This is a genomic window from Alkalihalobacillus bogoriensis ATCC BAA-922 (assembly GCF_000621445.1).
GTDB lineage: Bacteria > Bacillota > Bacilli > Bacillales > Bacillaceae_F > Bacillus_AO > Bacillus_AO bogoriense.
Genome location: NZ_KK211278.1, coordinates 346,029 through 403,699, shown reverse-complemented (window position 1 = coordinate 403,699; position 57,671 = coordinate 346,029). Strand labels below are relative to the sequence as shown.

General features: G+C 37.7%; 64 protein-coding genes, 1 tRNA gene and 1 riboswitch (2 of these 66 cut by a window edge). Of the genes, 10 read left to right on the top strand and 55 right to left on the bottom strand.

Annotated elements, in window-relative coordinates; translation table 11 throughout:
• The 26 genes from T323_RS0120725 to cobA form a co-directional block, all read right to left on the bottom strand.
• On the bottom strand, positions 1-519 hold the 5' end (the start) of the coding sequence (locus tag T323_RS0120725; protein ID WP_026674995.1) for a DUF4179 domain-containing protein. It extends 816 nt beyond the left edge of the window; 519 of the gene's 1,335 nt are visible here — the first part of the coding sequence; the start codon lies at positions 517-519; the stop codon falls past the left edge of the window.
• Positions 512-1,045: a sigma-70 family RNA polymerase sigma factor gene (locus tag T323_RS27280; protein WP_035179423.1), complete on the bottom strand. Its 534-nt coding sequence runs from the start codon at positions 1,043-1,045 to the stop codon at positions 512-514. The genes T323_RS0120725 and T323_RS27280 overlap by 8 nt, the downstream gene beginning before the upstream one ends.
• 109 nt (positions 1,046-1,154) lie before the next feature.
• Positions 1,155-2,180, bottom strand: a complete 1,026-nt coding sequence (locus T323_RS0120715) for an STAS domain-containing protein (RefSeq protein WP_026674994.1) — start codon at positions 2,178-2,180, stop codon at positions 1,155-1,157.
• A gap of 48 nt (positions 2,181-2,228) precedes the next feature.
• Positions 2,229-2,951: a YwaF family protein gene (locus T323_RS0120710; RefSeq protein ID WP_026674993.1), complete on the bottom strand. Its 723-nt coding sequence runs from the start codon at positions 2,949-2,951 to the stop codon at positions 2,229-2,231.
• A gap of 110 nt (positions 2,952-3,061) precedes the next feature.
• Positions 3,062-3,397: a hypothetical protein gene (locus T323_RS27275; RefSeq protein WP_035179422.1), complete on the bottom strand. Its 336-nt coding sequence runs from the start codon at positions 3,395-3,397 to the stop codon at positions 3,062-3,064.
• Between the two features lie 70 nt (positions 3,398-3,467).
• On the bottom strand, positions 3,468-4,313 hold the full coding sequence (locus T323_RS0120700; protein ID WP_026674992.1) for a class I SAM-dependent methyltransferase: 846 nt from the start codon (positions 4,311-4,313) through the stop codon (positions 3,468-3,470).
• A gap of 14 nt (positions 4,314-4,327) precedes the next feature.
• Complete coding sequence (locus T323_RS28985) at positions 4,328-5,302, bottom strand: ABC transporter substrate-binding protein (RefSeq protein ID WP_035179419.1); 975 nt, start codon at positions 5,300-5,302, stop codon at positions 4,328-4,330.
• 3 nt (positions 5,303-5,305) lie between these two features.
• Positions 5,306-6,352 (bottom strand): methyltransferase domain-containing protein, encoded by a 1,047-nt coding sequence (locus T323_RS28980; RefSeq protein ID WP_051556642.1) that lies wholly within the window; start codon positions 6,350-6,352, stop codon positions 5,306-5,308.
• Entirely contained in the window at positions 6,353-7,174 is an 822-nt protein-coding gene (locus T323_RS27260) for a heme ABC transporter ATP-binding protein (RefSeq protein ID WP_035179417.1), read from the bottom strand.
• Positions 7,171-8,247: a FecCD family ABC transporter permease gene (locus tag T323_RS0120680; protein ID WP_035179415.1), complete on the bottom strand. Its 1,077-nt coding sequence runs from the start codon at positions 8,245-8,247 to the stop codon at positions 7,171-7,173. Before T323_RS0120680 ends, T323_RS27260 begins: the two co-directional genes overlap by 4 nt.
• An 89-nt stretch (positions 8,248-8,336) precedes the next feature.
• Positions 8,337-9,383: a nicotinate-nucleotide--dimethylbenzimidazole phosphoribosyltransferase gene (cobT, locus tag T323_RS0120675; protein WP_026674990.1), complete on the bottom strand. Its 1,047-nt coding sequence runs from the start codon at positions 9,381-9,383 to the stop codon at positions 8,337-8,339.
• Positions 9,371-10,765 carry a cobyrinic acid a,c-diamide synthase CobB gene (locus tag T323_RS0120670; protein ID WP_026674989.1) on the bottom strand — a complete coding sequence of 465 codons (1,395 nt, stop codon included), beginning with the start codon at positions 10,763-10,765 and terminating at the stop codon, positions 9,371-9,373. The genes cobT and T323_RS0120670 overlap by 13 nt, the downstream gene beginning before the upstream one ends.
• A 17-nt stretch (positions 10,766-10,782) precedes the next feature.
• Entirely contained in the window at positions 10,783-11,859 is a 1,077-nt protein-coding gene (locus T323_RS0120665) for a cobalt-precorrin 5A hydrolase (protein ID WP_026674988.1), read from the bottom strand.
• Entirely contained in the window at positions 11,859-12,647 is a 789-nt protein-coding gene (cobM, locus tag T323_RS0120660; protein ID WP_026674987.1) for a precorrin-4 C(11)-methyltransferase, read from the bottom strand. The genes T323_RS0120665 and cobM overlap by 1 nt, the downstream gene beginning before the upstream one ends.
• Positions 12,648-12,657: 10 nt before the next feature.
• Positions 12,658-13,365 (bottom strand): precorrin-2 C(20)-methyltransferase, encoded by a 708-nt coding sequence (gene cobI / locus T323_RS0120655; RefSeq protein ID WP_026674986.1) that lies wholly within the window; start codon positions 13,363-13,365, stop codon positions 12,658-12,660.
• A gap of 1 nt (position 13,366) precedes the next feature.
• On the bottom strand, positions 13,367-14,572 hold the full coding sequence (locus tag T323_RS0120650; protein ID WP_026674985.1) for a bifunctional cobalt-precorrin-7 (C(5))-methyltransferase/cobalt-precorrin-6B (C(15))-methyltransferase: 1,206 nt from the start codon (positions 14,570-14,572) through the stop codon (positions 13,367-13,369).
• Positions 14,542-15,666, bottom strand: a complete 1,125-nt coding sequence (locus T323_RS0120645; RefSeq protein WP_026674984.1) for a cobalt-precorrin-5B (C(1))-methyltransferase — start codon at positions 15,664-15,666, stop codon at positions 14,542-14,544. Before T323_RS0120645 ends, T323_RS0120650 begins: the two co-directional genes overlap by 31 nt.
• Before the next feature lies 1 nt (position 15,667).
• The gene (locus T323_RS0120640) at positions 15,668-16,318 is read right to left on the bottom strand and encodes a precorrin-8X methylmutase (RefSeq protein ID WP_026674983.1); all 651 of its coding nucleotides are present in this window, start codon (positions 16,316-16,318) and stop codon (positions 15,668-15,670) included.
• On the bottom strand, positions 16,318-17,088 hold the full coding sequence (gene cobK / locus T323_RS0120635) for a precorrin-6A reductase (RefSeq protein WP_026674982.1): 771 nt from the start codon (positions 17,086-17,088) through the stop codon (positions 16,318-16,320). The genes T323_RS0120640 and cobK overlap by 1 nt, the downstream gene beginning before the upstream one ends.
• A 14-nt stretch (positions 17,089-17,102) precedes the next feature.
• The gene (locus tag T323_RS0120630) at positions 17,103-17,990 is read right to left on the bottom strand and encodes a sirohydrochlorin chelatase (RefSeq protein WP_026674981.1); all 888 of its coding nucleotides are present in this window, start codon (positions 17,988-17,990) and stop codon (positions 17,103-17,105) included.
• 22 nt (positions 17,991-18,012) lie between these two features.
• Entirely contained in the window at positions 18,013-19,632 is a 1,620-nt protein-coding gene (cobJ, locus tag T323_RS0120625; RefSeq protein ID WP_026674980.1) for a precorrin-3B C(17)-methyltransferase, read from the bottom strand.
• Positions 19,633-19,774: 142 nt separating this feature from the next.
• A riboswitch (cobalamin riboswitch) is annotated at positions 19,775-19,960 on the bottom strand.
• A gap of 44 nt (positions 19,961-20,004) precedes the next feature.
• Positions 20,005-20,802: a PRC-barrel domain-containing protein gene (locus tag T323_RS0120620; RefSeq protein WP_084309344.1), complete on the bottom strand. Its 798-nt coding sequence runs from the start codon at positions 20,800-20,802 to the stop codon at positions 20,005-20,007.
• Positions 20,803-20,883: 81 nt separating this feature from the next.
• Positions 20,884-21,687, bottom strand: a complete 804-nt coding sequence (locus T323_RS0120615) for a S1C family serine protease (RefSeq protein ID WP_026674978.1) — start codon at positions 21,685-21,687, stop codon at positions 20,884-20,886.
• A 112-nt stretch (positions 21,688-21,799) separates the two neighbouring features.
• Positions 21,800-22,426, bottom strand: coding sequence for an NAD(P)-binding protein (locus T323_RS27255; RefSeq protein ID WP_035179412.1), 627 nt, complete (start codon positions 22,424-22,426; stop codon positions 21,800-21,802).
• Positions 22,427-22,437: 11 nt separating this feature from the next.
• Entirely contained in the window at positions 22,438-23,247 is an 810-nt protein-coding gene (locus T323_RS0120605; RefSeq protein ID WP_026674977.1) for a sirohydrochlorin chelatase, read from the bottom strand.
• Between the two features lie 9 nt (positions 23,248-23,256).
• A complete protein-coding gene (cobA, locus tag T323_RS0120600; RefSeq protein WP_035179410.1) occupies positions 23,257-24,702 on the bottom strand; it encodes a uroporphyrinogen-III C-methyltransferase in 1,446 nt (481 codons plus the stop codon).
• A gap of 319 nt (positions 24,703-25,021) precedes the next feature.
• Here cobA and T323_RS0120595 point away from each other — a divergent pair, with 319 nt between their 5' ends.
• From T323_RS0120595 to T323_RS0120575, 5 genes are all read left to right on the top strand, one after another.
• Positions 25,022-25,324: a MerR family transcriptional regulator gene (locus T323_RS0120595; RefSeq protein ID WP_026674975.1), complete on the top strand. Its 303-nt coding sequence runs from the start codon at positions 25,022-25,024 to the stop codon at positions 25,322-25,324.
• A gap of 110 nt (positions 25,325-25,434) precedes the next feature.
• Positions 25,435-26,349, top strand: coding sequence for an NAD(P)/FAD-dependent oxidoreductase (locus T323_RS0120590; RefSeq protein ID WP_035179406.1), 915 nt, complete (start codon positions 25,435-25,437; stop codon positions 26,347-26,349).
• Positions 26,346-27,161 carry a divergent polysaccharide deacetylase family protein gene (locus T323_RS27250; protein ID WP_035179404.1) on the top strand — a complete coding sequence of 272 codons (816 nt, stop codon included), beginning with the start codon at positions 26,346-26,348 and terminating at the stop codon, positions 27,159-27,161. Before T323_RS0120590 ends, T323_RS27250 begins: the two co-directional genes overlap by 4 nt.
• Positions 27,158-28,933 carry a S8 family peptidase gene (locus tag T323_RS0120580; RefSeq protein WP_035179401.1) on the top strand — a complete coding sequence of 592 codons (1,776 nt, stop codon included), beginning with the start codon at positions 27,158-27,160 and terminating at the stop codon, positions 28,931-28,933. Before T323_RS27250 ends, T323_RS0120580 begins: the two co-directional genes overlap by 4 nt.
• Before the next feature lie 247 nt (positions 28,934-29,180).
• A complete protein-coding gene (locus tag T323_RS0120575; protein ID WP_026674972.1) occupies positions 29,181-29,648 on the top strand; it encodes a hypothetical protein in 468 nt (155 codons plus the stop codon).
• 221 nt (positions 29,649-29,869) lie between these two features.
• On the opposite strand, the gene T323_RS0120570 is transcribed toward T323_RS0120575, so the two are convergent.
• From T323_RS0120570 to T323_RS0120535, 8 genes are all read right to left on the bottom strand, one after another.
• Positions 29,870-30,064, bottom strand: a complete 195-nt coding sequence (locus tag T323_RS0120570; RefSeq protein WP_026674971.1) for a DUF3906 family protein — start codon at positions 30,062-30,064, stop codon at positions 29,870-29,872.
• On the bottom strand, positions 30,064-31,683 hold the full coding sequence (locus tag T323_RS0120565; RefSeq protein ID WP_026674970.1) for a nitrite/sulfite reductase: 1,620 nt from the start codon (positions 31,681-31,683) through the stop codon (positions 30,064-30,066). Before T323_RS0120565 ends, T323_RS0120570 begins: the two co-directional genes overlap by 1 nt.
• A gap of 28 nt (positions 31,684-31,711) precedes the next feature.
• A complete protein-coding gene (gene cysC / locus T323_RS0120560) occupies positions 31,712-32,338 on the bottom strand; it encodes an adenylyl-sulfate kinase (protein WP_051556641.1) in 627 nt (208 codons plus the stop codon).
• 68 nt (positions 32,339-32,406) lie between these two features.
• On the bottom strand, positions 32,407-33,486 hold the full coding sequence (cysP, locus tag T323_RS0120555) for a sulfate permease (RefSeq protein ID WP_026674968.1): 1,080 nt from the start codon (positions 33,484-33,486) through the stop codon (positions 32,407-32,409).
• 31 nt (positions 33,487-33,517) lie between these two features.
• Entirely contained in the window at positions 33,518-34,663 is a 1,146-nt protein-coding gene (gene sat, locus T323_RS0120550) for a sulfate adenylyltransferase (protein ID WP_026674967.1), read from the bottom strand.
• A gap of 36 nt (positions 34,664-34,699) precedes the next feature.
• Positions 34,700-35,413, bottom strand: coding sequence for a phosphoadenylyl-sulfate reductase (locus T323_RS0120545; RefSeq protein ID WP_026674966.1), 714 nt, complete (start codon positions 35,411-35,413; stop codon positions 34,700-34,702).
• A gap of 287 nt (positions 35,414-35,700) precedes the next feature.
• Positions 35,701-36,462: a DUF4097 family beta strand repeat-containing protein gene (locus tag T323_RS0120540; RefSeq protein ID WP_026674965.1), complete on the bottom strand. Its 762-nt coding sequence runs from the start codon at positions 36,460-36,462 to the stop codon at positions 35,701-35,703.
• A gap of 75 nt (positions 36,463-36,537) precedes the next feature.
• Positions 36,538-36,780, bottom strand: a complete 243-nt coding sequence (locus T323_RS0120535; protein ID WP_026674964.1) for a hypothetical protein — start codon at positions 36,778-36,780, stop codon at positions 36,538-36,540.
• 180 nt (positions 36,781-36,960) lie between these two features.
• On the opposite strand from T323_RS0120535, the gene cbpB reads away from it, so the two are divergent.
• Positions 36,961-37,404, top strand: a complete 444-nt coding sequence (gene cbpB, locus T323_RS0120530) for a cyclic-di-AMP-binding protein CbpB (protein WP_026674963.1) — start codon at positions 36,961-36,963, stop codon at positions 37,402-37,404.
• Positions 37,405-37,501: 97 nt separating this feature from the next.
• Positions 37,502-38,512, top strand: coding sequence for an NADPH dehydrogenase NamA (namA, locus tag T323_RS0120525; protein WP_026674962.1), 1,011 nt, complete (start codon positions 37,502-37,504; stop codon positions 38,510-38,512).
• A gap of 145 nt (positions 38,513-38,657) precedes the next feature.
• Here namA and T323_RS0120520 read toward each other — a convergent pair whose 3' ends face one another.
• Positions 38,658-39,098, bottom strand: a complete 441-nt coding sequence (locus tag T323_RS0120520; RefSeq protein ID WP_051556640.1) for an SRPBCC family protein — start codon at positions 39,096-39,098, stop codon at positions 38,658-38,660.
• A gap of 75 nt (positions 39,099-39,173) precedes the next feature.
• Between T323_RS0120520 and T323_RS0120515 the strand changes: the two genes are divergently transcribed.
• Entirely contained in the window at positions 39,174-39,770 is a 597-nt protein-coding gene (locus T323_RS0120515) for a CPBP family intramembrane glutamic endopeptidase (protein ID WP_026674960.1), read from the top strand.
• A 99-nt stretch (positions 39,771-39,869) separates the two neighbouring features.
• Here T323_RS0120515 and T323_RS0120510 read toward each other — a convergent pair whose 3' ends face one another.
• From T323_RS0120510 to mce, 9 genes are all read right to left on the bottom strand, one after another.
• Positions 39,870-40,307: a YaaR family protein gene (locus T323_RS0120510; RefSeq protein ID WP_026674959.1), complete on the bottom strand. Its 438-nt coding sequence runs from the start codon at positions 40,305-40,307 to the stop codon at positions 39,870-39,872.
• 44 nt (positions 40,308-40,351) lie between these two features.
• Positions 40,352-40,579, bottom strand: coding sequence for a hypothetical protein (locus tag T323_RS0120505; protein ID WP_026674958.1), 228 nt, complete (start codon positions 40,577-40,579; stop codon positions 40,352-40,354).
• A gap of 62 nt (positions 40,580-40,641) precedes the next feature.
• Positions 40,642-42,012, bottom strand: coding sequence for a flagellin N-terminal helical domain-containing protein (locus T323_RS0120500; RefSeq protein ID WP_026674957.1), 1,371 nt, complete (start codon positions 42,010-42,012; stop codon positions 40,642-40,644).
• A 20-nt stretch (positions 42,013-42,032) separates the two neighbouring features.
• On the bottom strand, positions 42,033-42,464 hold the full coding sequence (locus T323_RS0120495) for a flagellar export chaperone FliS (RefSeq protein ID WP_026674956.1): 432 nt from the start codon (positions 42,462-42,464) through the stop codon (positions 42,033-42,035).
• Between the two features lie 50 nt (positions 42,465-42,514).
• Positions 42,515-42,811 carry an EscU/YscU/HrcU family type III secretion system export apparatus switch protein gene (locus tag T323_RS0120490; protein ID WP_026674955.1) on the bottom strand — a complete coding sequence of 99 codons (297 nt, stop codon included), beginning with the start codon at positions 42,809-42,811 and terminating at the stop codon, positions 42,515-42,517.
• A complete protein-coding gene (locus T323_RS0120485) occupies positions 42,808-45,195 on the bottom strand; it encodes a hypothetical protein (protein ID WP_026674954.1) in 2,388 nt (795 codons plus the stop codon). Before T323_RS0120485 ends, T323_RS0120490 begins: the two co-directional genes overlap by 4 nt.
• 156 nt (positions 45,196-45,351) lie before the next feature.
• Complete coding sequence (locus tag T323_RS0120480; RefSeq protein ID WP_035179396.1) at positions 45,352-45,840, bottom strand: MarR family winged helix-turn-helix transcriptional regulator; 489 nt, start codon at positions 45,838-45,840, stop codon at positions 45,352-45,354.
• Positions 45,841-46,028: 188 nt separating this feature from the next.
• Complete coding sequence (locus tag T323_RS0120475) at positions 46,029-47,147, bottom strand: M20/M25/M40 family metallo-hydrolase (RefSeq protein WP_026674952.1); 1,119 nt, start codon at positions 47,145-47,147, stop codon at positions 46,029-46,031.
• A gap of 73 nt (positions 47,148-47,220) precedes the next feature.
• Positions 47,221-47,634: a methylmalonyl-CoA epimerase gene (gene mce / locus T323_RS0120470; protein WP_245613753.1), complete on the bottom strand. Its 414-nt coding sequence runs from the start codon at positions 47,632-47,634 to the stop codon at positions 47,221-47,223.
• A gap of 119 nt (positions 47,635-47,753) precedes the next feature.
• Here mce and prli42 point away from each other — a divergent pair, with 119 nt between their 5' ends.
• Positions 47,754-47,849, top strand: coding sequence for a stressosome-associated protein Prli42 (gene prli42, locus T323_RS28975; RefSeq protein WP_156942491.1), 96 nt, complete (start codon positions 47,754-47,756; stop codon positions 47,847-47,849).
• A 25-nt stretch (positions 47,850-47,874) separates the two neighbouring features.
• Here the strand turns inward: prli42 and T323_RS0120460 are convergent, their stop codons facing one another.
• The 5 genes from T323_RS0120460 to T323_RS0120440 form a co-directional block, all read right to left on the bottom strand.
• Complete coding sequence (locus T323_RS0120460; RefSeq protein WP_051556639.1) at positions 47,875-48,396, bottom strand: L,D-transpeptidase; 522 nt, start codon at positions 48,394-48,396, stop codon at positions 47,875-47,877.
• A gap of 67 nt (positions 48,397-48,463) precedes the next feature.
• Positions 48,464-49,429, bottom strand: a complete 966-nt coding sequence (locus T323_RS0120455) for an aromatic acid exporter family protein (RefSeq protein ID WP_035179393.1) — start codon at positions 49,427-49,429, stop codon at positions 48,464-48,466.
• Positions 49,430-49,527: 98 nt separating this feature from the next.
• A tRNA-Arg gene (locus T323_RS0120450) sits at positions 49,528-49,602 on the bottom strand.
• A 79-nt stretch (positions 49,603-49,681) separates the two neighbouring features.
• Positions 49,682-50,041 carry a hypothetical protein gene (locus tag T323_RS0120445; protein WP_026674948.1) on the bottom strand — a complete coding sequence of 120 codons (360 nt, stop codon included), beginning with the start codon at positions 50,039-50,041 and terminating at the stop codon, positions 49,682-49,684.
• Between the two features lie 138 nt (positions 50,042-50,179).
• Entirely contained in the window at positions 50,180-50,602 is a 423-nt protein-coding gene (locus tag T323_RS0120440) for a BrxA/BrxB family bacilliredoxin (protein ID WP_026674947.1), read from the bottom strand.
• 210 nt (positions 50,603-50,812) lie between these two features.
• Between T323_RS0120440 and T323_RS28970 the strand changes: the two genes are divergently transcribed.
• Positions 50,813-50,950 (top strand): hypothetical protein, encoded by a 138-nt coding sequence (locus T323_RS28970; RefSeq protein ID WP_156942490.1) that lies wholly within the window; start codon positions 50,813-50,815, stop codon positions 50,948-50,950.
• Positions 50,951-51,258: 308 nt separating this feature from the next.
• Here the strand turns inward: T323_RS28970 and T323_RS0120425 are convergent, their stop codons facing one another.
• The 6 genes from T323_RS0120425 to lpdA form a co-directional block, all read right to left on the bottom strand.
• Positions 51,259-52,350 (bottom strand): metal ABC transporter solute-binding protein, Zn/Mn family, encoded by a 1,092-nt coding sequence (locus T323_RS0120425; protein WP_026674946.1) that lies wholly within the window; start codon positions 52,348-52,350, stop codon positions 51,259-51,261.
• Positions 52,351-52,599: 249 nt separating this feature from the next.
• A complete protein-coding gene (locus T323_RS0120420; protein WP_026674945.1) occupies positions 52,600-53,037 on the bottom strand; it encodes a hypothetical protein in 438 nt (145 codons plus the stop codon).
• Positions 53,038-53,102: 65 nt separating this feature from the next.
• Positions 53,103-54,377, bottom strand: a complete 1,275-nt coding sequence (locus tag T323_RS0120415) for a dihydrolipoamide acetyltransferase family protein (RefSeq protein WP_026674944.1) — start codon at positions 54,375-54,377, stop codon at positions 53,103-53,105.
• Positions 54,378-54,395: 18 nt separating this feature from the next.
• Positions 54,396-55,379 carry an alpha-ketoacid dehydrogenase subunit beta gene (locus T323_RS0120410; protein ID WP_026674943.1) on the bottom strand — a complete coding sequence of 328 codons (984 nt, stop codon included), beginning with the start codon at positions 55,377-55,379 and terminating at the stop codon, positions 54,396-54,398.
• Entirely contained in the window at positions 55,379-56,332 is a 954-nt protein-coding gene (locus tag T323_RS0120405; RefSeq protein WP_156942503.1) for a thiamine pyrophosphate-dependent dehydrogenase E1 component subunit alpha, read from the bottom strand. The genes T323_RS0120410 and T323_RS0120405 overlap by 1 nt, the downstream gene beginning before the upstream one ends.
• Before the next feature lie 84 nt (positions 56,333-56,416).
• Positions 56,417-57,671, bottom strand: partial view of a dihydrolipoyl dehydrogenase gene (gene lpdA / locus T323_RS0120400; protein WP_026674941.1) — the 3' portion only. 167 nt of this gene lie beyond the right edge of the window; only the last 1,255 of its 1,422 coding nucleotides appear in the window; its start codon lies off the right edge, out of view; it ends in the stop codon at positions 56,417-56,419.

The following is a 57,671-nucleotide window of genomic DNA, read 5'->3' as shown; positions in this document are numbered from 1 at the left end:
GTCCATTTTTGTTACTGATATTCGCATATAATTCAAATTATAAATTTTTTGCCCGTCAATTTTCAATGTGAATGTTTCATCATAAAATGTATTCCTTACGTCTTGTTCGGAAGATACTCCTTCCATCACATATCCTACAGATAACCTCGTCCCATCATGGAACACATCAGTAAACGTTAACGTCGTATCTCCACTGACGATTTGTTTATCTACTTTATTTGTTAACTCCTGTTCTTGAGCTTTATTTAATCCTTTATCGGAGACAAATTCAAACACGGATCCTATAATAGGAAGCTTTTGCATTCCTTGTGAAACAGACGGTGAAACTTGGGAAGCCCCTAATATGACTCCTATTCCTATAACAATAGAGCTTGCAGTATAAACCATCAGCATTTGCTTTTTCTTTCTTTTCTTCGGCAATGTTTCTAAAACACTGTCAATGCCCTCACTTATGCTCGTTGGAACTTGCGCAGAAGCATCTGTTTTCGCCTTTTTCAACATTTGTTCCAGTTTATCCATTAGAACACCCTCCCTTATCCGTGTTCGTTAACCACGTATCTAACTGATTTCTGGCTCGGTGCAATCTTGTTTTAACAGTACTTTCAGGAATTTCTAATAAACTTGCGATGTCTTTAATTGACAAGTCCTCAAAATAAAACAACAAAATGACTCTTCTAAAGTCTTCATGTAAGGCATCAATGGCTTCATGAATAATCATCGTTTCAGATGTTGTATCTTTAAAACTAGGTTCTTCCGTTTTTTCAAGAGGAACAACTTTCCTCTTCAGTCGTTGCATTGAATAACATTCATTCATTACGATTCGAACAATCCATGTTTTGAAATATTTAGGTTCCCTCACCGTTTCAATATTTTGATAGGCCTTTAAAATTGATTCTTGAATCGCATCTAAACAATCATTGTCATTCTGTAAAATTGACCTTGCCACACGGTATAATAGTGATTCGTTTTGTTTGATTAACGAAACAAATGCTTCTTTATTTCCTTTTTTTGCTTTTTTTACGAGTCGTAACATTTCGGTCTCCATTTCAGTCCAACACCCTCCTTTTCATCTTTCTATTCATTAGATAAACGAAAGTAGTAAGAAGTTCCCGACAAAAAAATTCTCCCTTGGTTAGAGAGAATCTCTTTCCTTTTTATTTATCTGTAATTATTTTACCTTCTTGTGCTAATGCATAATGAATGGCGTGTTTTAGCGTGGAAAAACATTCAATCGACCGTAAATCGTATGCACTTTGTGTTAAGGTTATCCCGAGCTGAGGTGACACACCAACTAAAATACTTTTTGTTCCTAGTAAACTAGTAGCATCTGTTAACTTCCGGATAAGATTCATTGTATATTCGTCCACGACTTCATCAATTCCAGTAACATCAAGAATTAAATAGCTTGCCGTATACCTTGGTAAGTTCTCCATAATTTGCGTCATCATATCTTCTGAACGTAACTCATCATATTTTCCAAGAAGTGGAACAACAACGATTTGATCTAATACCGGAATAATCGGTGATGAGATGTCCTTGACAAGTTTCGTTAAGTCTTGTGTCCGTTCTCTCACTTTTTCTTCTAGCTTTTCAATTTCTTTTTGTTCCTGTTTTCTTGCGTAATTATGTATGTTATCAATCGGACAAACGGAAGAGGGACGACAATGAAACTCATCATACTCTGCCCCTGTCAATTGACTTTTTACAAGCTCACAACCGATGTTTTGCTTAAATAGTCTTGTAAAGATTCCTGCTAAATGGCCTGTTAAAAAGGAACCAGATTGTGTTTTGCCTTGGAGCTTATTAATTTTATACTCCCAGCTATTTTTCATTCGAATAACAAGGCTCGCCTTTTCAGGTGCGAACTCTACTACCGTAAAAGCTCCCCAACCTGCGGAAGCATAAATCTTTGGAAACAGTTCCATAATTGCTTCTATCTCTTGTTTTTCAAAATATTCACCAACAATTTCTCCCATTCGAAATCCAGCGGTATGCATGACAACATTTGCTGCATCATCACCCGATACTTCCTCTATCGTATCAACAAAAGATTTCATGGCTGACTCAATCCAAAAGATGAGGACATCATGACCTTCGAACTGAACTTTACCTTCCTCGACATTAAACCTATATGTCACACCTTGTATATCTACGTGCTGTTGTTGCTTTTTTTCTCCCAAAACTAAATCCCCCTTTATCGGAATTGCTTGTTATAGTTTATCATGTTCTCACTTTCGTTTCAGCTTTAGACGATTTTTTCCAAAAATGAAATACACGATTGTAAAAATAAGGAATGCTAATACTTCTAATGAAAGAATATACCATGGATACGGTCCTAACCAATCAATGATTGTCGGATTTGTCGGCTTTCTGGCAAGAAACATATAATTACTGCCTGTTAAGTGATTAACAAAAAAGACAAACACAGCAATGACGTTTAACGTCATCCACGCTTTGATGACAGACTGAAACTTAATATGAAGACGCTCATACCAAATCATATAAAAGCAAGCATACAATATAGCCATATGTGCAATAAAAAAATGAAAAAATCGATAATGCGGAAACCCATAAAATAATTCTGGTGTAATCATCGCTTGAATCGCACCACCGATACCGAAAAAAAATGTAACCTCTGATAACGAGTGGTTTCTTGTCAGTAACATAAATGTACATAAATAAATGGAAATACTACATAATTGCAATGGTAAATTTCCTCTAACTGTCCACTGATCATGTAGAATAAACCATAAATGAAATGAAGATTCACAACCAATTAAAATTACAATTAGAGTATATCTAATAAACGTTTTTCCCTTTTGATTCATCCTAGGACGGCCCAAGTAAAGCCCTACTAATAAAGTAAGAAAAAGGAGCAATACAACGAGATGACTCATCGAAAACATGTCAAACGGAAATGGTTGAGAACCATAGCTAAAATAGTGTCCCATGAACTCCCTCCTTGATTTCTTAGTAGTTTGTCCAAGTGTTAACAAGATAAAATAACCGAGGCTGTAAAAAGAAAAGGTACTCAAAATCGAGTACCTTGTCAGCTATTCTCTTATTTCCATTCGCCATCACGGTCCCACTTCCCTTGAATAAATCCAATTAATTCAAACACATTGTATATCCAAGGCTGATTTTCGGCGGTTAACGAATTTTCCGTACAAATAGATTCAGGTTCATATCCTGTTTCAATTGCTCGTCCCAATGTCGTTTCTTCTAAATAATTCGTTACTTCAGCATCATTAAAACAAGGAGGTGAAATGTAAACACCATACGTATGATCAACAATCATTCTTGCATTCATAGGAGCTTTTGGTGTCGTTTGAATGAGAAAACTACTAAGGAATAGTACAAAAACACCAATTCCAATTATTATTCTAATCCGTTTCAATGATATCCCTCTTTCTATTAATCATGTTGCTAGTGTAATATGATTTCAATTAGGAATCAATGAACAACACTTATTGATTTTTCGGTTGCCAATGCAATAAAACACCATGAAATTGATGAGGATAATAATATTTTCCGTCTTGATAATAAGAATATTTTTCAATCGCATTTTCGACCGGCTTTCGATCATAACTTTCTTCTCTTATTTTTATCGTATTTGCTTTAATTAACTCTTCATAGGAATGATAGGTGAACGTACGTTGAAGCTCAATCGTCTCACATTGAGCATATATTCCTAATTCATATAATATATTTAGTAAGTGAATATAATCTCTTCTCGGTATATTAATAGTAAGATTCGTTGTTTTTAATAAGTCAAGATAATGCGGTCTCATCGGACCTGTTGTCATTCCAATAATCGCTAGGCGACGAGCAGTTTCATTCATTTTTTTTAATGCTGGTTTAATATGATACATTCGGTAAAAACAATTAATACCAAAAACAACATCATATTTTGTCGTATTGTCCCATTCCTCCCATTTGTGATGGATGAGGTCTAACGAATTCGCATTTTTTCTATTTTTAACTTGTTGTAAATAGTCGATAATATGACTTGAACTATCTATGCATGTTAAAGTATTCACGTTTGGCAACAATGAAAAAGTATAGTTTCCCCATCCAGGGCCAATTTCCAGCACATGGTCAGATGACGTTATATGCGTTTTTAATTTTGTAAAAAGTGGGATGACATGCTCGTCCATTTTCGGGTCTAGCGGTTTCCTCATAACAATTTCTTTCCAAAACGAATCTTCTAACTCATCATTAACCATTCGTTCTGGCATTTTCCCATTCCACCCTTTCATCCCTTCTTGCCATAAATGAACAAAATCAACTTTATCGTTTACATCAATTTTCATTTAGCACCTCGGCATTAAAATCCATTTTCAATGAGCCCATCCACTAGTAATTCAAAGGCATCTGGAATACGAACACCTTCTGCTGCAGACGAGAGTGGGATGACAATAAATTGTTCATTTTTCACAGCAGGAACATCGGTAAGAGCAGGATGATTAAGTAAAAAATTCTTTTTTTCTTCGATTGTTGTTTCACCGTAATCAATAATGACAATAATATCAGGGTTTCGCTCAACTACTTCTTCCCAACTAACTTCCGCCCAGTTTTTATCGATATCAGCAAACACATTTTCAGCCCCTGTTATAGAAATAAGTTCATTTAAAAAGTTTCGAGCTGACGTAAAAGGAGCCGCTTCTCCGTTATCGTAAATGAACACTTGCTTTCCAACAGCGCCTTGTGGAATCTCTTCTTTTTTCTTTTCGATTCTCGCTTTCATCTCTTCAATTAATGCTTCAGCACGGTCTTCAACTTTAAATATTTTACCGATGTTACGGATATCTGTATAAATATCCTCAACTGTTGGACCGATGATAGTCGATGATTCATGAAGGTACGCATGAATTCCAAATTCCTCTAATTGCTCCACTGTTCCAATATTATCTTCACGAAACGCACTAGCCCAACCCGCATACGCAAAATCTGGTTCTTGCTCTAAAAAGACTTCTTGGCTTGGATACTGGTCTGCAATCACCGGGATACTTTCATAGGCAGCTTTATACTCATCTAAAATCTCATCATCGATATAAGCTGTACCAACCATATGATCCTCTAACCCCAGTGCTAACATGATTTCTGTTACATGTTGATTTAATGTAACAGCACGCTTTGGAATTTCTACAAATTGTAAAGTCCGCCCATTATTTTCAATTTCTACAACACCATATGATTCGTTTACCTCTTGTTTTTCTTGGTTCCCTTCTCCTGTTGTCTCTTGCCCACAACCAGCCGTTATCCATATGAGTAAACTTAATAAAAAAATGATTTTTTTCAACTTTTATCTCTCCTCTTTCTTTTTTGCGAATATTGTGATCGTTGTCCATTCGCTTTTTTCTTCCTCTTGATATATGTAATGACCTGTTGACCAAACATTTTCAACATAAGGATGTAGATTCGAATCTTGGTCTTGTTCTACTAATGTTTGATCTATGGGCAAATCAGGCTTTTGTTTTTGTAATGAAGCTGGTACCACAGTTTCCCATGGTTGTGCTTTATAGTTTTCCGTCATGTTTATGATGTCAAAGCCGACGATTTCAAGTAAATAAACGACTTCTCTTGGCGTAAGGAGACTATATTCTCTTTCTACGTGATAAGTAGTATCGATATAACCGTCGACTACACTCGTAATCGTAGTCGCACACACCATTAGTTGTTTACTAAGTGTGACTTCCCCTTCTATTGTTTTCATAACTGTTTTTTTATTTGTCATTCGCTTCTTTTTTACCGTTTTCCACTTTGTATTTGGCGGAACTATAATATCAAGCGCTATTTGACCGCCTTGCTTTATATGAGAATAAACAAAGGCTAAAAGTTTTTTTTGCTCTTCTATCATTAGAAAATGTTGAAGAAATCCATCCGCTAGTAGTATATGAGAATACGTGTCCTCTAGGTGAAGTGAAAGAATATCTTCTTCGATAATTGTAATTGGTAGGTCGAGGCGTTCTAGTTTTTTCTTTGCGATTTCATTCATTTCATTGCTAACATCGACGGGTTGAACGTGAATCCCTTTTTGTAAAAAGGGGACCGTCATTCTTCCTGTTCCAGATCCGAGCTCTAATACAGTAACCGGGTCTTTAGATGAGTGTAGCCATTCCATATAAAATGAGATTCCAGCTTTTCCAGCAAACATATCATATGTTTTTGCTTCTTCACCTTTATACGAAGTTACCCGTTGTCTTTGATGGCGTTCTCCTTGCATCCCACAACGGGAGCATAAGCTACCAGATAGCACTGAAAATTGCGTTTGTTTTGGAATGCCATTTTTACTATCACCATGCCACTCATCATACGTAAATTGGCAAAAAGAACAAGTATACACACTCATTTATAACCCACTCCGTTCTCGTTTTCGTTCCATTGGTACGACCAAAGACTGGAGTTCATCTTCTGGAGTAAACAAAATTTGTTTTTTTCCTGTTTGTGGGTGGCGAATAACAACAGTATCTACTTCAAACACTTCTTTTAACATCTGTTCAGTTATGACTTCATTCGGTGTTCCTTCAAAGACCATTTCCCCTTTGTTGATTACGATGATCCGATCACAATAAGCGGCCGCTAAATTAAGGTCATGCATCGCACAAACAACAGTTAAGCCACTGTTTTTCACGGTATTTAACAATTGCAATTGATGATGGATATCTAGATGATTCGTCGGTTCGTCTAAAAGCAATAAATTCGTTTGTTGCGCTAGCGCTCTTGCAATCAAAACGCGCTGTTTCTCTCCACCAGATAAAGATGAAAAACTTCGCTCGGCATACTCAGTTAAATCAACAGAGGCAAGAGCTTCATATGCCGCATCATAATCCTTCTTTTCTTCTTTTGAAAAAAAGCGTTGGTGTGGATGACGACCCATTAACACGATTTCAAGTACACTAAAGTCGAACGGGACACTACTTTCTTGGGTCACTACAGCAACCTCTTTCGCAAACGCACGAAAAGAGTATGAATGTAACTCTTTATTATAGAGGGTCACTGTCCCTTGCAATGGAAGGTATGACCGATATAATGTTTTTAAAAAGGTAGATTTCCCACTTCCATTTGGACCAATTAATCCGATAAATTCCCCTTCATGTAGATGAAGAGATAGATTTTGAATAATCATCGTTTTGTCTATTTGCACTGCTACATTGGACGCTTTTAATGTCACTTTGAACCACCTCCACCAAAAGAATAATTGCTTCTTCGTAATAGCCAAATAAAAAATGGACCTCCACAAATGGCCGTAACAATCCCAATAGGTAGTTCTTGTGGCGCAACTATCGTTCTTGCAACAACATCAGCCCAAAGTAAAAAAATTGCACCTAGTAACGCACTAACAGGGAGTACACGACGATGATCAGACCCAACTAATAACCGGACAATGTGAGGAATCATTAAACCGACAAAACCAATCGCACCACTTAACGCTACTAATACACCTGTTAATAATGCGGTTAGTACGATAAGAATTTTTTTAAATACATTACTGTTCAACCCTAAATGAGATGCAGCTTCTTCTCCTAAAAGTAATAAATTTAATGGTCTTGATAAACAAAGAAGGATAGCTAGTCCCACGATCACCGTAACTGTCGGAATGAACAGTTGACTCCATTTAGCAGCTGCTAGACTACCCATCATCCAAAACATCGCATCTCGAATTCCTTCAGCTCGTGGTGCCGAGATGACGATATAATTCGTTAATGCACTTAACATCATAGAAATCGCAATCCCTGCTAATAGTAAGCGAACCGTTGAAATTCTTCCTTGAACTTGAGCTAAGAAAAAAACGAAGAAAACAGATAGTAATGCTCCCAAAAAAGCAGCTAACGAAACCGCATATGAACCAAAGATGGAAAACGCTCCAAACACGATGACCATCGTTGCTCCTACAGATGCACCTGAAGAGATCCCGAGAATAAACGGCTCTGCCAAAGGATTGCGGACAAGAGCTTGTATTGTAACTCCCACAACAGCTAATCCTGCTCCGACTAACACACCTAAAATTACCCGAGGAAATCGAATTTCCCATATGATTTGTTCTTGCGCCCTTGTCCAGTCTTGGGCAAATGCAGTTTCAAAAATTGAAAGCTTTGAAAGTGGAATTTGCCAAACCGTAAGAGGATGAATAGATACCGGGCCAATCATAACTGCAAACGTCATCGACAAAAGTAATAGAAACATTAAAACAAGTAATAACAAAGAAAACGAAATTCGATTTTTAATTGGTCCAGTCTTATTCATAGCCTTTTCACCTTCAATAAATCGTAATTATTACGATTTAGATTATATAATTTTAGTAGAAGTCTGTCACCCTTTTTTTCAAAACTTGTTTATTTTTGAATTCCCATCTCTTCAAACGTTGCCATTTCCGATACGATATTTGTCGCCGCAAGTAACAGTGGGTAAGCAAGAGCAGCTCCTGTACCTTCTCCTAAACGCAGTCCCAATGAAAGTAACGGCTCGAGTTGTACATGTTTCAGTAAAAGAGCGTGGCCTTGTTCGGCAGATTGATGGCTTATAATCAAATAATCACGGATGACTGGACAAAAGTTTATCGCAAGAAGAGCTGCAGCTGATGAAATAAATCCATCGATTAAAACAGGAACTCGGCTTTTTGCTCCTGCTAATATGACCCCTGTTAATGCTGCAATTTCTAACCCACCTACTTTGTTCAACACATCAAGCGGATCAGATGAAGCTGGTTTTCGATTTTCGAGTGATTGTTTGATGACATTGACTTTATGATGTAACGCATTAGCTGTTAAACCTGTTCCAGCCCCAACAACATCTTCTATTCTCTCATCTGTAAGCGCTGCAAAAATAGCACTACTCGCAGTTGTGTTTCCAATTCCCATTTCACCAGTAATCAACAGTTTATGACCATTTTTAATTAAAGTCTCTGCGACATCAATGCCTACTTGGATTGCTTTAAGCGCTTCTTCTTTTGTCATCGCATCTTCAAGCAAAAAATTATTTGTTCCGTTTTTCACTTTGCACTGCTTGACTGTTGGTATATCAACCGGTCCTTTTACACCGACATCAACAACATACACCGAAGCACCGATTTGATTGGCAAAAACATTAATCGCAGCTTTTCCTTTTATAAAGTTAGCTAGCATGAGCTGTGTTACTTCCTGGGGATAAGCCGAAACACCTTCTGCTACGATGCCATGGTCACCCGCAGCAACAATAACTGCAGGATTTGAGACGTTAGGCTTTTCTTCTCCCGTAATCCCACTTAATTGAATTGCTAATTGCTCGATTTTTCCTAATGAACCAACTGGCTTTGTTAAGTTATCAATATGATTAGCGACTTTTTCCATAACCGATTTGTTTAACGGTTCGATCGCTTGAATGATTTCGTCTAGCTTTTCCATTCTTTGCTTCCTCTCTTTTGCTGATATGTTTCACAAGCATGAACAAATCTTTTCGCAATATTTGGGTTTGACCCAAAATGAAGATGAGTATACCCTGCAACAATATTTTCTGAACAATACCCTTCTTCTCCATCTTTACGAAGAGCTTTTACATGATAAGCCTTTTCCTTGTTTTCATTTGCACAAGCTATTGTCGAGTAATGAAACTCATGTCCTTTCGCTTTTTCGCCAGCTTGCAAAATAATATTGTCATGTAGTGACGTTACTTCACGATAACCAAGAGCTGCGAGTTTAGATTGCATTGTGACTTCACCTTGAATGACACCGACCATCGGATAACATTGGCCATCTGTTGTTATAATCCGTTCAGTTAAAAACATATATCCGCCACATTCTGCAAAAATAGGGAGCTCACGTGCAACAGCTCGAATGTCATTTTGCAATTCGGAATGCTCGGAAAGTTCTTTGGCAAACTCCTCAGGAAAACCACCACCGATGTACAATCCATCCACTTGCTTAGGTAATGTTTCACCTGCAAGAGGACTAAAATAAACTAACTCTGCTCCTGCTTGTCGCAACAAATGCAAATTTTCTTCATAATAAAAATTAAAGGCAGCATCATGGGCAACTGCAATTTTCACTGTTGGTTTTACTGACTCGTCAGAAAATAACACAGGCTCATATTTGATTTCTTGCACTTGTTCTGAAATATGAACAACAGCATCAAGATCAATTCGTTCAGCGACTTTTTCTCCTAGCTCTGTAAAAAGACCATCTAATTCTCCTCTTTCAATTGCTGGAATTAACCCTAAATAACGAGAAGGAATCTTTGGTGTATCTCCTTTTACTAAGTATCCGAGTACTTTTACACCACACTCTTTTTCAATTGCTTTTTTACAAAGTTCATAATGTCCTTTACTTCCCGCTTGGTTAACAATGACACCTGCAATCGTAATGGACTCATCAAGCATCTGAAACCCTTTCACAATGGCGGCAGCACTTCTTGCCATACTACTAATATTGACGATTAAAAGAACAGGAGCCTCAAGAAGTTGACTGATTTCAGCCGTACTTCCTATGTTGCTTTCTGGACTTTTTCCATCATAAAACCCCATAACTCCTTCAATTATTGAAATATCCGCATCTTGGGAGGCAGATGAAAACACTTCTTTTACTACATCATGCTCTAACATCCAGCTATCAACATTCCGGGAATGACGACCTGTTACAGCGGTATGATAGCTAGGGTCAATATAATCTGGACCACACTTAAATCCTTGAACGACCAAACCACGCTGGCGGAGTGCTGCCATTATTCCTAACGTCAACGTTGTTTTCCCGACTCCGCTATTTGTTCCCGCAATTACAATTCTTCGTTGCATACACTACCCCTCCGTTCTTACTTCACTGCAATCGAAATCGTTACATTCCCACTTTTTTTCTTCTCTAATGTTAGTTGCTTTGCACCAGATGCTAATAAAACAGCAGGTTCACTTACACCGTATGCTCCAGTATATTTAAAAACGGTTTCTGATGGGTTTGAAATCGGAACCGCGTTTAGCTCTAACGGTGTAAAATATTGAAACGTCCACTTATTTTGCTCACACACGTCGAGCAAGCCTTCTTCATCCTTTTTTAAGTCAATCGTGGCAATTCCTTTGACAGAAGTTTTTGAGATGCCTAATTCATATAATGTTTCATCTATGACAGCATTTATTTCTGTGGCACTCGTCCCACGATTACAGCCAATTCCTAAATACACTGACTTCGGCCTGTATAGGACACCATTTTGTAACAGCATCGATTGTTCGTCCTCTGTTAACAGCCGATGGGTAATAACTAAAGCTGCGGAAAAATCAAGCATCATCGCCTCCTTACAGCTTGAGACGACTTTCATTTGTGACGGAAGTGGCTTATTATGTTTCCACCAGTTCCGCTCTCCTGATTCTTGAACAATGACGATCGGTTCTTCATTCACAACAGCTGCACTCACTGGTGTGACTTTTTTGTCATACTCGACAATCCAGCCAAATTCTCGTCCGAAAATATCAACAGGAATCGTTTTATTGACATCAGATGCAGTTGTAATGACAGGTGTCGCTTGTAAGTGCTGTGATAATTCGTGCGTTAACTCATTTGCTCCACCAATATGACCAGATAGCACACTGATGACAAACTGTCCTTTATCATCGACAACAACAACGGCAGGGTCTGTTTTTTTATCTTTTAATATTGGTGCAATCATGCGAACAACAGCACCAAGTGAAATCACCATTACAATACCATCATACTTTTTAAATAAATCAGGTAAAATTAACCGAACAGAACCTTCAAACATATAAATGCCTTTTTCCTTTTCATCGCCATGTTCGAACTTTGTCATATAATATACGTCTGCCGTCTGTATGCTTTCTTGTAATTTCCGCACCATTTGAACACCGTGTTTTGTAATTGCGACTAATGCAATGTTTTCCATTACACACGTTCTCCTTTACGATAACCATGCGTAAAAGTCTTATCGTATAGCTTTGACTCAAACGTTCCTTCTTCTAAAAGCGCTTCATCTGCTGCTTTACTAATAATAACCATCGCTTGTTTACGAATTCCTTCTTTTCGCATCGTTTCATCAAGAGAGCCTAACGTTGTGCGAACAACTTTTTCATCTGGCCATGAAGCACGATAAACAACAACGACCGCATCATTTTCGTTCCATCCTGCTTCTAAAAACTCTTTTACGACTTTTTTTATTAATGTTGCACTTAAAAATAAAGCAATGGAACAATGATGAGCAGCTAAATCTTTTAATTGTTCTCGTTCAGGCATCGGAGTTCGACCTTCTGCTCGCGTTAAAATAACAGTTTGCGTTAATTCTGGAATCGTTAACTCCACTTCAGCGGCTGCGGCTGCAGCAAAGACCGAACTTACACCAGGGATGATTTGATAAGCGATGCCACGTTGTTTTAATTTTTTCATTTGTTCATAAATCGCACCGTACACTGCCGGGTCTCCCGTATGCATTCGCGCAACACTTTTTCCGTTTTTCACATGTTCTTCCATGCAATCTACTAATTCTTCTAAATTCATCCCAGCACTTTTTAAAATAAGAGCATCTTTTTTCGCTCTTTCCATCAACACAGGATTTACGAGAGAGTCTGTATATAAAATGACATCGGCTTGCTCGAGTATTTTTAATCCTTTTACTGTAATTAAATCTGGGTCTCCAGGACCTGATCCGACAATATAAACTTTTGCTTCTAATTCCATTTTAGTCACCTTACTTTCTTACGAGCATAAGTGTTAAATATTCTAATTCCGCATGGCGAAGTTCCGTTATATCTTTCCATACGACTTCTTCACTGGAAGTCACTTTCGTCACAACCGTAGCTTTGTCAACGAGTTCAAGCTCTTCTAGTAGTTCAATCATCATCGGTAGCACTTTCGCTACTTTTATAAATACGATACCATCATGGTCTTGTAATGCTTTTCTCATGGCCTCTCTATTCTCTGTTGCAGGAATGACCGCTGTCCAATCATCTCCATCAGCTAGAGGAATTCCTAATTGTGAGGCTACTCCATTTACAGACGATATGCCTGGAATCGATTTCACTTCCACTTCGGGATATTTTTGCTTTAACAAACGGTACAAATGAATAAAGGTGCTATATAACATCGGGTCACCTTCCGTAACAAATGCAACCGACTTCCCTTCTTTTACATAAATCCATACTTGCTCAACTATTCGATTCCATTCTCGTGCAAGGACGTCTTTATCCTTTGTCATCGGAAAAACTAACCCTAACATTTCTTTTTCATTTGGATTCACATATTGCTCGATAATTTGATACGCGTAACTTTTTGCCCCTTTTCGTTTTTTCGGATAAGCGACAACATCTGCTTCCTTCATCATTCGGTACGCTTTTACAGTAATTAATTCTGGGTCTCCTGGACCAACTCCCACACCATAAACGGTTCCTAGTGGCATATTACTCCTCCTCTTTTGCTGCTGTAATAATGTAAACTGGATTCAATCCTTCAAATCGAGTCATATGTAAAATTGGTTTACTTCTTGAAATTTGTGCGAGTGTTATCGAAACCTTTAATTTCAATTGCTTTAAAATATCTGTTGCCTCATATAACGTTTCAATCGTAGCCGCATTTAACACGATCCGCCCATGCGCCTTTAATCGACTAGCACAAACCGACAGTAACTCTTTCATTTCTCCACCTGTTCCTCCGATAAAAATTGCATCAGGGTCTGGAAACTCATCTAATCTAGCAGGGGCTTTCCCACAAATTGCGGTAATATCAGCTTGAAATTTTTTCATATTTTCATAGCAGTTTTGCAAGTCACTTTCATTTTTTTCAATCGCAAATACTTGTCCTTCTTTTGCGATTCTTGCTGCTTCAATCGCCATCGAACCTGTACATGTTCCAATGTCCCATACCGTACTTTTTTTATGTAAGTTGAGTTCTCCAATGCTTAACACACGAATTTCTTTTTTTGTGATTAACCCTTTATCTGGCTTGCGTTGGGAAAATTCTGCGTCAGGAATACCTAAAGTCCATCTTTTTCTTTGGTTTTTCTGTTTTAAAATGACTACATTTAGCGGGTGGGCGTCATATGACATCATGTCTGATAGTGTCATAAACGTTGTTTTTTCAGACTCTCCTCCAACCGTTTCTACAATAAAAGCCTCATATTCATCCATTCCAAATTCAAGTAAATAAGAGGCAATTGCTTTCGGGGTATTTGTTTCATCTGTTAACAGACAAACTTTTTCATAGCCATCGATTTTTTGCGCGAGTCCTTTTATATTGCGGCCATGGACACTAACAAAGAAACAATCATGCCAGCTTTCCTTCATTTTGGCAAACGCTTGTTGAAGCGAACTAATATTAGGATAAATCTCAACATCAATTTTCTTTGCTAAATATCCACCAATCCCAAAAAACAACGGATCACCCGAAGCTAAGACTACTGTTTTTTTGGATGTTTGTTGAAGTGTCTCCACCATCTTTGAAAGGCCCGATTTCACAACAATCTTTTCCCCTTTGTAAAATGGAAAAAATTCTAACAAACGTTCACCACCAACTAATTGTTCACTTTCTTCGATCCATTCTCGGTACTGTTGAGGCAAGCTAGCGATGCCACTTTCCGTTACTCCGATGATTTTGATAGGTTGTCCCATGACACTGTTTCCCTCCCTAATACATCTCCTTGCATTGACGTAATAATTGTTTCGATTTCCATTCCACCTCGAACTTCTTTTAATCCTGATTCAGAACCGTATTGACATAACTTTGAAAAAAATGAGGAATAGCCATGTTCAAACATCATTGTTCCGACTTGTGATGCGGTATTGGCTTGTTTAATTTCATCTAATAAGCTTTCTTCCACACCAGCATCCTTTGCCACATCCGCCAAAAAATGAAAATCAACAGGTGCGCTTTTAGAATGGACATTCATAATCCCTTGAGCAACCTTTGAAAATTTCCCCATCATACCTACAAGGGTTACATGCTTCACTTTTTTTGCTTTACATTGCTTAAGGGCAAAACCGACAAAGTCACCCATTTCAATAAAGGCTTCTTCAGGATGGTCACGGTATAATGCAATTGCATATTTTTCACTTCGTCCACCCGTTGTTAAAAACAATCGCTCACACCCATTTGTCACTGCTACATTAATCGCTTGGGCCACACTCGCACGGTAAGCAGAAGTAGAAAACGGTACAACAATCCCCCGAGTTCCTAATATCGATATTCCGCCAATAATGCCAAGCCTTGCGTTTAATGTTTTTTTTGCAATCTCTTCCCCGTCTGGAACAGAAATGACAACACGGATTCCTTGATACACACCGAAATGTTCCAGTAATTCTTGAACCGTTTCCTTTAACATTTTGCGAGGAACCGGATTAATTGCCGCTTCCCCGACAGGAACAGGAAGACCAGGTTTCGTCACCCGGCCCACTCCAATTCCACCATCAATTTCGATGCCCTCTTTACTCGTAAATGTAACTGTTGACACAATTTTTGCTTTATGTGTTGCATCAGGGTCGTCACCAGCATCTTTAATGACACTCGCAGTCGCTTCCTTTTCAGTAAACGCCACATCCTCCATTGAAAATGCAATATCTTCCCCTATTGGTAACGTAATTTCAACCGTCCGTACTTTTGTTTGTAACAATAAAGACATTAATGCTGCTTTCGTTGCTGCTGTTGCATTTGCACCGGTTGTATAGCCGCGTCTCATTTCCTTCGGGTCTTTTGTTTGCTTTTTCATTTTATCCCTGCTTTTGAGCTAATAAAGAAATCGCATTAACCGCTGCAACGGTTACAGGACTTCCACCTTTTCGACCCATATTCGTGATAAATGGTACATCTAATTTCGCTAATTCTTCTTTTGATTCAGCAGCAGACACAAATCCAACCGGCATCCCAACAATTAATCCTGGGCGAGCTTCTCCTGTTTTCACTAGACGGATGAGTTCCAATAAAGCAGTAGGAGCATTTCCTATTGCAAAAATCCCACCTTCTGCTTCTTTAATTGCTTTGCGCATCGAAATAATTGCTCTCGTTGTATTTAGACGTTTCGCTTCTTCCATTACATCTTCGTCAGAAATATAAACACGAACATGGCCACCAAATTTTTCAATTCGTGGTTTACTGATACCACTTTGGATCATTTGCACATCGGCAACAACCATTTTCCCTGAACGAATAGCCTCAATCCCTGCTTGCACCGCATTTGGGTGAAACACTACACTTTTTCCTAATTCAAAATCTGCTGAAGCATGAATAATTCGTTGGACCACTTTATATTGTTCTTCTGTAAAAGAGTGCTCTCCCACTTCCTCATCAATCATCTCAAAACTCTTTCCTTCTATTTCCTGCGGTTGTACTGTTAACGGTTTAAATTCCGTTTGAAAATCCATTACACCGACACCTCCATCGTTTTTATCGTATTTATGACATCTTCAAAAGAATGATAGACGTTCCCATACTCTATTTTTGGTCTAGCGATCATAATAATCGGAATCCCTAGCTCTTTTGCTGCCTCTACTTTTTCATCAACAGAGCCGACTTTCCCACTTTCCTTTGTCACCACTTGGGTCACTCCATATTGCGTGTAAAGTGCTTTATTTAATTGCTTTGAAAATGGCCCTTGAATCGCAACAATGTTTTTTTGTTCGACTCCTAATTGTTCACACTTTTCCATATTGTCTTTTCTTGGCAACATTCTTGCAATCATTCTAACATTCTCAAGTGGCAATAAATGATTTGCAAACACTTGCAGGGTTTTGCTTCCTGTCGTCAGCATAATCACTCCACCACGGCTTGCCGCAAGAACAGCGGCTTCCTCATAAGACGCTACTTCTGTGATAAGAGAATCTTGCCCTTCAAATGATTTTCGTTCAAATCGAATATAAGGAATTTCAAGCTGACTTGCTGCCGCCATCGCATTTTTCGACGCTTCCTCTGCAAATGGATGTGTTGCATCAACAATAATAGAAGCTTCATTCTCACTAATGACACTTATTAATTGTTCAGCATCCAATCGTCCTATTAAAACACGTAGACCATGCTGCTTCATCACTTCTCCTGCGTTTTCTGTCACAACAGAGGTGATAAGGTCATATCCTTCTTGCTGAAGCATCAAACCTAGTTCTCTTGCATCACTCGTACCTGCAAGTAAAAATATCATTGTTATCCCTTCCTTTACTTTACAGGCTCGTGGTCATGCTCATGATGATGGTGATGATCATGGTGGTGATCATGGTCATGATGGTGGTGATGCACATCCATATGTTCTAATGCATGAAGACGGTATTGACAAACATCACAATTTAATTTCGCTTCTCCTTCTAATGCTTCTAGTGCCCTGTCAATAAATATCGTTTTTAATTCTGGATGAAAACCGAAAAATGACGTCATATGAAAATCAAAGTTTGGATAGTTAGCGACAAACTGTCGGCGTTTTTCTTCCATTCTTTCCATTAGTACTCCCGTAAAGAAAAAATATGGAACGATATAAACCGATGTCGCATCTAACTTCAAACAGCGTTCGATTCCTTCTTCTACGGTTGGACTTGTCACCCCAATAAAAGACAACTCGACGTTTGTCATATGCAAACGTTCTGATAATAATCTTGAAATTTTATAAAGTTCACTATTTGCATCCGCATCACTACTTCCACGACCAACGAGCAGTACGGCTTTTTTCTCATCATATTCCGTAGGGGTAAATCCAACTTCTTGTAATCTTCCTACTAAAATGTCAAATAATTTATCGTGGACGCCAATCGGACGACCGTATGTAAATTGAACATGAGGGTATTTTTCTTTTGCTTCATCAATTTCATGTGGGATATGAATTTTACTATGTCCAGCTGAAAAGAACATCATCGGAACTAAAGCGACTCTTGTCGCACCTTTAGCAACAACCGCATCGATCCCAGCTGGAATTGTCGGTTTGGCAAACTCTAAAAAACAGGTTTCTACAATCGGAACCTTGATTTCTTGTCTCATTGATTGTACAAATTGTAATACTTGATCATTTCCTTCTTTTACTTTACTACCATGTCCAATAAATAAAATCGCATCCATGTAAACAACCCCTTATTATTTTTTAATCTCCACAAACTGCATCTACAACAACTTGATCAGGAACTTCTTTATACGTAAAGCCTTCAACGATTTGTACTCTCTTAAAAAATTTATGAAACCGTTCATTTGGCAAGCCACGTTTTTTATAATCATTCACGATCGAAACAACAAGCTCCACGATTTTATCAGGTGCTACTCCTTCAGCCACAAGTTGTCCAACGTGTGCATTTCTTCCAGTTATTTTCGCTCCAATAAATAAATCAAACGCTTTTTTCCGGTAAATTAAACCGATATCGTTCATAGGTGCACCGTAACATGCCATCCCACAGCCATTAAAGCCGATATGCAATTGTTTTGGAACGCTATCTCCCCCTATTAATTGCTGAAGCTCTTCTGCTTGTGGAATCGAATCAGCCTTCTCTCCGTCACAGAAATCACAAGCTTTAATCGTAACAACATCCCCTATCGGTAAAAGGAGCAACCCTTCAGCTCGTAATTTTTCCGTTATCCCATTTGGGTCATTTGTTTCAACAGACACTTTTAACTGATGGTCTGGTGTATATTCAATCGTTGCCTCTTCTCCAACCGTTTCTACTAATGTTAACATTTGCTTCGGTGATAGCTTTTTCGAAACAATTCCTGGTGACACCGCAAATTCAAATACAGCTGTCTGTTGAAACGATACTCGTTTTTCTTGTACAGCCGTTGCTGCCACTTCAGATTTTCCTACGACTTTTTCAAGCGCTTCTTCAGCTAACTCAAGCACAGAAGTTGTTTTTTGTATCTCTTGTTCGGCTTGACCTTGATGCATCGCCCATGGTTCCGCTTCTTCTTTTAGTCGTTGATGAGGCTTTAACGGTTGTTCTTCAGCTGCAAGGGTATATTTCCTTTGATAGCCTCGTGGCGTTATAATTTTTCCGTCATACATGAACGTAGAGTTATTTCCGATAATGACTGTTGTTAACATCCCAATTTCATGTTCTAACATCGATTCTAAATCTGTCATAATGACAACTTGTCTTTCTCGATACGCACTTTTTACTAACCCAACTGGTGTTTTAGGAGAACGATATTGTAATAGAATTTGTTGTGTTTCTACAATCTGTTTTGTTCTTCTCCCACTTCTTGGATTGTACAATGCAATGACAAAGTCCGCTTGTGCTGCCGCTTCGACCCGGCGTTTAATCAATTCCCAAGGTGTTAAATGGTCGCTTAAACTGATCGTACAGGCATCATGCATAATCGGTGCACCAAGAAGCGCTGCACAAGAATTAATAGCCGAAATACCAGGTATGATTTCAACAGCAACACCTGTTTCTTCTTTCCACCCTTTTTCAATAAGTACTTCATATACAAGTCCTGCCATGCCATAGACACCAGCATCACCACTTGAAATAACAGCAACTACTTTTCCTGACTCCGCTTGTTTAACGGCTTCTTGCGCTCGGCTCACTTCTTCTGTCATGCCCGTACGGACAATTTCTTGATTTGTTAATAAAGGACGAATTAAATCTATGTAAGTGTTATAACCAATTATTGAATCACTTTCTAAAATCGCTTCTTTCGCTCGAGCTGTCATATGTTGCTCACTCCCTGGACCAAATCCAACAATTAACAGCTTTCCTCTTTTGTTCTCAGTCATTGTTCACCCTCCTTTTTCAATATAAAAAGCACCTCTACCCAAAGACAGGGTTAGAGATGCTTTGACGTATAAGAGTTGAAAAAAAATTCTAATCTTAGATGAGACGCCGCTCTCTAACACCTTCCTATCTCCCGTAGGTCAAACAGTGTCGTTAAAAAAGGCAGGTCTCCTGGCTCGTAGTTTTCGTTTTTTCCCCTTCCCATTTCAAAAACTGAAACAGTGGATATGAAAGAAACAACCTACTTACAGTGGCGGGACCGCGTCGGACTTTCACCGACTTCCCATTTAGAAGATTACTAGAATCTTCACCTTTTTCCTAAACTATTCATTTTCCTCTCTTTAGATTATAGAAAGATGAAAATGTTGTCAATGTTAATCCCAATATTTTCGGCGTCTATAATGGGTAAACAATTGATGTTCAAACTCTCGGTCTGGATGCTTATCCCTACTATATTGTGGACTATTTTCAACTTCTTGCTTTGTAATATCCATTTGGATTTCTCGATTTTCCCAGTTGACAGACTGAATCCACTCTGTTGAAACAATGACTTCTTTAGAAGGAAGCCATTTCTTCGTTTCAACTACAAAATATCGAATCATCCATGTATCTTTTTCAATAACAATATCAATTACTTGTCCAAAAGTATCATCTTTTGCATTTATTCGGTAACCATTCAACTTACCAGTGATTTCTTTCCCACTATGCAATGGTGATTTTTCTTCCGCTTCGTATTTATCCATCTCACGTTTCATAAACTCCTCTTTTATTGAGCCACCAGCAACTTCTGCATGTTGTAGCAGTACCCCTCTTGCATATGTTTCATTGCCCCATACACCAGGCCCAACCCAATAAGGAGGATAACCATAGAAATCATGAAACTTTTTTTCATATTGCTTTGATATAGGCAAATGAGTATCAATCGACGGGCTATTTTTTATTTCTTCTTTTGTTAATTCCACACGTACCATATTAGCTAACGTATCTACTGATTCGATTGAAATTGGGCTAATTAACCTTTTTTGTCCGGGTAACCACGGATTCGTGTTGACAACTAAATAACGAATTGTCCAATTGTCTTCGTCGAAATAAACATCTTCCACTACTCCAATTGAACCGTCTTTTGCTTCGATGGAATACCTTTCTAAAGAACTAGAATAGAATAGCATCATCTATCACTCCTTCAAGTATTTATGATTGCTTTCTAGTATTCCATAACCGTGAATACGAAAAAATAAACATAAACGAGAAAACTACTCGTTTATGTTTGCTAGTTTTTTTCTAACTTTTTCAACTGGAACCGCCAAGCCGACAGAGGAATCTCCACTTCCGATTGCTGGGACTGTTTTTGCATAAACAACAGCCACGACTTCCCCATCAGTACCAATAACAGGGCTACCGCTATTGCCACGATAAATCGGGGCAGAGATCGTCACAACTTCTTCTTCATACGATAAAATTTCACCCTCATTACTTATCCAAGCAAAGGATAACGGGTTGCCAATGACATAAATGTGTTCATCCACATCCCCGCTATTTTCTCGCAATGAGAGATATGGTAAATGTTCTCCTTCTATTTGTAAGAAGGCAATATCAATCTCAGGGTAGGATTCAATAATTGTAGCGACATACATCTCTCCATTAGGAAAAGAAACGCCAATGCCTTGTAAACCTTCAATAACATGATGATTTGTCACAATTAAACCATCTTCTGCTATATTAAAACCCGTCCCTTTTAAGCGCTCTCCTTGAATCGTAACAACTGCTTGTTTATACGTTTGAATATCCTCTTGTTGAGAAAGCCGGTATGATGTTTTCAAAAATTCTATCGTATCCATACTATATTGTTGGAAAATAAATGCAAATCCATTAAGAAAAAGAACAAAAGCAACACCGATGGCAATCCATCTTTTAAGCTTCGTTCGCCTTTGCTTTTTCTTTATTGTCGATTCATCCTCTTCTTCATCCACTAAAAAATCTTCTGCTGTCGGCACATAAGATTCATCGATTTCCTCATCAGGAAGATGTTCATTCTTCTCCTCTTCATTTTTCGTCATCGACTTCTCCACCATTCATTTTTATTCTATTAATAGAGTACCAAACCGCTTCCCTATTGTAAAAACAACTTGAATGTAATTAGCTTTTTTCTCAATAAAAAACGACCTTCTATCAATCTAGTTTCAGGTCGTTTTCTTTTATCCATTTTTTCACTTGCTCATATTTTTCGTTTATTTTATACACTTCATCGTCAATGATTCGTTTTAATAAAAGTTTTCGGGCTCGTTCATCACTGATTTTCTGTTTGATTTCACTTCTAGCCCAAGATAAAAAATCAACATATTCACAATAACTCTCATTATAATCGTGTTCAAGCTCCTGTTTTATTTTCTTTGCCAATGAAGGGCTCGCTCCATTTGTCGATACTGCGATTGTTAACTTTCCACGTTTCACTACTGAAGGCAAATAAAAATCACTATTTTCTTGAGAATCAACACGATTAACTAATTGATGTTCATATGCACTTTTATATACCATCTCATTTACCTCGGTATCATTCGTCGCTGCAAAGATAAACATAGCAGATTCAATATAAGCTGGTCTAAATATATCTTCTATCCACTTTATTTTTTGTTCTTTTACAAGTTCTATTAAAGCCTCATGTAAGGTTGGAGAAATAACAGTCACATTTGCGTTAGCCTCAAGAAGTCCGCTTATTTTTCTTACAGCAATTCCTCCCCCACCAACAACGGCGACTTTTTTATTTTTAAGGTGAACCATAATCGGATATAATGACATAGTTACGCTCCTTACGACGAAATAACTACACGATATTGACAGGCGTCACAATTGACGGGTACTTTATTTTCTATCGTTTCCTTCACTCTGTCTTTTATCACATTAATTAAGTCTGGGTGATACCCTAAATAATCACATAGAACAATGTCTTTTGCTGACAATCGTTCGTTTAATTTTGTAATTTTTGCATCCATTTGCTTCAATAAGATTCCTGTAAACAAAAGATATGGAATGACATAAACCTTTTTATGTGGAAGTTGTCCCACACGTTCTAGACCTTGGTCAAATGAAGGCTTTGTTGCTGCTAAATAACAAGTTTCAACATGATCAACTGGAGCTGCTTCCCAAATCAATCTAGCTAATTTCGCAAGGTCACTATTGGCATCAGCGTCACTACTACCGCGGCCAACTAACAATACTGCTGTTTGGTGCTGAGTTGTTTCATCTGCCTCTAATTGTAAGCCTTGTTGAATAAGACGATCAACAACCATCTTCGTCATCCTCTTATCGATTCCGATAACACGACCATATGTAAACGAAACCGAAGGATATCTTCGTTTAGCTTTGTCTATTTCTTCTGGAATATCGAGCTTCGCATGTCCAGCTGCTAATAGCAAAACGGGGACAATTGCAATCGATGTTGCCCCTTGCTCAACACAAGCTTTGATCCCTTCTTCAATGCTAGGATCAGCAAGCTCAATAAAACTATGGTGCTGAACCGGGACATCAACGACCTCCTTTACTTTTCTAATAAATAATTCAAATTGAGACACTCCTTCTTTAATCCTCGTACCATGACCAATATATAAAACTGCTTGCATATTCCCCACCTACTTTGTTTGTAAAGTTTCCGTCATTAATCCTTCTACAACAGAATCAACTGTTGGCTCGTTTGCCATCTGTACATGAACAAAACCAAACGCAACTGCAGCATCATACGATTTTTGCCCGTAACAGATAATATGACAATGTTGCAACTGTTCAACTGCATTTGGTTCAACTTTACAGACTGCGTCAACAAATGTAGCAACAGCAGCTGAACTTGGAAAAACAATTGTATTGACAGTCTCATCCGCTAAAAGACGTTGGAGAATAATGTGACTTTTTTCTTGAATTTCTGTATGATGTGTTTCATAAAAGTCCATCGCACCATAGTCTCCTGCTTCATATTGTGCATTCGTTCCAACAACAAGAGTTCGTTTTGTTTTATCAAACGGTTCCGAAAAACAGCCATATTTTAGTAACTCACGTTCAGATTTTACAGAGTGGACAGCAAAATCTGCTTGTACTTTTCGAAGATCTTTCTTTATATAAACTAACGCTTGCATAAAAAATTGGACACTTTCCGGTGATAAGAATAAAATTTGTTCATATTGATGTAAGTTTTGTATTAGATTTGCTGCCACATCCTTTTTTACCGTTGTAAATTGTGGGTAATGGACAACCTCTGCCCCATATTTTTCAAGTTTCTTTCCGAGTTCACTCTCACCTGTTCCCGTTCTCGCAACTATAATTTGTTTTCCATGAAGTTTTTTATTTTCAAACCATGCAAGCTTTTCACGTAACGCGACAATGTTACCGACTAACGTAATGGCAGGATTTGAAAATTTCACTTCAGCTACTTTCTGAGATATCGTCGCTAAAGTTCCTTCTAGCGTTTTTTGCCTACCATACGTCCCCCATTGAATCAATATAACAGGGGTATCCGGTGATTTTTGATGAGACATTAGTTGTTCTGTAATATACTTTATATTGCCAACACCCATATAAAAAGCAATCGTATCAATCCCAGCTAATGCCGCCCAATCAATAATGGGCTTCCCTGAACTAGATTTATCATGGCCAGTGACAACCGCAAAAGAGAACCCATATTCACGATGGGTGACAGGGATTCCCGCATAAGAAGCTGCCGCTATACTCGAAGTTACCCCAGGAATGATTTCATATTCAATATTATGAAGAACAAGCTCTTCTGCTTCTTCACCTACTCGACCGAAAACGCTTGGGTCTCCACCCTTTAAGCGAACAACCGTTTTTCCTTCTAGTGCCTTTTCCACTAACAGCGCATTAATTGCTTCTTGACGTAAAAAGTGCCGATCTGGCAACTTGCCACAGTAGATTAATTCCGTACTCGGTTTTACAAAAGACAGTAATACCGGATTAATAAGTCGGTCATATAAAACAACCTCAGCTTTTTGTAAGCATTCCTTCCCCTTTACTGTAATTAATCCGATATCTCCAGGTCCTGCTCCGACTAAATATACTTTTCCTGTCATTTGACCCGCTCCTCTCCTTTGTTCCACTTCTCTTTTCACACTTAACGTTATTCCCGAGTTAATAGATGTGTTTTATAAAGTATAGCCAAACTTACATATTAATTCAATATATTGTTCCCTTATTTTCTCCTTGTTGTCACATTTCGTTACACCTTTTTATTTGGAATTCTGTGCTAATGTCATTTTATTATAACATGCTATTTTCGGCATCTATGATTTTTGTTAGATTATCTGACACTACGTCTCCTTTTCTGAAACTGATGTGTTATAGTAAATGTAATTCCAATAGCATCAATGTTTTCGAGAGGAGTGGCAATACGTGTCCTATAGAGATAAAAAAGTAATTACGATTGGAATCGTAAGTGAATTAACAGGTTTATCTGAACGAAAAATCCGCTATTATGAAGAACGAAAATTAATTTTTCCTGAACGTTCAAAAGGAGGCACACGTAAATATTCTTTTTTAGATGTCGAGCGGTTAGTTGACATCGCCAATAAAATGGAAGATGGAATGCAAACTTATGAAATTCGTCGAATGGAACAAAAAGCCATTCGTAAAAAAGAAGTGCGTGAACGGATGCTTCGTGGTCAAATTAACGCTGCTTTTAATATCCGAAAATAAAAACACGACTAACAACATTTTTTTGTTAGTCGTGTTTTATTTTTTTCATAACTTCATTTCCTTTATGGAAAGCTAACAATAACTTTTAGAACAGAAAGGATTGAAATGGGATGATCTTTGATTGTGTCATCATTGGCGGTGGAATTGCAGGGTTACAAGCTGCCATTCAGCTAGGACGATACGACCATAAAATCCTTGTTATCGATAAAGGTGGTGGACGTTCAGAGTTATGCCAAGAGTACCATAACTTGTTAGGATGGCCAGACGGCGTTTCAGGAGAATATTTTCGAACAATCGGTAGAAAACAAGCAGAACAATATGGAGTTGAATTTATATTAGATGAAGTAAAAGATGTAGTAAAATCTCCTGATGGATTTCAAGCGATAACTGACAGTTCTGCTTTTTGTGGAAAACGGATGTTAATTGCCACAGGAATTGAAGATCGCCTTCCTCCGATTGATCGAATTAAACCTTGTTTAGGGAAAAGCATTTTCCTTTGTCCTGATTGTGATGGCTATGAAATTAAAAATAAAAAAACGGTCGTTATCGGCTCTGGAAATAAAGGAGCGGGCATGGCTGCTGTTCTAACGTACTGGTCTAAAGATATTTTGTTTATTAATCATGATAAAACTGATATTGATGATAAACATAAACATGTTTTAAAGAAACATAATATCCCAATCTATAATGAAAAAGTTAGCGATATCCAAGTGGTAAATGAATCAAGCTTACAAAGTGTACAACTCGAGAATGGAAAGAAAGTCGAAGTAAAACACGCCTTCCTTGCAATGTCCGGTTCTAAAGTAAATACGACACTGACGAAATCATTAGGTGTGGAACGACTTGAAAATCACCATATTAATGTCAACCCACGGACAAAAGAAACGAATATTCCTCATGTTTTTGCCGTCGGGGATGCCACTGCCCATTCACAATTGCTTTCGATTGCAATGGGTGACGGTGCTCAGGCCGCCATTTGGATTCACAAAAGTTTGTTATCAGAAAGAGGGAAACATACACCATGAAACGACAATGGATTATATTGACAACGTTACTTCTTTGTTTTTTCCCATTAGAAGGGGTATTTGCCGACGACAAACAAAATCATCGGGTGGCAATCATCATTGATGACTTTGGTGGTGATGTTAAAGGCGTCGATTCTTTCTTCTCTTCCAATATCCCAATTACCGTTGCTGTTATGCCGTTTTTAGAACAATCTAAACAACAAGCAACAAATGCACATGAACTTGGATTTGAAGTGATGGTTCACCTTCCACTCGAACCGAAAAAAGGGAAAAAATCGTGGTTAGGTCCAAACCCAATCACAAGTGATCTTTCGATTGAAGAAGTGAAAAAACGTGTTCATTTAGCAATTGATTCTGTTCCTTTTGCGGTAGGTTTGAACAATCATATGGGTTCAAAAATTGTAGAAGACGAAGAAATAACGAGAGCGATTCTTGAAGTCGCTAAAGAACGTAATTTATATGTCATCGATAGTGGGACTAGCAATAAATCCTATATTCCTAAAGTGGCAGATGAGTTAGGTATCCCATGGGCGGTTCGAGACATTTTCTTAGATGATACTCATTCTTCAAGTGGGCATGTGACAACACAAATGAAAAAACTAGCGAATATCGCTCGCCATAAAGGTACAGCCATCGGAATTGGCCATGTTGGTGTCAAAGGAGAAGAAACGGTAAAAGGGATTCAAAATGGGTTAGGCTATTTAACAGACCATAATATTATCATTGTACCAATGTCCCATTTACTCGACAGTGAAATCGAGAAAAATCTAGAAGACTTTTGGCATCCTAGAAATAAGGAGGTTCAATCATGACGAAGAAATCAATGATTGTCATTGGCGCACTATTCCTCCTCATTATTGGACTAGTGTTTTCCAATGTAATCCAACCACAAGAACAAGGTACAGGCTATTCCCCTCTTACGAATAAACAACAAGAAGAGCTCGAGCATAGAGGGATGGATCAAGTTCTTGCCGATGACCTATCAATGACAACTTCAATGTTTTTATCACAATTATCTTTTCAACTGCAACGGTGGGCCGAAAAGGATATAAGCACTACCACTTTGCGGACAAAATTTGAAGAAGAACTAAGGGAACACCCTCATTTTGAAGGATTTGCCATTGTAGAAGATGATGATATCACAGTTTCTGTAGGTCATGTTCAAGATGACAAAGTGAAAGAAATAACAACACAAAATACCACGTACTCTGCTCCATACCAACACGATGATAAACAGTATATGGTGATGAGAGAACCATTAACAGAAACAAAAGATGTTATTGGTGTGATTGATTTACAATTTGTTACATCTTATGTGAAAGATATTGCTTCTGTAGCAGATGGAAATGGAAACTTTTTTATTTCTGGTGGAGATAGAACAAAAGCAAACTGGACATCCACAACAGATTTACCAGAAAATATTACTGCTCAAACCGTACCAGAATTAGGCTGGCAAATTGTCGTACATTCCGAGGAAGAGGAACAAGATCAAAGAGAATATTACCCAAGACAAGCCGTTGTTAAGTTCACAAATGAAGAAGAAGGTTTACGTTGGTTACACAATAATGAAACATTATCGATAAAGGAAGATAGCTCTCCATACTATGTAATCGAATCAACAGAATATGAAACCGTTGATTTAGTACAATTACTTCCACATGAAATCGATATTGATTTCGTCGAACCTAATTATGTGATTACCAAACAAGCCACTGTACAAGTGACTGTGCCTAATGATGAGTTTTTTGCCCCTTATCAATGGAACTTAAGTCAAATATCTGCTGAAAGCGGATGGAACTTTTCTGGTGGTGATGAAGATATTATTATCGCAATTCTTGACACAGGGGTTGACCCAGACCATCAAGATTTAGCGGGGAAAGTGTTAGAGGGGTTTAATGCGATTGACGGCTCTTCTGATACGACAGATGAACACGGACATGGCACACATGTGGCAGGGATTGCGGCCGCTTTAACAAATAATGTGACAGGGATTGCAGGTGTCGCATGGGAAAATTTAATATTGCCGATTAAAGTTCTTGATGAAAATGGAGAAGGTACTTCATTTGAAGTGGCGAGAGGCATTCGATGGGCTGTAGACAACGGCGCCCAAGTTATTAATATGAGTTTAGGTGATTATCACAGTTCATTTGCTTTACATGATGCAATTAAATACGCAGATAATCATGATGTTATTTTAATTGCCGCTAGTGGAAACGATAATGTCAGCACACCAATGTATCCTGCTAGGTATAAAGAAGTATTAACAGTAGGTGCTGTTACAGAAAACCGTGAACGTGCCTTTTTCTCCAATTACGGAGGGCATATCGATGTAACTGCGCCTGGGGAACATATTCCAAGTCTTTTTCCTAATAACAATTACGTCGTGATGTCAGGAACATCAATGGCCGCTCCACATGTTGCAGGTCTTGCTGGATTAATAAAAGCTGCCAATCCTGAATTAACTAATAAACAAATTTATCGCATCATAAAAAAGTCCTCTGAAGATTTAGGACGAAGAGGACGAGATCCTTTTTATGGTCATGGTGAAATTAATGTTTCTAATGCCCTTCAAAAAATTAGATAGCAAAAAACAAGGACCATTTTCTTTTGAAATGGTCCTTGTTTTCAAAAATAAGAGTCCATAAAAGTTTTGTTCTATCAGTGAAATTTTAAAAAGCTTATTCTAGAAGAGCGAAGGCTCCGCACTTCGCTTGAAACGAAAGACGCTCCCGCATTTTTCTTATGTTGTTTTAAACAATTTTGTAAGGATGGTTTTATTTAATTTGGATATTTTAAAAAAGAATAAATATTAAATGAGAGGTGATCCTATCATGTTAGCAAGACGACATACTATATTTAACATCGTTATGATTTTAATCCCTTGGTTATCCCTATGCTTTGTAGATAAAACAAAAATTAGACGGTATGCTTTATCAAGTGTGATAATCGGGATGTTTGAAATTATTAATCATATTTATGGCCATCAACGAAATTGGTGGAAATTTTATGATAAACCGAAATCCTTTTTAAAGGATGAACTCCCGTTTGACCTCGGTCCTTACATGCCCCTTTCGATTTGGATGCTTTCTTTATCCTATGGGAATTTCAAGAAATTTGTTTGGTTTAATGCTTTAACTAATGCGTTTTTTTCATTTATATTTATGCCGTTCCTCAAAGCTATAAAAATTGTACAATTAGATCGGTTAAACTATGTTCAGTTTTTTATTTACATCCACTATAAAGCTTATTTATTGTATGCATTACAATACGCATTGGAAAAAGCACGATTAACGCAATAATAAGAGTGGAAAGTTGCTGTTAGACTCGTTCGGACGTACGTTCCGCTATTACTGCTTTTTCAGGAAAACTCTTGTAGAATTTCTTTACATAGTGGAATGAATGTCCTAATGAAAGTCAAACCGTGTGAAAAAGGAGTAAATAACGGAACATTTGTCCGAACGGATTTCATTTTAGAAACAGAAAACCCGCAAAGGTTCTATTTCAACCTTTGCGGGCTTCTTTAAATTACAAATCCAGTACCTTTGCGAACAGGTTTTTTTTCAACAATACTAAGCTCTTTAATGTCCGGAAGTTTTAAATAATGTTGTTCAATCTCGATTTCAGCTAAGCTAAAAGCAGATTCATCATCTTTCGCACTGACAATGACAACGACATTTCCAATATCAAGCACAACTTCCATTTTAAAAAGATACATTAAGAAGCCTCACCAAGAATTCCATCTAATTGCATTTGTAATGTTTCTATGCCAACACGTTTCACAAAATGATAGAAATCCTCTTTTGCTTCTTTGTTGTCTTTGAAATATTGTAATAGCTGAACAAGCACGTCTGAAATGTCATCAGCACTAATTTTCCCTTTTAATTTTTCATTAAATTGGGCGATGTCTTTTTCTAACGTTCCGCCAACATGAATTTCAAACGCTTCGACCATGCCTTTATCTTTCGTCTTCATTTTGATTCCTTGTAAACCAATATCGGCAATTTGTCGTTGACCACAAGAGTTAGGACAGCCGACCATATGGATGCGAACAGGAACATCAATCTCGATTTTTTCATCTAAGTATGCTGCTACACGTCTCATTTGTTCTTTTGTCTCAACTAAAGCAAGGTTACAATATTCAATTCCTGTACAGGAAACAGAATAGGCCATGAAGTTTTTAGGTGACGTCGTAATCCGCTCAAATAACTTTTCTTGTAGGAGCGCTTCAACCTTTTCATCTGGAACGTTTGGAACTACAAGATTTTGCGAGTTACATGTACGAATTTCGCCATTCCCATATTCCTTTGCAATGCGTGCGAGATCAAACCATTCAGCAGAATCCATTCGACCAACAGGGACATTAAATCCAACATAGCTTAGTCCTTCTTGCTTTTGTTTATGCGCACCATAGAAATAACCTGCATTCCACTCTTTAATTTGACAAGTTCCTTTTGAAGGAAGCTCAATGTACTCAAGTAATTTTTCCTTGAATTTTTCAGGTCCCCAATCCGCAATTAAAAACTTCAAGCGAGCACGGTGGCGTTTTTCACGATAGCCATAGTCACGATAAATTGTTGTAATCGCGATGGCAACATCTTTCGCCTGCTCTTGCCTTACAAACACATCTAGTTCTTCGGCTAAGTAAGGCTTAGATGATAAGCCGCCCCCTACTTTAATATGGAATCCTAGCACTTCTTCTCCATCAATTTCTTTTATTGCTGGCGTAAATGCTAAACAGTTAATGCGATCGTGTCCTGCATTATTAACATTCGCAGAAATTGACATTTTATATTTACGCGGTAAGTTTGAGAATTCTTCGTTGCTTTGGAAAAACCAATAAATATCATCAACAATTTGTCTCGTATCAAATAATTCATTTGGATCAATTCCTGCTAACGGATTTCCTACAATCGTTCTAGGAATGTCTCCACAAGCACCAACTGAAGATAAACCAACACTTTTTAATCGGTCAAAAATATCTGGCATTTGTTCAATCGTTAACCAGTGAAATTGAATCGCTTGTCGTGTTGTAATATCGATAACATCTCGTCCATAATCACGGCCAATTCCAGCTAAAACCTCGGCTTGCTCATTCGTAATAATTCCAGACGGGATATTAACACGCATCATAAAATAGCCGTCTTCTTTCGGCTTTTGTAAATAAAGACCAGCCCACTTGAATAAACTCCAGTCTTCTTTTGGAATCGCATCAAATCCTTGTTTTGCATAAACTTGAATATCATCAAGAATCGTTAAGCCATCTTTCTCCAGCTTTTTTAATTCATCTTTATTTAACTTACTCGTATCTTGAGCCCATACTTTTTCGTAAGCCATTGTATTCCCCCCTTTTTAAAATGCAAAGTTAAATAATTGCTTTGCTCTTTAAATATAATAACACTTGTTCGGCAGCTTCCTCAATTGATACCTTATCCGTTTCGACAATTAATTCAGGTTTGTGTGGTTCTTCATAAGGAGAACTAATTCCTGTAAATTCAGGAATTTCACCTGCTCTAGCTTTTTTATAAAGTCCTTTCGGGTCACGTTGTTCACACGTTTCTAACGCACACTTTACATAAACCTCAATAAATTCTCCATCTTCTAAAATTGCTCTCACATTGTCTCGGTCTTCTCGAAACGGTGAAATAAACGCTGTACATGTGATTACACCCGCATCAACAAACAATTTTGCTACTTCTCCAATACGGCGAATATTCTCTTTTCGGTCTTCATCACTAAAACCTAACCCTTTGTTTAAACCATGACGGACATTATCACCATCAAGGACATAACTATGAACGTTTCGTTCAAATAACTTATGCTCAACAGCATTTGCTAACGTCGATTTCCCTGCTCCTGATAATCCCGTAAACCATAACACAGCGCTTTTATGATTATATTTTTCCTGTCGTTCTAGTTTTGATACTGTCGTTTCATGCCATACGATGTTTTTATTTTCAGTTGACACTTTATTCACCGTCCCATTTATCATAAATCACATTGATTTACTCTGTTTTTAAGATAGAGGGAATTTTCCACTTTGTCAATAAAACCCTCTCATTAAATCCCGCCACCTTGATCATGAATGGCACTATTTTCTTTTTTTGATGCACGCGCTAAACTAATTGCACCTACTGTTGCAATAAACACACTTAAGATGACAAAAATCGTGTAATAATCCGATTGTAAAAACAAGACGATTAGTCCATAGGATAAAACTAGGGAAAAGACAGGAGAAACAACCCATACTTTTACGATTTTTTTTATAATCGATTTTTGCCAAAGCCGAAAGCCATTTTCTGCTGTTCCAATTCCAACAATGGCAGATGTTGTCACCTGAGTTAATGGAACAGGTAAACCAAAGATAGAAGCGATAATAACAAGTGTTCCACCTGTTGTAGAAACAGCTGTTCCTTGTAACAAACTTAAACTCGTTATTTTTTTACCGTTCGTTTCAAGCACTCTTCCTCCAAGAAAAATAGCTCCTAATCCAACAAAAATACCTCCAACAATGACTGCTGAATTTACACCAATCAACCCAGCACCAACTAATGGACCAACAGCATTAGCGACATTGTTCATTCCGGCAGCAAAAGCTTCCAGACATCCCGCTAAAATAAGCAAAAAGATAAGCCACTTATGCCATTTTCCTCGTCCTTTCATTTGTGGCCATTTTTTCTCTGCCGTTTGGATGAGTTTTCCAGCAATAAAAGCAAGAAGAAAACCAACGATAGGAACAATAACCCAAAATGAAACAATGACGATGAGTCGATCAAAATATAAAGCTTGATACGCAATACCCGCTCCAACGATAGAGCCTACTACGACTTCACTCGTTGAAAGAGGGATGCCTAATAAATTTGCAATAAACAAAGACAGGCAAGCTGCAGCAAGAATAACAATAACAACCGGAACATCAACTATTTCAGCTGGAATGATACCACTGCCAATTGTTTTTACAACTTCTCCCCCAGCTAATGCCCCTAATAAGGCAAATACGGCAACAAGAATCATTGCTGTTCGTTTCGTTTTGATTGCTCCCGCTCCATAAGCAGGTCCCATTGCAGCAGCAGTGCCACTCGCACCAATGTTCATGGCAAAAAATAGGGCGATAGCAAATGCTACGATTGTTAATGTCATAACGCTCACCTTTCTCTATTTGTTCCATTCATTATGATTTTACTTTGGTACGCATCCCTCTTATTAGCACGTCAACTACTTCCTTACGGCTAAATTCAGGTGGTGGCGTTTGACCATTACTTAACATCTCTCGCACCTTCGTCCCCGATAAAATAACATGGTCTTCCTTTGGATGCGGACATGTTTTAGTAGAAGCCATATTCCCACACTTCTTGCAGTAAAAACTATGCTCAAAAAACAACGGTAAAATACCGAGCTCATCTTCTGTAAAGTTAGAGAAAATTAACTGTGCATCGTATGTCCCGTAATAATCACCGACACCAGCATGATCTCGACCAACAATAAAATGAGTACATCCATAATTTTTTCGAACCATCGCATGGAAAATTGCTTCACGTGGTCCTGCATATCTCATAGCGGCAGGAAATACAGCTAAAAACACACGATTTCTTGGATAATAGCTATCTAGTAACACTTCGTAACTCTCCATACGAACGTCGGCTGGGATATCATCCGATTTCGTTTCGCCAACTAACGGGTTTAAAAAGAGCCCATCAACAATTTCCAACGCTGATTTTTGAATATATTCATGAGCACGATGGACAGGATTTCTCGTTTGGAACCCTACGACACGTTTCCATCCTAACTCTTCGAATTTTGCTCTTGTTTCAACTGGATCTAAGTAGTATGTTTCAAACTTATCGCGCTCAACTCGTTTTACTTGAGTGATTTGGCCAGCTAAATACACATCTGGACGTTCAAATAATTTCTTTACGCCTGGATGTGCAGTATCTTTTGTTCGATACACATTTTCAGCTTCTTTTTCTTTATCTGGTTTCCATTTTTCAGATAGTTCAAGCACACCATACACTTGACCATCTTTCACTAATTTCACTTTATCTCCAATCGTCAATTCAGCCGCTTTTTCTTCTGTAACCGGTAGTGTAATTGGAATACTCCATACCGTTCCATCGGCTAAACGCATTGAATCAACAACAGAACGATAGTCTGCTTCTTTTAAAAAGCCAGTTAAAGGACTAAATGCCCCATTAGCAATCAGTTCTAAATCAGATAATGCAAAATCATCTAGTTCAACTTCCTTCGAAATTGTTGTTACATCATAAGTTAAATCGATTCGGTTAATTAATGTTCCTCCATGCGGTTTGCTCGTACTCACAAAATTCCACTCCTTCAATATAGTCATACTATTTATTTATTGGTGTAAGCCACACTCTGTCTTTTGGCTATTCGCCCATCGACCTTCCCGTGAATCTCCACCATCTGAAACAGGCAATGTACAGTTTTCACAGCCAATACTAGGGTAGTTTTGGTCATGAAGCTGATTATAAGAAAGCTTGTGTAAACGGATATACATCCAAACTTCTTCCCATGTCCAGTGAATCAACGGACATATTTTAACCGATTGGAACCGGTTATCTTTATTGACATATTGTGTGTTTTTCCTTGTTGGTGATTGTTCACGTCGTAAACCTGAAATCCAAGCACTATACTTACTTAACTCTTTTTCAAGTGGAACGAGCTTTCGAATTTTACAACATTGATCTGGACTAGTTTTCCAAAGCTCTTCACCATATTCTTGAGCTTGTTGTTCTGGCGTCAATTCAGGTTTCACTAGTTGAATTTGTAAACTTGGATATTTTGCTTTAACTTCATCAATTAATTGGTAAGTTTCTTTAAAATGAAAATCGGTGTCTAAAAATACGATGGATGCGTCTTTTTTGACTTTACTAATTAAATCAATTAACACCATACCTTCAGCACCGAAACTACAGGCATACACAAGGTCATCTCCGTACGTTTCATAGGCCCATTTCAAGACATCAATTGCGTCTTTTCGAGCTAGCTTCTCATCATTTAATTGAACATATTCTTCTGCCGTTAACGATGTAAACGTTGGAACGCTCATTGTAGTCCCCCTCCGCTATAGTCTTTGTTATTGTATACATATCCCAAAAAATTGCCACTTAGATTTTAGTCTTAGGACTTCACTCATATTATGGCCAACACAATATTTAATTCCTTGTATTTTTATCAGGATTATAAGTTTAATAGAATTATATCCATCATTCACCAAAAAGTCAATGATTCTTTCAAGCTGTATACCTAGATAACATAAGGATTACAAACATTATAAAACAAAAAACCTTTCACCATAGTGAAAGGTTTAATTCCAAGTGTGGTACTTCGGATTAATTATTCAGTTATCGTACCTTCTACATTTGTAATGTTGATCTCACCACCAGCATTTTCAAGGATGTCTACATTTCCTTTAACACCATCCATATCGACTGAACCCGAACCACTTCGTAAGGTAACGTTTCCTGTAACATGATTAACTGCTAAATCTCCCTTACCTGCAATTAACTTAGCATTACCAACAAGATCATTAATCGTTAATTGACCTGAATTATTATTGATTTCTATATCGCCTATAACATTTTCAGCCGTTATCGTACCAACACTATCAACAATTTTAATATTCCCTTCAACATCGACAATTTCTATATTACCTGCTCCATGAACAATGTCGATTTCGTTACGAACATGTTGCACAGATAACATCCCTGATTCCTGTCGATGATGGATAGCCAATGAATTCGGAACATAAAGCACAAGATGCAAACGACCATCATTTGTTGTCATTTCACTTCGGTCAATTTTCGTTTGAAGTACCGCTTGATTTTCCTTTTTTTCCAAAGTTAGTTGTAAATTCTTATCAAGAAAATCTGCTGCTGCTTCCATTTCTTCTCCATACGCAAAAAACGTAGCAACAACTTCTATCTCTGTGCGATCTGTCTCTCCTATTACTTGAACATCACCATAGGATAGTGATAGTTGTATGGAATCTATCCCATCACTAGCTAAAGAAAATCGTTTTTCTTCTTCGACTTGAACGATATTACAGCCTGACAATATAAATAGGATACTAACAAATAAACTAAGTTTAAGTTTCATTTTAAAATTCCCCTTTTTTTCTCTTCCTAAAGAATAACAATAGCATATCGTTACCTTATGGTATACTCGGATGCATTACTTTTTTGTGACAAAAGGAATAACTTCTGCAGGTTGTTTATGAATGTCGAGTTCTTCCGTGTAATATCCTTCTTTTTTTCGCTTTAAATACGTCTGTTTGGAAATCGGTCGTTTAGCAGACCAAGAAAGGGAAGAAACATCTTGCCAACAATGATGTGTAATAATTTCTTGTTTATAATAATATATATTTCCTGAAGGGTATTTTTCACATATATATTTTACGGTTTGCTTTGAATGCACTTTTGTCACCTACTTTCCATATATTCACTTCTTATTGTTAACCTTCCCCAAAAAATTAAGCCATATAGACATGAAGTTCTTTAATCTTTTTTAATGTAAACGCTTTCTTGTTGACAAAAGTACTCTTTCAACCTACTATAATAGTTGGTTAGGAAAAAATGAGAGAAGAGTGATGCTAACATGATGCAAGAACTCAAAGATAGCAACATTATGGATAACGAAATACAAAAACTAATGATTTCCGTGGATAAAGTTGCTCACGTGCAACTAGGCAATCCTCTTGACCACGCTTTGCTTGTCCTTATAAAATCTGGTTATTCCGCTATTCCAGTCCTTGATTCCAAATACAAACTCCATGGTCAAATTAGTAAATCACTAATCTTAGATTCCATTTTAGGCCTCGAACGAATTGAAATGGATCGATTGCATGAAAGAAAAGTTGAAGATGTAATGGATACGAAAATACCTTGGATTCCAAAAGAGGCTAAATTCTCAAAAGCGTTAGCAATGTCAATTAATCACCCTTTTATTTGCATAGTAGATCAGGATAATTCTTTTATTGGTATTTTGACTAGACGTTCGATTCTAGCTTTGATTAATCGGTATTTACAAAAAGAAAAATAACAAGAGAGTTGACGAGGCTCTCTTGTTTTATTTTTGTTTTTGAACATGATACTATTTATTTTGAAACACGAAAAAGAAGGAAAGCGGTGGTTTACATATGACAACATTATTTTCACCATACACAATCAAAAGTGTAACATTGCCAAATCGAATCGTCATGTCTCCAATGTGTATGTATTCAGCTGAGAGAGATGGAAAAGTAACAGATTTTCACATTACCCATTATGTTAGTCGGGCCGTTGGACAAGTTGGATTAATTATGGTGGAAGCAACGGCAGTCACAAAAGAAGGACGAATTTCAAATGCTGATTTAGGGATTTGGGAAGACGAACAAATTGAAGGCTTACAAAAAATTGTGAATGGGGTTCATGAATACGGATCAAAAGCAGCAATTCAAATTGCCCATGCTGGTCGTAAAGGGATGGCAGATGGTGATGTCTATGCCCCTTCTCCGATTCCATATAACGCTGAAATGAAAGTCCCTTTTGAGATGAGTGAACAAGACATCCATAATACGATTAAGGCGTTTCGCGACGGTGTTGTCCGAGCAAAGAAAGCGGGTTTTGACGTCATTGAACTCCACGCAGCACACGGTTATTTAATTAACGAATTTCTCTCACCACATACAAACAAGCGAACTGACTCATACGGAGGAAGTTTAGAAAATCGCTATCGCTTTTTATCTGAAATTATTACTTCTGTAAAAACCGTTTGGGATGGCCCATTGATGGTCCGTATATCGGCAGATGAGTATGCAGACGGTGGAAATACAATGGAAGATTTCGTAACGTTATCAACTTGGATGAAAAAACAAGGAGTCGATTTAATTGATTGTAGTACTGGTGGCGTTGTCCCCGCTCCTATTCAACCCTATCCAGGTTATCAAGTAAAACATGCAGAAACGATTCGAGAACAAGCGAATGTCGCAACAGGGGCTGTTGGTTTAATTACTTCTGGATTACAAGCAGAAGAAATTTTACAAAACAAGCGCGCAGACTTAATTTTTATTGCAAGAGAATTGCTGCGAAATCCATATTGGCCACGAGTGGCTGCAAGTGAGCTTCATACTTCGATTCAAAGCCCCGTACAGTACGAACGAGGCTGGTAATATAATAAGAAAAACGCGGAGCGTCTTTTCGTTTCAAGTGAAGTACAGAGCCTTCGCTCTTTTTGAAATAGCTTTCAAGCTTCACTGCTACACCAAAATTTTTATGCTTTCTTATCTTTCAATATAAACCAGTAGGAAACACATTCTACTGGTTTTTAAAATAATGCTGAATCGCTTTTTTTCGGTTTTGAAACATTCCATATATAAAAGGTTTTAGTAAAAATGACGGAATACTTGATTCATACTCAACAGTATCTGTCATGACCGTTACTCCATTTTCTTCATGCAAACAATGCTTATGTTTCCAGGCGATGAGGGGAAAAGGGACTTTTATTGCTTCATCAATAAAATAGTCTTCTGTTACTGCTGTGATGTTAGCAGTCCAATGAAAAGTAAAAAATAAAAACTGAAGTTCCATTACAATTCGGTTCCCTTTTTTTGTTTCAGGGTCAGATGTAATTCTAACTTTTGGGAAAGAAGTAATTTTTGCTAGGTTATCTGCGGTTGAAAAAAAGTGCCAAACTTCACTTTTTTGTGCATGAATGATTGTTTTGTAAGTAAATATACTTTTTCCTATCTTGTTCACTTCCTCTTTTTTATTTATTTTAGTGATAAGGTGTGAAAAGTACAACAAAAAATTATATAAGAAAGAGGATATTACATGTTTCGTTTAGTACTCGGAATAGCTCTTGCTCATCTTCTTCTTTTCGCTAGTTTTTATTGGCAACCGTTTGAGTTTTGGATGTTATTCCCATTTTCGTTATTTGTGTTAGTTATTTATTCTATATCGTTTGAAACGATGAACTGGTCCAGACCGACAATGAAATCCGTCCTTTTTAGTGTGTTTTCTGGTTTGGCTCTTTATGTACTTATCGTTTTCGGGAAATATCTCGTTCTATTTTTATCTCTTCCGTTTTTAACCGCACTTGAACAGCTAGCGACCATTATTAAACCAAGAGAATGGTGGCATTATATTGTATTATTTCTTTTCATTATCCCTGGTGAAGAGTTTTTTTGGCGCGGGTTCGTTCAAAAACGACTTCAACAATGGTGTTCTCCTTTTGTTGCTGTTATTGGCGCAACGATATTGTATGCATCCGCCCATCTTTATGCTGGCAGTGTTTTATTAATCGCAGCTGCGATTGTCGGTGGACTCGTTTGGGGGTATATTTACATGAGAACAAAAAACCTTTTGCTCGCGATTGGGTCCCACCTTATTTTTGATTTGTTTCTATTAGTTATTTTTCCAATCCTTTAATTAAGAAAAAAGCGGAGCGTCTTTTCTTTCAAAACTTCACTGCTAGGTCTTTTGAAAACAAGCGGTTATGAGTATTCTCTCATAACCGCCCTTTTCTTCTTATGCATAAATATTAACGAGCAACCCTTTTATTTCTCCAACCATATCAAGAATTTCTAAACCCTTCTTCTCCTTTTGAAGCACGGCATCTGTTAAATCAAGTAATTTACGGTCGACTTCTTGAACAATTTTATACACTTTCGTTCGACCTCTACGATTAAAGCCTCTTCGCTCTTCAAGCTGAAGACCAAAAGCAACAGCATCTTCCATAAATTCTTTAACTAACTGTTTATATTTCCGTAATTCCTCAACCGTACGAGATTCAGCTAATACTTTTCCTTGGTCATCAATTTTTTGCATCATACCGTGCAAGCGTTCATACGCTTTTTCATCACGTTGCTTACTCATGACTTCTGCAAAAGATACGCTGCCTGTTGGTGCTTGTTTTTTCTGTTCAACACGAGTCATATTCGCTTTATTTATTCGTTGTACATCCATGTTAATCCCACCTTTTACGCCATCTATTATACCATGTCAGCTGTTTAGTGCAGAACAAATTGTTGTTCCCGCTCCAAAAGAGCAATTTCTTCAGTAAGAGTCATCATTTTCGCTTGTATTTTTGCAATTTCTTCTCGATTTTCTTGTTCTTTTACAGCTCGTTCAGCTAATAACTTCATTTCCTTTAACTTTTCCTCAATCATCACTAATAATTCAATTTGGATGGCTAACCATTTCGATGTTTGCATGTTCTCATTATTTATTTTTGTCACAATTCTCGCCACCTTAATGTAAAAAAAGAGGCCGAACCTTGCGGCTAGACCCTTTTTTCGTATTATTGAAGAAGCTGTAATACACCTTGCGGTAATTGATTCGCTTGCGCTAACATTGCTGTTGCAGATTGATTTAAAATATTATTTCGAGTGAAGATTGTCATTTCTAGAGCCATATCTGCGTCACGAATTCGAGATTCAGCTGCCGTTAAGTTTTCATGTGTGACTTGCAAATTATTAATTGTATGTTCCATTCGATTTTGGATGGCTCCAAGCTTTGCACGCGCATCTGATACCGCATTAATCGCTTGGTCTAGTTGATAAATTGCATCATTTGCTGATGATAATGTTGTCACTCTTACTTTATCTACTCCTAATTTTTGCGAGTCCATTGCCGGAATGTCGATCATGACATTTTGGTTTGTGTTTGCCCCAATTTGGAAGGATAAAGAATTATTCGTAATACTAAATTCTACATTACCTGTACTAACATTACTTCCAAATTGATATTCGATCCCCTCATGTACAATCCGTCCTTTTGTTGTTGTTATGTTAGACGTTGTTGAAATCGGATCAGGACTACCTTCGGCAACTCGCGAAAGTTGCACTTGGACATTGGCTTCTAATGAAATTTTAGCTGTTCCTTCTGTTAAGTTTTCTGTATCAATTCTCACTCCGCCAATAACAACCTCTGTATTTTCTGCTAGGTCTGTTGTTTTTGTTCCTAGCGAAAATCCATCTGGGTCAAACACTTCTATTTTAGCACTTCTTACATCATCAACCGTCGTTACATTACTAACGACAAACGTGTATTGACCTAACTTTGATTGAGTACCGTCAGTAAAAGAAACAGCGTCAGCAGTAAATCCTGCTCCTGGCTGGTTTAAAGTAGAATTTAATTGTGCTTGTGTTACATTTAACAGATAGTCCCCTGATGGAAATTCTGCATTTTGCACATTAGGAAAACCAGTTGCTACATTAGCCTCATTCACTTGCAAATGACTAATAACTGCACTTGTCCCATCTAGTAATTTACGCGTGTTAAATTCTGTTTTTTGCGAGATGCTATCGATTTCCTTTTTTAACTGGTCGATTTCTTTTTGGATTTGTTCACGGTCATAATCTGTATTTGAATCATTTGCTCCTTGAACAGCTAATTCTCGCATACGTTGTAACATCGCATGAACTTCTGTTAAAGCACCTTCTGCTGTTTGTAAAAGCGAAATCCCATCCATCGCATTACGCTCAGCCATTTTCAAACCACGAATTTGCGAGCGCATTTTTTCGGAAATCGCCAATCCAGCCGCATCATCAGCCGCCCGGTTAATTCGAAGGCCTGAAGATAACTTTTCTAAGTTTTTTGATGTTTGAACTTGGTTTTGATTTAAGTTACGGTATGCATTTAATGCTTGAATATTATTATTAATTTTCATTGACTACACCTCTAACTGTTTTATTGGTCTACTAGAACATTTCGTTCATATGCATTCGCTGTTCGTTTATTTGCTTTTGTTTGTGCATCATCTTTATTTTTCATTGCTTTATTCCAAGAGGACATTAATTCTGTCACAATTTTTAAAGCTTCTTCCACACACCGTACTTCTTTTGTATAATTGGCTTCGATAATTTTATCAGAAATATAATTGTACAAATTATCTAATTGGTCAGCAATAATCCCAGCTTCATAGTTAATGCCTGCACCTAATCGACACACTATGTCATTTGCTTTTTGTAATTTATGATTCGCTTCCATAAATTCCTTTTGTTCTATTGCATTCATTGCCTGTTCTAAATTTACACAAAGGGCTTCATAAAGTAGTGCCGTAATTTCTTCTGGTGATTTCTTATGAAGTGCTTCTTTTGTAATGACTTGAAACACCTTCATCCCTCCTATTATTATCTCTATTGATTGTATCGGACAATGCGTTTAATTGTTTAATAGTTTTTTTCCATATCCTCGATAAGAAGCAATATTTCTGCCATAACCGAAAACAATTGTGGCGGTATATTTTCACCTAAATCCATATCTAAAAGGTTCTCTATTAGCAAGGGATCCTCTTGCATATGAATATTATTTTTCTTGGCGACTTCAATAATTTGATTGGCAACATGACCTTTTCCACTCGCAATCACTTTCGGTGCTTCCCCTTCATTTTCATAACGAAGAACAGCCGCTGTTGGTCCATTGACTATTTTTCTCTGTTTATGATTAAAATGCTTCGAAATCATCATATTTTAAAGTCAAACCCTTTCTCTGTAAATGTAGGTCTTTGATTCGCTTCTACGTTTTTCGATTGAGCTCCAGCCGATTGCTCTAGTTGTGCTGCTAGTTTCGTAAACTTTATTCCATTTAACGTGAAACCAATATCAGAAATATTTTCTACCCGTTGTTCAACTAAAGGCTCCATCTTATTTTTAAACTCTTCTTTATCGTTTTTTAACGTAATCGTTAAGTTTCGGTCTTGGACTGTAACTAGAATTCCGATTTCGCCTAATTTCCTCGTTTCAAGTAAAAAGTACAAATTGCAATTTTCCCAATCAACTTGGTCACCGTTATTGCGGGAGTTTACAAACACTTGCAAGTTCTCGACGTTTTCTTGGAGTAAAAACGGCAACTGCATGAGCATCGTTTGTTGTGTTGAATTAGGGTCTGGTTTACTTAATAATTGTTGGCCGGTAATATTCGATAATGCTTGATTCGCTTGTTGGGCAATCCGACTTCCTTCTTGTTCCGATTGCATAAGCTGTAAAAGCATCGCTTTTACATTTCGTTGATTCCCACTATCTTGCGAAAAATCCCGATTCGAGTTTGAAGAAGATAACATTTGTCCAATTTCACTTTCACGATTAAGTCCCATTCCTCTTACCATCTCAAACATTTGCCGCGCAGATGGCTCTTGAGGTGGTCGAATCGTATCAACAAACTGTTGAGCAAGCTGTTGCTGTGGTGTCCGGCCAGTTTGCCAATTCCGCTCTGCTGTTAACATATGCATCACTTTTGTATCTGAAGGCTTAAATTCGATCCGCTCAACGACTTGTTTTACATCATTTACAATTTGTCTAGCTTCTTGGAATTGTCTTTTTTGTAGTAATTTTTTCGCTTCCGCTAACTGACCGCTTGCTTGCAACAATTGCTTCTCTGTTTTCATGTCCGTTAACATCATCATTTCACTTTTTAAAATCGCTTGATCTAATTTATGGATCGTCGATTCTAACATCGGTTTTACTTGATGGTGTGCTTGGTGTTTAAATTGATCCACCAATCGAACCATGGCATCTAAATTTCGTGTCAATTCACGTTGTACTTGCTTAAACTGATCTGTTGCAATTGCCACTTTTTCGGTTATCGTTGTAACTGCAATTGCTTTTGATACTGGCTGTGCACTCGTTTGGAACATTTCTTGACTAGCATAAACTTGTCCTTGCACCGATTCTTTTTCAAATTGATTTACGAAGTCAACTAACACTTGCCGTGCCGACAACTCTCTTCCGGCAGATAAGAGCTGTTGCGCTTTATCGATTTCTGCTTGACCTTTCCCGTCCAATTGCTTTTGTAATTGCTGGATTGCCGTCTCTAAATTAGGCTCTTGTAAAACCATTTGGCGCAATTGTTGCATCGACGAAGAACTTTGTTGTTCTTCTTTTACTGTCATAATCGATTCTAGCAGTATATTTGAAGTCGATTGGGCGACTTGACCTAGCTGCTGTTTAGCCGATTCAAGCAATGCTAATTGAGATGCATTGGCCCCTGCCTGCTTCAATTGCTGAATAAGTGATTCCATGTCTTCTTCAGTCATCAAGTTATGACTATTCCCTTGAATGATGTCGCTTATCGTTCGATTAGCTGATTGCATGACTTGTTTCATTGCTTGTTGAATATGAGCCCTACTTGCATCTTGTTGTGCACGAGCTTCTTGCAATGCTTTCTCGACACTTTCACGATTTTGCTCAGTAAATGCTCCATTTTTTAAACCTTGGCTAAATTCTTGAATCATACGATCTGTCTGTGCTACTCTTGTTCCAGCCTCTCTTTGAACGGCTGCTGGGTCAATCGATTTGACTAAATCTTTCATAACTTCATGAACATGCCTACCGTGAAGAGTTTCATGAACTGAACGAAGATGATCACTTGTCACATCAAGATGTTTAGATGCAATAGCGGTAACTGTATCTAGCTTCTCTGCTTTTGTTCCACTTGCGTGTTGGAAAAACTCCGATAACGCTTTTACCCCTTCTTTTGTTAAAGGATTTCCTTTATCTTGTAAAATTTGAACAGCTTGTTTCACTTCAGAAGAAACCGGTTGAACTGACGGGTGATTCCCTCTTCCATTTGTTTTTTCTTCTTTCGTCGCTTCTGGTTTTGCGTCACCCTCTTGTACTTGAGTGACTCGAATTTGGTTGTCATTTTGAATGGCACCTATTTGTAATTGAACACGTTCTCCATTTGCTGGTACTTTATCTGAAAAAACAGCTTGAAATTCTCGGCCACGAATGGAAACCGTCGCTTCATTAGCTGAAGTTTTTTCTTTAATTGTTGCTTTTACAATATCACCTTCACGCGGCTTCCAAGCTTGTCCATTTTGCTGGGAAGTAGCCCACTGATTGCGAATTTCCATTCTCATCACTCCCGAACTTTATTCATCTTTTATATATATCGGTCACACCAAACTGAAACTTAATTGGGATATGTTGATTGGATCCACAAAAAAAACCAACATTGCTGTTGGTCTTTTTTGATCGATTAGAAAGATGAAGCTGCCTAGGTAAAGCAACTATTGGTCCGACTTTTTCGTTTTTTCTATCCAGTTAATAAATTCTTTTCCATGAAAATGCTGATTTAAATCTTTATAGAATGTAACCATTTGTTCAATAAACTGTTTGTTTTCCTCGCTTTGACTATAGTAATTCATAACATACTCCGTTATTTTATACGTAAACTCTGTTGATTGAACACGTTTTTGTTCGCCTTCTTCTGTTAACATAACATAAGAAACTCGAAGATCGTTTTCATCTTTAATCGTTTGAACTAACCCTTTATGCTTTAAGCGCTTAATTACTTGCATAACGGTTGATAAGTCCCATAACCCAACTTCAGCAATTCTTGACATCGGTGCTTTTTTCTCAAAATAGACAATCCATAATAAATGTTGTTCAGATTGAGTTAAGCCAATCTTTTGCGCTGACTTTTGCCAATCTTCATCTAACACTTTATACGTACCACGTAACAGGTTAATTAATAAATGTGTTACAGTACTATCCACGTGCTTCATCCCTCTCCAATAACGTTACATTTTTACTATAATAATAAATAAAAGATTTTTCAAAACATTTCTTTACTAAATATCTTTTTTATGGATATTTTTTCTTGTATAACAATACTTTAATACTATTATACAACAAAAAAGAAATAAAACCGTCATACTTTTTACTTATGACGGTTTTATTTTTTTTATTTTGCCACTTCTTTTACAATCGCCACAATCGCTTCCGATACTTTTACTAATTCTTGAATCGGCATTCTTTCGTTTTTCGTATGAATTTCTTCATAACCCACTCCTAAGTTTACCGTTGGAATATTAAATCCAGAAATGATGTTAGCATCACTGCCACCACCACTTTTTAGTAATCTTGGCGTGCGACCGATTGATTCCATTGCTCTTTTGGCAACCTCAACAACTTCATCTCCATCCCCTAATTTAAATCCTGGATACATCACTTCAACATGAACATCAGCTGTTGTTCCCATTTCCTTAGCTGTTGTTTCAAATGCGTTTTTCATTGCTTCCACTTGTTTATTCATCTTTTCTGGGAGTAGTGACCTTGCCTCTGCAAAAATCTCAACATAATCACAAACGATATTTGTTTGTGTCCCCCCTTCAAAGCGACCGATATTGGCTGTTGTTTCTTCATCAATACGCCCTAATGGCATTTTCGAAATCGCTTTCGCCGCTACGGTGATGGCTGAAATTCCTTTTTCAGGAGCTACACCGGCATGGGCTGTTTTCCCGTGTACAATCGTATTCACTTTCGCTTGAGTAGGTGCAGCGACAATAATATTCCCAACAGGACCATCACTATCTAAAGCAAAGCCATATTTTGCTTTCAAGAACGATGGGTCTAACGCCTTTGCTCCCACTAACCCTGATTCTTCACCAACTGTAATAATAAACTGAATTGTCCCATGCTCAATGTTTTGTTCTTTTAACACTTTTATCGCTTCAAGCATTGCTGCAATCCCTGCTTTATCATCTGCCCCTAATATTGTTGTCCCATCTGTCACAATATAACCATCTGAAATGGATGGTTTTACATTATTACCAGGAACAACCGTATCCATATGGGATGTAAAATAGATAGGGTCTGCTCCTTCTTTTGTCCCTTCTAACGTACAGATTAGATTTCCAGCGCCATGACCTGTAATCTTTGTTGTGTCATCTTCAATGACTTCGACACCTAATTCAGAAAATAATGCTTTTAAACGAAGTGCGATTTTTCCTTCATGCTTTGTTTCAGAATCAATTTGAACAAGTTGGATAAACTCGTCCACTAATCGTTGTTCATTAATCATATGTATATCCTCCATCTTATTACTCTCTTCATTTAAAATACCCTTTCATACAGCACATTACAAGCAAAAAGCCCTATTTCTTCTCACAAAATTCATATAATACCCCATGAGCTGATTTTGGATGCAAAAATGCTACTTGAGCTCCACCAGCACCTGGCACAGGCTCATTATGAATCATAACTACACCTTTTATTTTAATTTCTTGAATTCTATCTTCTATAGAAGAAACCCCAAATGCCACATGATGAATTCCTTCACCACGTTTTTTTATAAAAGTGGCAATTGGACTGTCCTCACTTAAAGGTTCCAGTAACTCAATTTTCGACTCCCCAACTTGCAAAAAGGCGACCTTCACCTTTTGAGAATTCACTTCTTCAATCGCAAGTAATTCCATTTGTAAAACTTCAGTATAAAAAGCTAACGAGTCTTGAATAGATTTCACAGCTATCCCAATATGGTCTATTTTTTTAGGGATTGATTTTGACATTTTATTGACCTCCTATCTTCCTTCTTATAACATATTCGTGCTTCACCTTTTATTCCCTCTTGTCCTTCTAGCAAAATAACGATAAAATAAAGAGAGTATTGTATTAGGAGGTCATATACATGCCAAGAAAATATCAAAAATTAATTATTTATATTATGATAGTGACGCTAGTAGTTGGAGGTATCTTTTCTGGAGCTGCTATGTTTATCTTATAAAAGCGGAGGAAAACGGAAGTGTACGTCACTTCCGTTTTTTTAGTGCTCCATGCTGATTACCAACATGTTCAAATGTTTCCATGCTATTTATAATCGTAATTTTAGTCCCTAAAGGCACCTCGTCAAACAATGTTTCCACATCTTTATTTTGTAGCCGAATGCAACCTGCCGTAACATAACTTCCAATCGAAGAAGGTCGATTTGTCCCATGCACCCCATACGTCCTTCCATCCGTATCCAACGCATCAAACCCTATCCAACGAGACCCTAGGGGGTTTTCATTAGACCCCCCTTCGATATTCTTTTTTCGATAATAAGGATTTACCGCTTTTACTACAATCGTAAATGTTCCTTCTGGGGTTAGCTCTTCTGTTTTTCCAGTTGCAACAGAGTAGACTTTTTGTATTTCTCCATCTTGAATATAAGCAAGTTCATTTGTCATTTTGTTAACGATAATAAACGGGTCACCGACTATCGGATTTTGACCAATCGGCCATATTGGTGAAGCAACTGCAAAACATAACGAAATAAGAAATAACCGAAACATTGGAAAGCCCTCCTAATGAAAGCTCTTTTCCCTTATTATTTCTTATTCATCCTTAATTATTCTTCTTTTACTTGTGCATTAACGACTGTTTAATTAATAAGTACTGTTCTAATTCATGCATAATATAAAGCAGTGCAGACCTTGTTTCAAACTCTTCTCTCGTTTGGGGTAACGGCATTGTTTGAAACTCATCTCTCATTTGATGAAGGTCTTCTAAAAATTTTGGGCCTCTATAGTTCGGGGTTACCCCTTTACTTAAACGCTCTAAATATAAGGCTAATTTATGAGATTGTACAACTTTTTCGTCTAATGAAGAAACAAATGGCAAAATTCTTTCAATGATTTCAAATTGTTTTTCTCGCATTTTAAAATAATGGTAGTACTGATCTTCATATCGCAACACGTGATTCTCGATATTTTTTAAAGCGAGGTCTTTTCCGGTTTGGATTGCAGTATACGTTTCGGTTACTTCCTTTCCATCCCATAAATGCTGATCCTTTTGTAAATGCTGTGCAATTTCTTTTAAGATGATTTTAAAATTCACTTCAATTACGTCTTGATAATTCCGCAAGTCTTTTTCCACGCTCGGCATATATAAATTCATGAGCAATGCAACGCCTATTCCAATTATAATTAAAAGAAGTTCATTGACAATAATCGCAACACTTACCATTTCTAACGTATACAAATGAAGGATAATAACAGAACTTGTCACAATCCCTTCTTTCGCTTTTGCCTTTACGGCAACAGGGATAAATAATAACATAAGAATGATTATAGAAATAGGATGGTACCCTATAGTTTCAAATAATAATATAGCAAACGCCATCCCAATGATACAAGCTTTAAATCGTTCCCACGACACAACAAACGATTGTTTCCGTGTTATCGAAATACAAAGAATTGTAAGGATACCAGCGGATACATAAAAATCTAGTTGTAATAGTTGTGCAATTCCAATCGCTACACCTGTTCCAATCGCGGTTTTTGCTGTTCGATAGCCTATCGTAAACGGTATTTTTTTACCCATCATAGATTCACTTCCTTTTTCCTTAACGAAATTGCTTCTTTGTAAATTTAAACACAAAAAAAGACTCTTGAATATACCAAGAGTCTGAATGTTTATGTAATTGGCGCGCCTACTAGGATTCGAACCCAGAACGCGAGAGCCGAAATCTCGTATGATATCCATTTCACCATAGGCGCTCGTTAAGACAAATATTATAATACAACATAAAAAACCAAAAGTCAATAAGGAACCTTAATAGGGCTCCTTATTGTTTCATTACTTAGAATTAACAGGGCCTTCTTCAAACATAGCATCGAAACGGGCATTTACTTCTTCATCTGTATATCCTAACCCATGGAGGCGCCCGGCAAAGTTTTTAGACCATAGTTGTAATCGCTGTGCCATTTTTACATATTTTTTAGACTCGGAGCCTTTTGTCTCTTTTGCTCGTGCATCTGAATTGGACATGACATTTTCGACGATGAATAACGCTTTCCATAATTCATCTTCAGAAAAACTTTCATGTTTATCGGGTAACTCAGCTAATATTCTCTTATAAAACGCTGAAAATTCTTCAAAGGAAATTTCCTCATCCATATTTAAGTACCCTTGAAGTTCTTCATATAAAGCTTCCATTGTGACACCTTCCTTTTTTTATTCCTGACATATTATAGCATTATCTTGCCTCGAATGGAAACTACTTATAAGAAGTTTAATGGATAAGCTATTATAACAAACGCCTCTAATGGAATTTTCCAATAGAGACGTTCAGTTTTAACAGTATTCTTCAAATGCTTTTTCAAGTTTTTGAACGACTTGGATCGGCTCATGCCCTTCAATTTCATATCGCTCAACCATCATCTTGATTTCTCCATCTTTCAATAAAGCAAAAGACGGAGAAGACGGTGCATACCCTGTAAAATATTCACGAGCTCTAGCCGTTGCCTCTTTATCTTGCCCAGCAAATACAGTAACAAAACGATCTGGCTTTTTATCATAATTGGCCATATACGCAGCAGCCGGACGAGCAATACCACCCGCACATCCACATACTGAATTAATCATAACTAATGTTGTCCCATCTGCTTTTAATGCACGGTCAACATCTTCTGGAGTCGTTAATTGCTCATAACCTGCATTGTCCATATCTTTTCTTGCTTGTTGAACGACATCGTTTATAAAAAAGTTAAAATCCATTATCCCTTCACTCCTTGAATCTCGTTATATGTTCTATTGTAACCTTTCTTTATCATGTTACCAACCATTTCGTCTTAGACTGTCTCAAAAGTATTAAAAAAATGTTGAAAACAATGAGAAACCTTGTAAACTCTGTTCATTTTGTTTTTACAGAGGGGATCCGGGTATATGTGTTATAAGCAACACAAAATTAAAACAGGAGGCGTTACTATGACGAAAAAGTTTTTTGCTACTGTATTTGCTACATTATTAACGGTGAGTATATTAGGTGCTTGTGGGGACGCTGAAGGAATCGACGGGGGCGAGATGGAAGAACCTGTTGACATGAATGAACAAGTTGATATGTAACTCATATTACTTAAAAGACCGCCCCCTATTTATATGAGGGCGGTCTTTTTGTCATCTACTCATATCGTAGACATTTATTCCGCTATATCATGTAAACTAGCATATTTTTAAATTCTATCGGACATACGTTCCGCTAATCGCCCAAAAAAGCAACAACACTTCTCTGTTTTCACTCCAATAACGGAACAAATGTCCGATAGCCGGCGAGGAACATTACTTCTTCCCAAAATAGCGGAACATACGCCCGAAGGATAAGGCAAAGGTGTGCACTTCCATGCATTTGCATGATGGCTCACCTACAGACTCAATTATTGAAGAATCGTACGAAGCGCTTCTATGTTTTTTCTCATTAAACTAAAATAGTCTTCACCTTCATCTTTATCCGTTAAAACTTCAAGGTTATGAATATAAACCGCATCTGCACCAACTTCACTTTGAACAACTTCGGCTACACGGTTAGATATATTTTGTTCAAATGCAATGTGGCTAATATCATAGTCTTCGGCAATATGGATAATTTCTTCAATTTGTTTTTGCGAAGGCTCGTTTGTCGGAGATAATCCAGAAATTCCAATTTGATGAATACCGTAACGATGCTCCCAGTATCCATAACCTGCATGGGAAACGATAAATGTATCCTTTTCTACTTCTTCAACCATTTGTTTAAATTCTTCATCTAACTGCTCTAATTGAGATTGAATTGCTTCAAAGTTTTCTTGAAAGAAATCGGCATTTTCTGGTGACTGTTCTGTCAATGCTGTTTTAATATTTTCAGCGAGTTGGATCGATAAAATCGGATCTAACCATACATGCGGATCTTCGTCTCCATGGTGATGATCATGATCATCTTCCTCATGGGCATGGTCATCATGGCTATGCTCATCTTCTCCATGTGCATGTTCGTGCCCATCATGGCTATGCTCATCCTCTTCATGTGCATGTTCGTGGTCACCATGCGAATGATCATGGTCATAGTCTTGTAATTCAATACCTTCAACCGCTTTTACAATTTGGGTATTTTCTGATGACAGTGATTCAATTAACGTCTCAGCAAATGCTTCCATTCCTGCCCCATTATAAATAAACAAATCCCCTTCAGCAATATCTATCATTGTTTTAGCTGTTGGTTCATATGTATGGGCATCTGCACCTATTGGAATGATATTCGTCACTTCCACGAACTCTCCTCCAATTTGCTCAGCAAAATATTGTAGCGGATATAGTGTTGTATAAACTTTCAGCCGTTCAATTTCCTCTTCAACAACGTCCTCTGTTACTTCCTCTTCTACAGGTGTCACTTCACCTGACGTAGCTTCTTCTTGCTCTACTGCATTTCCACAGGCTACTAAACTAGTTAATAGAAATAGAAAAACAGTGAGTAAGATCCATTTTTGTTTCATGATAATCCCCTTTCGTAATCATTACGTTTTCCACGGTTATTAATTATATCGTAACAGTTCCGATTTGTAAACAATCTATTACTATTCTCTTCACAGACATAAGAAAAACGCGGAGCGTCTTTTCTTTCAAGCGAAGTACGGAGCCTTCGCTCTTCTTGAAATAGCTTTCAAAGCTTCGCTGCTACACCAAAAAATTTTCTTAATATTCAAAAAACCAAAAAGTTGAACAAACTTTTTGGCTCATTCTTTTTATTCTAGTGTTTTTAATTGTTTTTTATACCAATCATTCAATATTTTTTCTTGTTCAATTAACAGTGGTATAATGCGGCGCAATTCATCTTCATCATATTTTTTTACAGCTTGATAAAACTCTTCCTGTAATTGCTTATGTGTTTGAATCCACTCATCATTATCATAATCCCACTCTACATCTTCTCCTCTTTTTCGAGCTTCTGATATTTTTTTCTTTATTAACAGTCGCTCTTTTCGAATTTCATCCCACTTTACCACTTCATTTGGTGCGTATTTTTCTGTTAATAATTGATAATACATGTGAATGTGTAATTCAATCATCTCATGCTTTTGTTTTTCTTCTTTTGTATTACTTTCTTCTGTCGCAGAAACAGAGGGAACGGTCACCATTAACAAAACAAAAACGATGATGATTATTTTTATATGTTTTTTCATTTCAATCACCTTCCTGTTTTTATCATGTCCCATTACAAAAAAAAGAAACATGCATTTGCATGTCTCTAATAAAGGGAAGTATGTTCTGGTGAGAATCCTTCTAATTTTTCTTTTATACGCGCTAAGAATCGTCCGCAAATTAATCCGTCTAAGACACGATGGTCGAGAGATAAACATAAATTAACCATGCTACGAATCGCAATCATGTCATTTTCTACAATGACTGGTCGCTTCACAATGGACTCAATCGATAAAATAGCTGCTTGTGGGTGATTTATGATTGGTGTCGATAAAACAGAACCAAATGAGCCTGTATTATTGACTGTAAATGTCCCACCTTGCATTTCCGCACTTGTCATTTTTCCTGTTCGGACTTTTTGAGCAAGATTATGAATGTCTGTCGCTAAGCCAGTAATCGATTTTTGATCGGCTTGTTTAATAACAGGAACAAATAACGCATCATCAGTCGCCACTGCAATCGATATGTTTACATCTTTTTTCTGGATGATTTTATCTCCTGCCCACATCGCGTTGATTTGTGGAAATTCTTTTAACGCTTCAACCGTAGCTTTAATAAAGAAAGGTAAAAATGTTAAGGTAATTCCTTCTGTCGCTTTGAACTTCGCTTTTTGCTCGTTTCGATATTGCACTAATTTAGTGACATCCACTTCCACCATCATCCATGCATGTGGTGCTTCATGTTTACTTCTTACTAAATTTTCAGCAATCGCTTTGCGAACTCCCGACACTGGAATTTCGATATCTCCAGCTTGTTGAGTATAAACAGGTTGTGCTTGCGCAGTTGATTTGCGGTCCACCTTCACTTCCGTTGTTGTTGTTTGTGGTTCTTCAACTTTTGCTGGTGTTGGAGCTGGACTTGGTTGTTGTCCACCTTTTTCAACGATAGCTAAAATGTCTTTTCTTGTAATTCGTCCGCCTTTTCCACTTCCGTGTACTTGGGAAAGGTTGATATTATGTTCTTGTGATAGTTTAAGTACAGCTGGTGAATATCTCATTTTAGCAGAGTCATCTTGTTGCTCTTGTTGAACTTGCTCTTTAGGACTTGTATTTTCAGGTCCCTTTTGTTGTTGTTCTTGACCTTCTACTTCCATCAAACAAATGACTTTGCCTACTTCCACAGTTTCATCTTCTCCAACGACAAGCTCTTTAATCACGCCCGTATAAGAAGATGGAATTTCAGCATTCACTTTATCTGTCATCACTTCAGCAATCGGGTCATATTTGTTGACTTTATCACCAGGTGAAACAAGCCATTTACTAATTGTACCTTCCGTTACACTTTCACCAAGTTGTGGCATTGTAATTTCAGTTGCCATCATTTGACCTCCTTTCTCCTATTAAAATTCAGCTAAATTTCTCATCGCTTGTTCAACTTTATCAGGGTTAATCATAAAGTGCTTTTCCATTGTAGGTGCATACGGCATTGCCGGAACATCTGGTCCAGCTAAACGTTGAATTGGTGCATCTAAATCAAACAAACATTCTTCGGCAATAATCGCTGCTACTTCTCCCATAATACTACCTTCTTTATTATCTTCTGTGACAAGTAACACTTTACCGGTTTTCTTTGCCGCTTCGACAATCGCCTCTTTATCTAATGGATATACTGTTCGTAAGTCAAGGACATGGGCAGAAATTCCATCTTTCTCTAACTTTTCAGCAGCTTGAAGGGCAAAATGTACTGCAAGACCATACGTAATAACCGTAATATCTTCTCCTTCTCGCTTCACATCCGCTTTTCCAATTGGTAATACATACTCTTCCTCTGGTACTTCTCCTTTAATCAATCGGTACGCACGTTTATGCTCGAAAAACAACACAGGGTCATTGTCGCGAATCGCTGCTTTAAGCAACCCTTTTACATCATATGGCGTAGAAGGCATGACAATTTTTAATCCTGGAACAGAAGCAAACATCGCTTCCACTGATTGTGAATGGTATAAAGCACCATGGACACCACCACCATATGGAGCTCTTATTGTCATCGGACAAAACCAATCGTTATTCGAACGATAACGAATTCTTGCGGCCTCACTTACAATTTGGTTTACCGCCGGCATAATGAAATCAGCAAACTGGATTTCTGCAACAGGGCGCATTCCATACATCGCTGCACCAACACCAACACCAACAATAGCAGATTCCGCTAAAGGTGTATCAAGAACACGTTGCTCTCCAAATTTCTCATATAACCCTGCTGTCGCGCGGAATACTCCTCCGCGCGCTCCTACATCTTCTCCAAGCACAAATACATTTTCATCCCGTTCCATTTCCTCACGAAGCGCTTGGGTAACAGCTTCTATATATGAAATCACCGCCATTATGCATTCCCTCCTTCTTCTTCGTACACATAGTTATACAAATGGTCTGCTGGAGCATATGGTGCTTGTTCTGCATATTCCGTTGCTTCATCAACCAATTTTTTAATCTTTTCATTTAAGTCATTTTCAATCTGTTCTGTTAATACACCAAGTTCTTTTAAATAAACAGCAAACGTTAGTAATGAATCTTTCTTTTTCGCTTCTGCTACTTCTTCTTGCGAACGATACGCACGGTCATCATCATCACTTGAATGTGGCGTCAGTCGATAAGAGATCGTTTCAATTAATGAAGGACCTTCTCCTTTTCTTGCACGGTCTGCCGCTGCTTTAACTGCCTCATATACTGCCAGTGGATCATTTCCATCAACAGTAACCCCAGGCATTCCATAGCCAATCGCACGGTCCGATACATTTTCACAAGCTAATTGTTTTTCAATCGGAACCGAAATGGCATATTTATTATTTTCACACATAAAAATGACCGGTAATTTATGGACACCCGCAAAGTTAGCTCCCTCATGGAAATCTCCTTGATTTGAAGAACCTTCACCAAACGTCGTAAACGTTATAAAATCTTCGCCTTTCATTTTTCCAGCTAAGGCAATTCCAACAGCATGAGGCACTTGAGTTGTAACTGGAGAAGAGCCTGTCACAATTCTATTTTTCTTTTGCCCAAAATGACCTGGCATTTGACGTCCACCTGAATTCGGATCTTCGGCTTTCGCAAACCCTGAGAGCATAAGATCTTTAGCAGTCATACCAAAAGTGAGGACAACCCCCATATCACGGTAATATGGCAATACATAGTCTTTTGTTTTATCAAGAGCAAATGCAGCCCCTACTTGAGCTGCTTCTTGACCTTGGCAAGAAATAACAAATGGAATTTTCCCCGCACGGTTTAACAACCACATTCTTTCATCAATACGGCGAGAAAGTAACATAACTTCATACATGTGCAAGACGGCATCATCTGATAAACCTAAACGTTCGTGACGGTTCTCTGTCAATGTAAAACTCCTCCTTTTTAAAATAAAGAATTATGAATGAATCGCTTTTCCATCTACGGCAAGCGCAGCTTCCCCAAGAACTTCTGATAACGTTGGATGTGGATGAATCGTATGAGCTACTTCCCAATTCGCAGCATCTAGCACTTTCGCTATGGCAGCTTCTGAAATCATGTCTGTTACGTGCGGACCAATTAAATGAACACCTAACAAGTCATCATTCGTTTCGTTCACTACAAACTTAGCAAATCCATCTGATTCTCCATATACAAGAGCCTTCCCAATTCCTTTAAACGAAAATTTCCCTGTCTTTACCGCAAATCCTTTTTCTTTAGCTTCTTCTTCTGTCAAACCAATACTTGCTACCTCTGGGTGGGTGTACACACATTTAGAAACAGTCATATAATCGAGCGGATCGGGCTTATGGCCTGTCATATGTTCAACGGCAATAATCCCTTCATGAGAAGCAACGTGAGCAAGCTGCATTCCCCCAATGACATCACCGATGGCATAGATATGAGATTCTTTCGTTTGGTAAAACTCATTTGTTGCAATGACCCCGTTTTTCACTTCAATATCCGTATTTTCAAGTCCAATACCTTCTACATTTGCGACTCTTCCAACAGAAATTAATAACGCTTGTGCAGAAAACTCTTTTTTCTCACCTTTATGTTCCACTTGAATGGTCACATCATCACCTTTCTCTAATGTTTCAGATAACACTTTTGCACTCGTGACAATAGTGACACCGCGTTTCTTTAACACTCGAGTAAGCTCTCTTGAAATTTCTTTATCCTCTGTTGGTAAAATGCGGTCCCCATACTCTAGCACAGTTACATTAACACCAAAATCTGATAACATAGACGCCCATTCCATCCCAATGACTCCGCCGCCTACTATGATAATAGATTGTGGGAGTTCTGTGAGCCCAAGAGCTTCTTCACTCGTTAACACTTGTTTTCCGTCTGGTTCGATTCCTGGCAAAAGACGTGGTCTAGAGCCTGTAGCAACGAGGACATTTTTTGGTAAAAGCATTTGATTTTCATCCCCATTACTCATTTCAACAGAAATGGTTCCTGGCGTAGGAGAAAAAATGGACGGTCCTAAAATCCTACCAATTCCGTCATAGACATCAATCTTCCCTTTTTTCATCAAGTGTTGAACACCTTTATGTAATTGATCAATGATTGCTTGTTTGCGTTCTTGAACCTTAATAAAATCAAGTGTAACTTCGGATGTTTTCACACCAAAATCTTCAGACCTTTTCGCAGTTGAAAAAACTTCTGCA

Excerpts from the sequence above, each read along its gene's own strand:
- T323_RS27280 (WP_035179423.1), bottom strand. The coding sequence starts at position 1,045 with ATGGAGACCGAAATGTTACGACTCGTAAAAAAAGCAAAAAAAGGAAAT.
- T323_RS0120710 (WP_026674993.1), bottom strand. The coding sequence starts at position 2,951 with ATGGGACACTATTTTAGCTATGGTTCTCAACCATTTCCGTTTGACATG.
- T323_RS0120700 (WP_026674992.1), bottom strand. The coding sequence starts at position 4,313 with ATGAAAATTGATGTAAACGATAAAGTTGATTTTGTTCATTTATGGCAA.
- T323_RS28980 (WP_051556642.1), bottom strand. The coding sequence starts at position 6,352 with ATGAGTGTGTATACTTGTTCTTTTTGCCAATTTACGTATGATGAGTGG.
- T323_RS0120680 (WP_035179415.1), bottom strand. The coding sequence starts at position 8,247 with ATGAATAAGACTGGACCAATTAAAAATCGAATTTCGTTTTCTTTGTTA.
- cobT (WP_026674990.1), bottom strand. The coding sequence starts at position 9,383 with ATGGAAAAGCTAGACGAAATCATTCAAGCGATCGAACCGTTAAACAAA.
- T323_RS0120670 (WP_026674989.1), bottom strand. The coding sequence starts at position 10,765 with ATGCAACGAAGAATTGTAATTGCGGGAACAAATAGCGGAGTCGGGAAA.
- T323_RS0120665 (WP_026674988.1), bottom strand. The coding sequence starts at position 11,859 with ATGGAAAACATTGCATTAGTCGCAATTACAAAACACGGTGTTCAAATG.
- cobM (WP_026674987.1), bottom strand. The coding sequence starts at position 12,647 with ATGGAATTAGAAGCAAAAGTTTATATTGTCGGATCAGGTCCTGGAGAC.
- cobI (WP_026674986.1), bottom strand. The coding sequence starts at position 13,365 with ATGCCACTAGGAACCGTTTATGGTGTGGGAGTTGGTCCAGGAGACCCA.
- T323_RS0120650 (WP_026674985.1), bottom strand. The coding sequence starts at position 14,572 with ATGGGACAACCTATCAAAATCATCGGAGTAACGGAAAGTGGCATCGCT.
- T323_RS0120645 (WP_026674984.1), bottom strand. The coding sequence starts at position 15,666 with ATGAAAAAGCAAACAAAAGACCCGAAGGAAATGAGACGCGGCTATACA.
- T323_RS0120640 (WP_026674983.1), bottom strand. The coding sequence starts at position 16,318 with ATGGATTTTCAAACGGAATTTAAACCGTTAACAGTACAACCGCAGGAA.
- cobK (WP_026674982.1), bottom strand. The coding sequence starts at position 17,088 with ATGATATTTTTACTTGCAGGTACGAGTGATGCAAGAGAACTAGGTTTG.
- T323_RS0120630 (WP_026674981.1), bottom strand. The coding sequence starts at position 17,990 with ATGGATGCGATTTTATTTATTGGACATGGTAGTAAAGTAAAAGAAGGA.
- cobJ (WP_026674980.1), bottom strand. The coding sequence starts at position 19,632 with ATGACTGAGAACAAAAGAGGAAAGCTGTTAATTGTTGGATTTGGTCCA.
- T323_RS0120620 (WP_084309344.1), bottom strand. The coding sequence starts at position 20,802 with ATGATGCTATTCTATTCTAGTTCTTTAGAAAGGTATTCCATCGAAGCA.
- T323_RS0120615 (WP_026674978.1), bottom strand. The coding sequence starts at position 21,687 with ATGACGAAAAATGAAGAGGAGAAGAATGAACATCTTCCTGATGAGGAA.
- T323_RS27255 (WP_035179412.1), bottom strand. The coding sequence starts at position 22,426 with ATGTCATTATATCCGATTATGGTTCACCTTAAAAATAAAAAAGTCGCC.
- T323_RS0120605 (WP_026674977.1), bottom strand. The coding sequence starts at position 23,247 with ATGCAAGCAGTTTTATATATTGGTCATGGTACGAGGATTAAAGAAGGA.
- cobA (WP_035179410.1), bottom strand. The coding sequence starts at position 24,702 with ATGACAGGAAAAGTATATTTAGTCGGAGCAGGACCTGGAGATATCGGA.
- T323_RS0120590 (WP_035179406.1), top strand. The coding sequence starts at position 25,435 with ATGATCTTTGATTGTGTCATCATTGGCGGTGGAATTGCAGGGTTACAA.
- T323_RS27250 (WP_035179404.1), top strand. The coding sequence starts at position 26,346 with ATGAAACGACAATGGATTATATTGACAACGTTACTTCTTTGTTTTTTC.
- T323_RS0120580 (WP_035179401.1), top strand. The coding sequence starts at position 27,158 with ATGACGAAGAAATCAATGATTGTCATTGGCGCACTATTCCTCCTCATT.
- T323_RS0120575 (WP_026674972.1), top strand. The coding sequence starts at position 29,181 with ATGTTAGCAAGACGACATACTATATTTAACATCGTTATGATTTTAATC.
- T323_RS0120570 (WP_026674971.1), bottom strand. The coding sequence starts at position 30,064 with ATGTATCTTTTTAAAATGGAAGTTGTGCTTGATATTGGAAATGTCGTT.
- T323_RS0120565 (WP_026674970.1), bottom strand. The coding sequence starts at position 31,683 with ATGGCTTACGAAAAAGTATGGGCTCAAGATACGAGTAAGTTAAATAAA.
- cysC (WP_051556641.1), bottom strand. The coding sequence starts at position 32,338 with ATGATAAATGGGACGGTGAATAAAGTGTCAACTGAAAATAAAAACATC.
- cysP (WP_026674968.1), bottom strand. The coding sequence starts at position 33,486 with ATGACATTAACAATCGTAGCATTTGCTATCGCCCTATTTTTTGCCATG.
- T323_RS0120545 (WP_026674966.1), bottom strand. The coding sequence starts at position 35,413 with ATGAGCGTTCCAACGTTTACATCGTTAACGGCAGAAGAATATGTTCAA.
- T323_RS0120540 (WP_026674965.1), bottom strand. The coding sequence starts at position 36,462 with ATGAAACTTAAACTTAGTTTATTTGTTAGTATCCTATTTATATTGTCA.
- cbpB (WP_026674963.1), top strand. The coding sequence starts at position 36,961 with ATGATGCAAGAACTCAAAGATAGCAACATTATGGATAACGAAATACAA.
- namA (WP_026674962.1), top strand. The coding sequence starts at position 37,502 with ATGACAACATTATTTTCACCATACACAATCAAAAGTGTAACATTGCCA.
- T323_RS0120515 (WP_026674960.1), top strand. The coding sequence starts at position 39,174 with ATGTTTCGTTTAGTACTCGGAATAGCTCTTGCTCATCTTCTTCTTTTC.
- T323_RS0120510 (WP_026674959.1), bottom strand. The coding sequence starts at position 40,307 with ATGGATGTACAACGAATAAATAAAGCGAATATGACTCGTGTTGAACAG.
- T323_RS0120500 (WP_026674957.1), bottom strand. The coding sequence starts at position 42,012 with ATGAAAATTAATAATAATATTCAAGCATTAAATGCATACCGTAACTTA.
- T323_RS0120495 (WP_026674956.1), bottom strand. The coding sequence starts at position 42,464 with ATGAAGGTGTTTCAAGTCATTACAAAAGAAGCACTTCATAAGAAATCA.
- T323_RS0120490 (WP_026674955.1), bottom strand. The coding sequence starts at position 42,811 with ATGATGATTTCGAAGCATTTTAATCATAAACAGAGAAAAATAGTCAAT.
- T323_RS0120485 (WP_026674954.1), bottom strand. The coding sequence starts at position 45,195 with ATGGAAATTCGCAATCAGTGGGCTACTTCCCAGCAAAATGGACAAGCT.
- T323_RS0120475 (WP_026674952.1), bottom strand. The coding sequence starts at position 47,147 with ATGATTAATGAACAACGATTAGTGGACGAGTTTATCCAACTTGTTCAA.
- mce (WP_245613753.1), bottom strand. The coding sequence starts at position 47,634 with ATGTCAAAATCAATCCCTAAAAAAATAGACCATATTGGGATAGCTGTG.
- prli42 (WP_156942491.1), top strand. The coding sequence starts at position 47,754 with ATGCCAAGAAAATATCAAAAATTAATTATTTATATTATGATAGTGACG.
- T323_RS0120460 (WP_051556639.1), bottom strand. The coding sequence starts at position 48,396 with ATGTTTCGGTTATTTCTTATTTCGTTATGTTTTGCAGTTGCTTCACCA.
- T323_RS0120455 (WP_035179393.1), bottom strand. The coding sequence starts at position 49,429 with ATGATGGGTAAAAAAATACCGTTTACGATAGGCTATCGAACAGCAAAA.
- T323_RS0120445 (WP_026674948.1), bottom strand. The coding sequence starts at position 50,041 with ATGGAAGCTTTATATGAAGAACTTCAAGGGTACTTAAATATGGATGAG.
- T323_RS0120440 (WP_026674947.1), bottom strand. The coding sequence starts at position 50,602 with ATGGATTTTAACTTTTTTATAAACGATGTCGTTCAACAAGCAAGAAAA.
- T323_RS28970 (WP_156942490.1), top strand. The coding sequence starts at position 50,813 with ATGACGAAAAAGTTTTTTGCTACTGTATTTGCTACATTATTAACGGTG.
- T323_RS0120425 (WP_026674946.1), bottom strand. The coding sequence starts at position 52,350 with ATGAAACAAAAATGGATCTTACTCACTGTTTTTCTATTTCTATTAACT.
- T323_RS0120420 (WP_026674945.1), bottom strand. The coding sequence starts at position 53,037 with ATGAAAAAACATATAAAAATAATCATCATCGTTTTTGTTTTGTTAATG.
- T323_RS0120415 (WP_026674944.1), bottom strand. The coding sequence starts at position 54,377 with ATGATGGCAACTGAAATTACAATGCCACAACTTGGTGAAAGTGTAACG.
- T323_RS0120410 (WP_026674943.1), bottom strand. The coding sequence starts at position 55,379 with ATGGCGGTGATTTCATATATAGAAGCTGTTACCCAAGCGCTTCGTGAG.
- T323_RS0120405 (WP_156942503.1), bottom strand. The coding sequence starts at position 56,332 with ATGTATGAAGTTATGTTACTTTCTCGCCGTATTGATGAAAGAATGTGG.